A 57,671-nucleotide genomic window follows, 5' to 3' on the forward strand; every position below is an offset into this window, starting at 1 on the left:
ATCGCCGCCGGATACGGCGGTGTGCCCGGCACGGTCCTGCCGACCAGACCGGACGTGGTCATCGTGCGGGCCGGTTCCGTCGTGGTCAAGGCGCACGCGCCGGGCGCGGAGCGGGAACCGCTGGTGGAACGGATGCGGGCCACCGCGCACCCGGCACTGCGCGGGATCGTCCTCCAACCGGTGACCGAGGAGGTCATGACCGCCGGGGACCGGCTGGTCACCGTCTGGCCGGCCGGTACGCCGGTGGACCACGCGGATCCGGACGCGGCCCCCTGGGAGGCCGCCGCCCGGCTGCTGGCGCGGCTGCACGCCGTACCGGCGCGGGCGCTGCCCCCGCTGCGGGCCGCGGGCGGACCGGCGCGGGTGGCCTCGACCGTCGCCCGACTGGGCGATCGCTCGGCCGCCGAGCTGGCGGTGCGCCGCGCCTTCACCTGCCTGCCCTCTCTCCCCTCACCCGGCGCGTACCTCCCCGATACGACGGCTCCCGGTCTGACCCACGGCGACTGGCACATGGGCCAGATGGTCCGCGCGCCGGACGAGTGGATCCTCATCGACATCGACGACCTCGGCCTCGGTGACCAGGCCTGGGATCTGTCCAGGCCCGCCGCCTGGTTCGCGGCCGGACTGCTGGAGCCCGACGTGTGGCATCGCTTCCTCGGGGCCTACCGCGCCGCGGGCGGGGTCGCCGCCGGACCGGACGGCGACCCGTGGGAACGGCTGGAGACACCGGCGCAGGCGATGACCGTGCAACTCGCGGCCACCGCGGTGGCCGCCGCGGCGCGGGCGGGGCGTCCGCTGGACGAGGTGGAGGAGGTGCTCGTCGAGTCCTGCCTGAGGATTGTCCGGCATCGGAGCGCCTGCAATAGTGTGCCGCAGTAGGTTGTGGTTACTCGTTACCACGCCAGAACAAGGAGACCAGCCAGATGCAGTGCCCCAAGTGTCGGGGCGCCATGCGCACCTATGAGCGCAACGGCGTCCACATCGACCAGTGTGAGAGCTGTCGCGGAATCTTCCTGGACTACGGCGAGCTCGAGACGCTGACCCGGATGGAAAGCCAGTGGTCGCAGTCCCACGCGGCTCCGCCGCCGCCCCCGCCGCCTCCCATGCACGGTGCTCCCCCCGGCTACGGCGCTCCCGCCTGGGGCGCACAGCGTCACGGCCACTACGGCCACCACCGCCAGCGCAGCTGGGTCGGGATGCTCTTCTCGACCTGATCCGCCGAGGCGACACCGCGACCTCGTCACGAGGTCGCGGTCTTCACGACTCCGGGCTCTCGGTTCCCCGCACCCTCGCGTCCCGTGGAGAAGGACGCCGCCGGCCGCCGAGGCAAGACGTGTCAGGGCGGTGAGGGGAAGCGCGTCAGGAGGGGAAGTCGCCCGGCTTGACCTTCTTGGGCTTCACGGTGCCCCCGGTCACGGCGTGCAGGGTGATCGTCCAGTTGGTCCAGCGGATCTGGGTCCCGGTGTTGACGGTCCTGAACCGCACGGACTTGCCGAACTGCTCGAAGTCGCACGACCGGGTGAAGGTCTTGGCCTTCGCGTCCCAGTCCTCACCAAGGGTGTAGTAGATCTTGTAGCTGCCGTCCCGCACACCCTGGATCTTGAAGTTGGACTTCCTGCGGACGTACACGGTGACGGCCTTCTTCTTCCCGCGTACCAGGACGACGACGGCGTCCTGCCTGGTGCCGTTGCGCAGTTCGAGGTAGGCGCGGCCGGGACGTCCCTCTGAGGCGATGAACCTGCCGTTGGACAGCCGGCGGTTACGCTTCTTGGCCGCCTTGACCGGGATGACGCTCGCCGGATACCCGCTCAGCTCCTTGGCGACGTCTTCCACGTCGGACAGCTGGTTCGCCTGGGCCATGCCGGTCAGCACGGCAGGGCCTGTGCACACCCGCTGGTCCTCCGCGTCCTGGCGGGCGGTGTCGAAGGAGGCGCGCAGCCGGCCCAGGGCTTCGACATAGCTGTCGTGCTGGGCCTTCACCTCGACGGGAGGGGCGAGGGTGGAGAGCCGGGTCACCGCGGCCTCCACCGCTCCGGAGGTCTTCTGCAACTGCTTGCCGAGGGTCTTCAGCCCGCCGGTCGCGGCGAGCTTCTTCACCGCGTCACGCACCGGGCCGCGCGCCAGCTCCAGCTCGGCCCGGTATTCGTCGGGCGTGAGCGTCACGGCGGCGGGCGGGGAGATCTGGCCGCCGGCTCCCTGTCCCGTTTCCGCCGTTCCCGCTCCCACGGTGCCACCCGCGGTGGCCGGGCCGACCACGGGATCGTCCGAGGGCGAGGTGCAGGCGGTGAGGGTCAGCACGGTGACCACGGCACAGGCGAGCAAACGGGGGGAAGTCACCCGCACAACTATTGCCGGATCGATCACTGTGCGTCAAACGGTGTCCGGGAATCGGCGATCCCCGACGGGGTCACCTCCCGGTTCGCCATCGGCCATCGGCTGACGAGGGTCGATCCCGGCGACGGCGGATCACGGCCGAGCCCGTCCCGCCCCGAGCCGGTACGTCACGGAGATCAGCCGGACGGCCGGATCACGAGCAGCGACCGCGGGCGCTTGGTGAACTCCACCTCGCCCGTGACCGTGAACGTCTCGCCGTCGCACGCCAGCGGCAGCCGTCCGGAGGGCGCGGAGACGCGCAGTGTGTCGGCCTGCCACTGCTGGTAGTGGCGTGACAGCTTCACCCGTCCCGCCAGCAGGCTGAGGAACACCCGCAGCCTGGGCAGCCGGTCGGCGGCGGCGAGCACGCGGATGTCCAGCAGGCCGTCCTCCAGACGCTGCCGTCTGGAGGGGGCTCCGCCGCGCTCCTCGTAGCGGCAGTTGCCCACGAACACCATCCAGACGCGCCGGGGCACCCCGTCCACGACGAGTTCGACGGGGCGCGCGCCGCCCGGCCCGAGCGCCTCGGCCATCGCCCAGAACAGCGCGGGCCACTTACCGATCCGGCTCTGCCTTCGCTCCCCGCGCTCCACCAGCGCCGGGTAGACGCCCACGCTCGCGGTGTTGACGAACGTCCGGCCCGCGACCTCGCCGACGTCGACGGCGACGAGGTCGCCGCTGTGGTAGGCCGTCACGGCCTCCTGTGAACTCTCCACCCCGAGCGCGCGGGCGAAGTGACCGTGCGCGCTCGCGGGGACGACCAGCAGCGGGGTCGCCCCGCCCACCGCCTCCTGGGCCGCCAGGTTGACCACGCTGTCTCCCCCGGCCACCGCGAGCACCTTGGCCCGCGAGGCGGCGTCCCGCACGGCGGCCCCGAGGTCGTCACCCGGCGCCACCTCGACGACCTCGGCCCGGGGGAAGGCCACGCGCAACACCTCGGCCGTTCCCGCGACGGCGTCGGCGGAGCCGTCGACCACGGCGATCGCCCCCTCACCGTCGGGGTCGAGTCGCGCGGACGGCGCCGTGAGGGCGGCGCGCGCCTGCCCCGCCTCACCGGCGTCGGGCCAGATGCGGCGGGTGAGCAGCCCCGCCGCCACGCCGATCCCGGCTCCGGCGAGCACGTCGCCGGGGTAGTGCACTCCGGTGTAGACGCGGGAGAAGCAGACGGCCGCCGCGAGGAGCGCGACGGGGACCGCGACCACGCGGGGTGCCTCCAGCGCCACGGCCGCGGCGAAGGCGCCGGCCGTGGCGGAGTGACCCGAGGGGAACGACGCCGACGCGGGCATCTTGATCAGCCGGGCGAGCGGGAGCCCTTCCGCCGACGGCCGGTTCCTGCCGAAGGCCTGCTTGCCGACCAGGTTGACCAACGGACTGGCGAGGCTGACCGCGAGCAGTCCCCTGGTCGCGGCCCGGCGCAGTGGCCGTCGCCCGCTGACCGCCAGCGCACCTGCCACGCCGGCCCACAGGAGCGAGTTGTCGGCCGCGCGCGACAACGCGGGGACGACGCGTTCGAGACCGGGCAACCTCGCGCCCGCCACCATGGCGAACACCCGCCGGTCCAGCCTGCTCAGCCGCGACCCCAACCGCATGCGCCGCCCCCTCCTGCGATGACGAAAACCATGACGAACCGCCACGACCCACCCGTCACGACGAACCGCTCACGACGAGCGGCGATGACGAACGAGCGGACGGCCATTCGATTCTGCCCGGTGTCCGGGGTCCGGGGCGTCTTCGCCGCTCCCGTACTTCTCACCCGTCATTCGTCCGCGGCGGCCCCCACCTCGGAGGAGATCACCGGCTCGTGGCCTCTGGCGGCGAGTTCGGCCTCGATCGCGGCGCAGACGGTCTCCACGACCGTGACGCGGGCCAGGCGCTTGTCGTCGCCGGGGACCACGTGCCACGGCGCCTTGGGGTGGTCGGTGCGGGCGAGCATCTCCTCCACCGCGGCCTCGTACTGCGGGCGCTTCTCGCGGTTGCGCCAGTCCTCGTCGGTGAGTTTCCACGCCCGCAACGGGTCGCCGGCCCGGTCCTGGAAACGCCTGAGCTGCTCCTCCTCGGAGACGTGCATCCAGAACTTGACCATGATCATGCCTTCGGCGGCGAGGGTCCGCTCGAACTCCACGATCTCCCCGTACGCGCGGGACCACTGCTCCTCGGTCGCGAAACCCTCGACGCGTTCCACCAGCACCCGGCCGTACCAGGAGCGGTCGAGCACCGCCATCCCGCCCCAGCCGGGCAGGACCGGCCAGAACCGCCACAAGAAGTGGTGGCGCTTCTCGTCGTACGTCGGCGCGGCGAACTGGGCGACGCGGACGTGGCGCGGGTCGAGCGGACGCACCAGCCGTTTGATCGCCCCTCCCTTGCCCGAGGCGTCCCACCCCTCGAAGACCACGCACAGCGGCGGGCCGATGCGCTGTTCGCCGACCTGGCCGCCGAGTATGAGGCGCAGACGGAGCAGGTGGTCCAGAGCGGCGTCGAGGCGCTCGGAGGCGTCCTTCTTGGAGAGCTTCTGGGACAGGTCGACCTGGGAGAGGCGGTTCATGCCGACAAGCCTCGCATGTTCCCGCCGGCCCACGATCCCGGGAGTCCTCCCGGGTCCCGCCGCCTGTCGTCAGGCCAGGCGGTCCCCGGAAGGATCCGCCGCTGTCAGCGGGCCGCTGCCTGACCCGTGGCGGGTTCGGCGTCCGCCGGTGAGGAGACCGCGCCCAGCCGCATCCGCATCGCGTGCTCGACAAGGGTGATGAGCACTTTCTTGCCCGACTCGCGCTGCCTGGCGTCGCACAGCACGATCGGGATGTCCTGGTGGAGGGTGAGCCCGAGCCTGACCTCGTCGAGCTCGTACTTGCGGGCCCCGTCGAAGCAGTTGACCGCGACGATGAAGGGCGTCTCGCGCCGCTCGAAGTAGTCGAGCGAGGGAAAGCAGTCGGCGAGCCTGCGGGTGTCGGCGAGCACCACCGCGCCCAGCGCGCCCAGCGCGAGCTCGTCCCAGAGGAACCAGAAACGCTCCTGGCCGGGCGTGCCGAACAGGTAGAGGCGGTAGTCGTCACCGATGGTGATGCGGCCGAAGTCCATCGCGACCGTGGTGGTCTGCTTGGCCTCCACTCCCAGCAGGTCGTCGACGCCGATACCCCGGTTGCTCAGGGTCTCCTCGGTGCGCAGCGGCTCTATCTCGGAGACCGCGCCGACCAGCGTCGTCTTGCCGGCGCCGAATCCACCGGCGACCAGGATCTTGATCGCCTTGGGCAGCTTCACGCGCCCGGCGTCACGGCTAGAGCGCACGGAGTCCATCGAGCACCGCCCTGTACAGCCTCTCGTCGTGCATGTCCGTCTCCGAATGCGGTTCTTGCATGGCGATGAATCCCTGATCGAGCAGGTCGCTGAGCAGGACACGGACCGTGCCTGCCGGAAGGTTCATATGGGCCGCGATCTCCGCGACCGACTGGGCCTGCAGGCAGAGCCGGACGATGGCCTGACTTTCCGGTTCCAGGCCCGGCTCCCTCGACGAGACCTGCCGAATGGTCACCACCAGGGTGATGAGGTCGAACCTGCCGCGACTCGGTTCGGTCCTGCCGCGCGTCAGGACGTACGGCCTGACGATCGGCCCCGCCTCGTCGCCGACCCACTGGGACTCTGGCTGCTCGTCGAAGATGCTCATCGTAGGCCGTCGCCTCTGAAGGAGTCGGCCCTGGAGGAGTCGGCCGTTCTGGTCGGCGAGGTGAGGTACTGGCCGACGCGGGTGACGAGCATGGCCATCTCGTAGGCCACCAGGCCGACGTCGGCCTCGGCGCTGCAGAACACCGCGAGGCAGGCTCCCTGCCCCGCGGCGGTGACGATCAGGTACGCCGTCCGCATCTCGATGATGGTCTGGCGCATCGGCCCGCCACCGACCCGGTCGCTGACTCCCCTGCCCAGGCTCTGGATCGCCGATCCGACGGCGGCCAGATGCTCGGCGTCGGCCGGGGAGAAGCCCGCCGAGGCGGCCAGCAGCAGGCCGTCGGTGGAGAACACGATGCCGTGCTGAGCTTCCTCCACCCGCGAGACCAGGTCGTCCAGCAACCAGGCCAGGTCCGTGAAAGACCCTGTTCCCTGCACCACTTCGTTGTCCTCTCCTTCCGCCCGCCGGCGTTCCCTCGCCGGTTCGGGGCAGCTCATCGGCGCCTGCCCGGCACCCGCGACCTGATGATCGTTCACTGGGGTCACACGGCGGACCCGCCTTCGCCCACGGGATCGCCTTCGCGATCGAGCAGATGGGCGGCGTCGTCGCGGCCTCGTCGCGTACCCGCCTGGAAGGACGACATGGCCGCGCGGATCATCTCCGGCGAGCGCTCGTCGTCGGCCTCGTCGGCCGGAGACGGCGGGACCACGGGCTCGTCCTCCTGCAGGGGTGCGGCGAGGTGGGTCTGGGGAACGCGCCTCGGGAGACCGCCCGGCGTGTGGCTGCTGTCGGGCGGGGGCAGCACGGGGGGCAGCGGGGTCCCGGAGCCGCCGGGACGCGCGTGGGCGCCGGAGTCGTCGGGGCCTTCGCCCGTGGAGGCGCCCTGCGAGACCGGAGTTCCGGGGTCGGCGAAGTCGGGCAGACGCCCGGGCGTTCCGGTCTCCGGCGCCCGCCTCAGTGCCGAGGGATCGGCGAAGCGACCGGGAAACGTCGGGTCGGCGAGGTCCTCCCCGGGCGTGGGCCCCGCGGAATGCCGTCCGGAAGGCGCCTGGTCGGCCTGCGCGGGGACTCCGGCGATGCCCAGGGGGTCGCCCACCCGGCCGCGGACCGCGGCGACCGCGGAGGTGGTGCCGTTCATCTCGGCGCTGCTCGCCGGGCGCGCCTGCGGCACGCCGACGCCGACGGAGGTCCCCTGGTCCTCCTCGTTGATCAGGTCCTGCGGGATGAGGACGACGACGGTGGTGCCGCCGTACGGGGAGGACTTGAAGGTCACCCGGATGTCGTGCCGTTCGGCCAGGCGGCTGACGACGTACAGGCCCAGGCGGGCGTTGCCGGAGAGCTTGAGCTCCGGCGGGTTCGCGATCCGCTCGTTCGCCTCCGCGATGTCCGCGGCGCTCATGCCCAGGCCCCGGTCCTCGATCTCCAGCGCGTAGCCGTGGGCGACGAGGTATCCGCCGACCTGCACCGTCGTGTAGGGCGGGGAGAAGGAGGCGGCGTTCTCGACGAGCTCGGCGATCAGGTGGATGACGTCGCTCACGGCCCTGCCGTCCAGCGAGACCTCGCCCAGGGGCATCACGTCGACCCGGGTGTAGTCCTCGATCTCGGCGAGGGAGCCGCGGACCACGTCGATCATCGGGACCGCGTCGCGCCAGGCACGGCCCGGAGCCGCGCCGGAGAGCACGAGGAGGTTCTCCGCGTAGCGCCGCATCCGGGTCGCCAGGTGGTCGAGCCTGAACAGGTCGCGCAGTTCCTGAGGATCGTTCTCGCGCCGTTCCATCACGTCGAGCACGCTCAGCTGACGGTGCACCAGCGACTGGGTGCGGCGGGCGAGGTTGCGCAGGATGTCGGCGATGTCGCGGCGCAGCTGGGCCTGCTCCGCGGCGACCTTGATGGCGGTCCGCTGCACGGCGTTGAACGCCTGGCCGACCTGCCCGATCTGGTCGTCTCCGAACTTGAGGGGGGGCGCCTCCGCCGCGACGTCCACCATCTGGCCGTGGCCGATCCGCTCGACCACGGCGGGCAGCCGCTCGTTGGCGAGTTCCCAGGCGGCGGCCCGCAGCTTCTCCAGCTGCTGTACCAGGGCGCGGGCCGTGGTGATCGCCAGGACGACCGAGGCGATGACCGCCACCAGGCCCAGGCCGCCGGCGAGCGCGAGCCGCACGATGACGCCGACGGCGACCGGCCCCGACCGCTCGACCACTCCGCTGCCGGCCGTGAGCACGGCCTGCGTGAACTTGACCTGTGCGGGCTGGGCGTCGGAGCTCCACCGCGTGACGTCGATCACTCCGGCCGCCACCACGTTCGGGTCCTCGATCAGCTGGTTCTCCATGGCGCGCAGCCGGACGAACTGCTCGCCGGAGACCATCCGCTTGTGGGCCTCCTGGTCGGCCGGGGGCAGCTCGGCCACCGCCTGGTCGGTGAGGAAGCGCCGCGTGCCGACCAGCTGCGTGAACCTGACCTGCTCCCCTTCGGAGAACCTGCCCCCGGTCAGGGCGCCCATCACCAGGGCGTCCTCCTGGGAGAGCAGGTCCCTGGCCCGGTTCATCGCGATGAGCGTGCGGGTGTCGTTGGCGAGTTCCTCGTCGTCCAGCGTGGCCAGCGAGTCGTAGACACGGAAGATCGAGTCGATGATGCCGGTGATCTCCGCGGCCGCCCAGGTCCGGTTGACCCGGCCGGCGTCGATCGCCTTGCGCGCGGCGGGCAACCCGTCCAGCAACCGCTGGGTCTCGCCGATGCGTCGGTGCAGGGCGGGACTTCCCAGCAGTTCCACTCCGCTGCCGCCGGTGAGTTGCCGGAAGTTCGCGTCGGCGGCGTCGGTGCGCTTTCGCTGGGCGGCCATCGCCTCGCGCCGTTGGCGTTCCGCGCTGACCGAGCCCAGGGTGATCGCGATCAGCCGCCGCTCGGCCTGCAGTTCGACGATGAGCCGCTCACTCGGGTCGGCCACCTCGGTGTTGAGGGTCGCCACGCCCAGCATGTTCAAACCGTCACGGACCGTCACCCATGCCGTGAACGCCCAGAGCGCGGTGAGCGACACCAGAAGTGCCGTGACCTTGGTCCGCAAGCTCGCGTTACGCAAGCGCATGGTATCCACCCCGGGAAACAGAAAAAATAGACGGCATTTTTCGTGGCAGTTGACACATCCTGGTCAAACAGGTCAAACGGTCGCCACATCGCTGGGATCAGCGGGGCATCCCGCATCACACCCGCCGAACCTTAGCAATGTCCCTAAAAACCCTCAAGACGGACAGAGTGGATGCGCCCTCGTGTCCTGTTTTGAATTCACGGTCAATTCTCAATACGAGTCGTCCTCGGGAATGGCGAGCGCACGTCGCGCCAGGTGAAGCGCGCCCAGAACTGCCGCCCTGACGATCGCCACCGGCAGATACAGGTCCTTGTCGACCCAGAGCGACGGCGCCTCGCCGCCACGGGCGGCCAGCAGGTGCCGGTATCCACGTTCCACGGCCTGTCTCCACCGCCCGTCCCGCGCGGCGTCGGTCAGCAGCAGGATCTGCAGCGCGTAGGCGGTCTCCTCCGCGGTGCCCTCCCATCGGCCCCACGACCCGTCCCCGCGCTGGGTGGCGAGCACCCAGTCCACGGCACCGCCCACCGCGCCCGCCGACTCCCCGCCGCCGAACTCGCGCAGCGCGATCGCGCAGCAGGCCGTGGCGTAGTACGGAGAGACGTGCCAGCGGTCCGTCCAGCTGCCGTCCGCCTCCTGGCGGTCACGCAGCCATGCCGACAGCTTCGCGACGACGGCCGCGTGGCGGGGCTCTCCCCCACGGCGGCGCAGGTATTCACCGAAGGCGTCGAGCACATGCGCGTTGGTCGTCGGGGACATCCCCTCCTCCCCCCGCCAGGTGCAGAAGTGGGTCTCCAGCTCGAACGGCCACAGCCCCTCCGGCTCGCGCGGCTCGTCGAGCAGCGCGAGCGCGTACAGGGCGACGGAGGTGGTGTCGGCGTCCGCGGGCAGACCGGGCCCCGTGGCGATCCCTTCGGGGCCGAGGCCGTCCCGCAGGCTCGCGACCAGTCGCGGCGGCACGTCCAGCGGGATCCCCGCACGCCGCAGCCAGCTCAGCGTCCAGCCACGCTCGAACACGGCGATGGGGAGGGTGCACGGCATGGGACCGCCGGAGGAGGCCACGACGGCCTCCAGATACCGCCGGACGGCCGTCTCGTCACGCGTCCTGCGTGCGGCGCGATCCTCGGCTCCGGGTCCGGCCTCGGGCGGCGAGGCCAGCCAGGCCGCGCTCGCCCCGGGCGAGGCTCCCACGGCCGCCATCCCGCCGGGCATCGGCGTGGGGAGGATTCCCGAGGCGGCTATCGCCTCCGGGCCCGCGACCTCGAGGGCATGGACCAGTTTCTGCGGGATCGGCGCGCCCGACATCAGCCACGCCCTGACGGCCGTCAGTTTGGCGCCGCCCGTGCCCAGGGGCGGTTGCGGCCCCTCCCCGTCGAGGTGACCGTCGATCAGGGCGAACAGGGCGGCGACGATGAGTTCGACCGCGGGCGTGTCCGGTGGCCAGCCGGCCTGGAAGGACCGGTTCCCGATGGCCTCCAGCCCGCGTTCCACGGCCTTGGCGAGGAGGGCGCGGTCGGAGGGGCCTTCGCGCCCGAGTTCGACCAGGAGCGCCTCGACCGCGCTCAGCGTGGGGACGAGGGCGTGGTCGCCGGAACACCCCCAGCCACCGTCCGGCCGCTGGGTGTCGAGCAGGAACTCGACCCGTGCGGTGTGCCCTGCCAGCCACGGCGCCAGGCTCACCACCCGGCCGGTCTCGTACGGGGAGGCGGACACCTGCCCCCAGGGCTCGGCCGACAGTCCGGCGACCAGCTCGCGTGCCTCGGCGACCACGTCGATCCCGGCGTGATCCTCCGTACGGATCCCGGCGCCCGCCTCCGTGCCTGGTTCCGTGCCCGATTCCGTGATGGTCAGCAGGCCGTCCACGCTCACAACGTCCCCCAGTAGTCGCCGACCTGGTAGAAACCCGCGCAGAAGTCCATCTGGCGTTCCATGTAGCCCGCCAGCTCCGGATGGGCGGTCCGTAGCGGGGCGATGAGCTCCCGGCTCCGGGCGGCGAGCCCGGCGATCCGCTGTTCCACCTCGGCGCGGCCGACACCGAGCAGCAGGACGTTGAGATCTCCCCAGGCGACGTCCCGCTCGTAGGTGCCCAGGTCGTTGAGAAGGCGGATGACCCGTTGCACCGCCCAGCCCGCCTCGCGCAGCGCGTCGACGTCCGCGACCGCTCCGGGGCCCGTGACGTGGATCCAGTGGGCCGCGAACGCGTAGGAGAAGCCGAGGTTGTCGGCGTTGCCGAGGTACTCCTCGTAGGTCGGCGTGACCTTGTCGGTCTTCCAGCGCCACTCCGTGAGCATCCCGCCCAGCATGCGCTCCAGCTCGTCGCGCCAGACCGGCCCGAGTTCGGGGAACGCGGGCGAGGCCGCGAGCTCGTCGCGGATGTCGCCGAGCATGCGGGTCAGGTCGTCGTCGGGGACCGGCGAGGCCCCGTCCGCCACGTCCAGGCACCTCCTGGCGATGGCCCGCACCTCGGGCAGCGAGGTGGCGACGTAGTCGACGAGCCAGTCCAGGCCGAACGCCCAGAGGGAGACCTTGTTCGCCATCCGCAACTGCTCGGCGCCGAACCAGGGGCCGCCGAACGCCATGGCCAGTGAGAGCGTGCTGTACAGGGCCGCGTCGAACGGCTTGGCGGAGAACAGGCCGGGATAGGTCTCCGCCCACTCGCGCATGTCCCGCTGCGACCGCCCGGCGCGGGCGCAGATCGCCCCCGCCTCCCTGGCGTCCCCCAGGACACCGGAATCGGGCCGTGCATCGGGGGCGGGCCGGACGTCCGGATCGGAGCGGAGCCCGGAATCGGGCCGGACAGCCGGATCGGGCGGGAGCGTCATCGCAGGGCCCCGCTCCGGTCACGTCCGTTGAAGGACACGCCCAGCGAGACCTTCTGCCGGGGACGCAGCGAGGCGGCCCAGCCGGTGTCGAACGGGCCCGGGGTGCGCACCGACATGCGGAACCGGCTGAGGATGCTCGCGACGAGGAGCGGTGCCTCGACGTAGAACAGGGGCTCGCCCAGGCACCTGTGCGGTCCGCCACCGAAGGGGAAGTAGGAGTATCTGTGCCTGCGCTCCTCGCCCCCGGACCTGCTGGGCGCGAACCGCTCGGGGTCGAACTCGTCCGGGCGCTCCCAGAACTCCTCCAGTCGCTGCGTGGCGTACGGGGTGACCAGCACCGACGATCCGGCCTTGATCCGGATGCCGCCGATCTCCGTGTCCTCCATGACCCTGCGGGGGAGAAACCAGCCCGCCGGGTACAGGCGGAGTGTCTCCTGCAGGACCATGCGCGTGTAGACGAGACGGGGGATGTCCTCGGGAACGGCCGGTCCCTCGCCCACCACCTCGTCGATCTCCGCCCGGAGCCTGGCCTCCACGTCCGGGTGCTCCTCGAGGAGGAGCCACAGCCAGGTGAGGACCATCGCGGTGGTCTCCGACGAGGCGGCGTACACGCTGACCAGCGCGTCGCGGATCTGCTTCTCGGTGAGTCTGTCACCGTTCTCGTCGACGGACCGGCAGAGCACGGAGATGACGTCGACGCTGTCGTCGGGTCGGGCCATCGCCTTTCTCACCACGGGAAACACCACGTCGTCGATCGACTGGACGGCCCGCAGAAAGGTCCTGTCGCCGGGGATCCGCATGAAATACGGCATGAAAGGCATGAGAATCCGGTAGACGAGCGAATAGGACGCCTGTTCGAAAGCGGGGATGATGCGTTCCCCGTCCTCCCGGTTCAGCTTGTCCCCGAACAGCACCCGGTTGACGATGTAGCTGAGGATGCTGGACATCTCCGTGGCCGCGTCGAAGTCCTGCCCCGACCGCACGTACTCGTCCCATTCCTCGACGCGCCCCGCGACGCGCCTGGACACCTCATCGGCGATCGTGGCGATGTACCGCGTGGTGAACAGGGGTTGCAGGACCTTCCTGCTGTTCTGCCAGTGTTCGCCGTCGCTCATGATGCTGTGCCCGAAAAGCCGCTCCAGAGGGCGCCAGAACATTCCCAGGCGCTGGTGCTTCGTCCATTCGACGCGCATCACCTGCTGGACGTGGTCGGGGTGCGTGATCAGATAGGGGCGAAAGGGCCCCAGCTCCAGCCGGACGATCTCACCTCGCGCCTCCCGTGCGAACCCGGCGAGCGCCCCCGCCGGTTCGCGGAGAAGCTTGGGCAGGGCTCGGCGCATCGGAACGGATCTCGCCCGGCGACCGGCACGGACGTGCACGTCCATGGACATAGGCAAACATCTCCCACCTCGCGTGACGTGAATTCGCGCAGCACGAGACAACCGCCCGCGCGGGTGAGCGCGGCGGTGTTCGAAAACGGGGACACCCCACGTGTCCCGTTCCCACCCGGGGCGCGAATCAGGACTGGTCAGCCAACGGAACAGGACCGCTCGGCCGACAATCCACCTGGGACGCTCCGAGCCTCCTCGCCTGTCTCATTCTGTGTTTTACACGCTAAAGCGCATCACATCACAACATTAGTTAATCTTCGCACAAAGTATCACATGACTCACCAGAAGTGATCAAGGGTGTATAGCATATAAAGCCCACCACTTTCCGGCATGATCCTCGTTAACATGCGCCGTTAACGCGCGCTTAACATGAGCGCCTTAATTAGTGGATCAGCCGCCAATCATGCGATGACCTGGCATTACCCAGTGTGACCGCGGGTCCTCAACCCCGAGCTGTCAGGCTTCCCGAGCGCTCAGGCGCCCTTGGCGAAGGCCGCGAGGATGCGGTCGGCGGCCAGCGACGGGGTGAGGGCACCCTCCTGGACGTCGCGCTCCACCTGGCCGACGATCGCCGCGACCTCGGGGTGCTCGCGGAGCCGGGTGAGCAACCTGTCGGTGATCAGTGCCCAGGTCCAGCGGACCTGCTGGCGGCGACGGCGCTCGGCGAGCTCCCCCGAGGCCTCCAGGGCGTCGCGATGGTGGACGACCTGCCGCCACAGCTCGTCCAGCCCCTTGCCGGTCAGCCCGCTGCAGGTGAGCACCGGGGGCGTCCGCCCGGCGCCCAGCAGGCGGAGCGCTCCCGCGAGCTCTCTGGCGGCCTTGCGCGCGTCCAGCTCGTGGGAGCTGCCCTCGGTGCCGTCGGCCTTGTTGATCGCGATCACGTCGGCCAGCTCCAGCACCCCCTTCTTGATGCCCTGGAGCTGGTCGCCCGTCCTGGCCAGGGTGAGCAGCAGGAAGGTGTCGACCATGTCGGCCACGGCGGTCTCCGACTGGCCGACGCCGACGGTCTCCACGAGAACGATGTCGTATCCGGCGGCCTCGACCACGACCATCGCCTCGCGGGTCGCCCTGGTGACCCCGCCCAGGGTGCCCGAGGTGGGCGAGGGGCGGATGAAGGCGGCCGGGTCGACCGCCAGGCGGGACATCCTTGTCTTGTCGCCCAGGATGCTCCCGCCCGTACGCGTCGAGGACGGGTCGACGGCGAGCACCGCCACCCGATGCCCCTCCCCGGTCAGCCGGGTGCCGAGTGCGTCGATGAACGTGGACTTGCCGACACCGGGCACGCCGGTGATGCCGACCCTGCGCGCGGCGCCGGAGAGCGGCGTCAGCTCGGCGAGCAGCCGCTGGGCCAGGTCCCTGTGATCGGCCCTGGAGGACTCCACCAGCGTGATCGCCCGCGCGATCCAGGCCCTGGACCCCTCCTTCACTCCCTGAACGTAGTCGTCAAGCGTCCGCGTCATGGCCCAGCCGGGTGAGCAGGTCCGCCAGCAGTCCCCGGGCGGCGTCGGCGATCACGGTGCCGGGCGGGAAGATCGCGCTCGCCCCCGCCGCGCGCAGCGCGTCGAAGTCACCGGGCGGGATGACCCCGCCGACCACGATCATGACGTCCTCCGCGCCCAGCGCGGCCAGCGCCTCGCGGAGTGCGGGCACGAGCGTGAGGTGCCCGGCGGCGAGCGAGTTCACGCCGACCACGTGCACGTCGGCCTCGACCGCCTGACGGGCGACCTCGTCGGGCGTCTGGAACAGCGGGCCGACGTCCACGTCGAAGCCGAGGTCGGCGAAGGCCGTCGCGATCACCTTCTGGCCCCGGTCGTGACCGTCCTGGCCCATCTTCGCCACCAGGATGCGGGGGCGGCGGCCCTCCAGCCGCTCGAACTCGGCGCAGGCCGCGCGAACTCCGTCCACGCCGGATCCCACCTCCTCGCGATAGACCCCGGTGATCGTACGGATCTGCGCCGCGTGCCGCCCGAAGACCCGCTCCAGCGCGTCGGAGATCTCCCCGACCGTGGCCATGGCGCGGGCCGCCTCGATCGACAGCGCGAGGAGGTTCCCGTCGCTCGCCGCGCCCTTGGTCAGCGCGGTGAGAGTCTCCTCCACCCGGATGGGATCGCGCTCCTCGCGCAGGCGGCGCAGCTTCTCCAGCTGCTGGGCGCGTACCGAGGTGTTGTCGACCTTGAGCACCTCGATGGGCTCGTCGGCGTCCGGCCGGTACTTGTTCACGCCGATGACCGGCTGGCGCCCGGAGTCGATGCGCGCCTGGGTGCGGGCGGCGGCCTCCTCGATGCGCAGCTTCGGCAGGCCCTGGTCGATCGCCCTCGCCATGCCCCCGGCGGCCTCGACCTCCTCGATGTGGCCCCACGCCCTGGCGGCCAGCTCGTGGGTGAGCCGCTCGACGTAGTAGGAGCCGCCCCAGGGGTCGATCACCCGGCAGGTGCCCGACTCCTGCTGGAGCAGCAGCTGGGTGTTGCGGGCGATCCTGGCGGAGAAGTCGGTGGGCAGGGCGAGCGCCTCGTCGAGGGCGTTGGTGTGCAGCGACTGGGTGTGCCCCTGGGTGGCGGCCATCGCCTCCACGCAGGTGCGGACGACGTTGTTGTAGACGTCCTGGGCGGTGAGCGACCAGCCGGAGGTCTGCGAGTGGGTCCGCAGCGAGAGCGACCTGGGATTCTTCGCCCCGAACCCGGACACCAGCCGCGCCCAGAGCAGCCGCGCCGCCCGCAGCTTGGCGACCTCCATGAAGAAGTTCATGCCGATGCACCAGAAGAACGAGAGGCGCGGCGCGAACCTGTCGATGTCCAGGCCCGCCTCGACGCCGGCCCGGAGATACTCCACCCCGTCGGCGAGGGTGTAGGCGAGCTCCAGGTCACACGTGGCCCCGGCCTCCTGGATGTGGTACCCGGAGATCGAGATCGAGTTGAACTTCGGCATCTTCTCGCTGGTGTACGCGAAGATGTCGGAGATGATCCGCATCGAGGGGCCCGGCGGGTAGATGTAGGTGTTGCGGACCATGAACTCCTTGAGGATGTCGTTCTGGATGGTCCCCGCGAGCTGCTCGGGGGCCACCCCCTGCTCCTCGGCGGCCACGACGTAGAGCGCGAGCACGGGAAGCACCGCGCCGTTCATGGTCATCGACACGCTCATCCTGTCGAGGGGGATCCCGTCGAACAGCTGCCGCATGTCGTAGATGGAGTCGATGGCCACGCCCGCCATGCCGACGTCCCCCGCCACCCGGGGGTGGTCGGAGTCGTAGCCCCGGTGGGTGGCCAGGTCGAAGGCGACCGACAGGCCCTTCTGCCCGGCGGCCAGGTTGCGCCGGTAGAAGGCGTTGGACTCGGCCGCGGTGGAGAATCCGGCGTACTGGCGGATGGTCCACGGCTGGTTGACGTACATGGTCGGGTACGGGCCGCGCAGGTAGGGGACCGCGCCGGGGTAGGTCTCCAGGAAGTCGAGCCCGGCCAGGTCGGCGGCGGTGTAGAGGGGCTTGACGCCGATGCCCTCCGGCGTCTCCCACAGCAGGTCCCCCGGATCGCTCCCGGTGGCCTCCCGAACGGATCGCGCCCAGTCCTCCAGGCCGGGATCAGGAGCCGCGGGGTCCGCCGGGTGCTCGCCGGGGGCCGCCGGTCGCGCACCGAGCTCAATGCCGGAGAAGTCGGGAATCATCGAGCCACCCCCAGATCGTCGAAGGTCGTCCGGAGCACGCCGAGCGCGTCACATCCCGCGTAGAGACAGCCGTCCACACCCTCGTAATCTCCCTTCCCCGCCAGCCACACCTTTACCGCCCCCGCGCCCCTCAGCGCGGCGGCCACCGCCTCGGCGTGCCCGGCGTACAGCCGGTCACTGGAGCACAGGCAGGCGATCCTCGCCCCGGAGGCGGCGAACGCGGCGGCGATCTCGCCGGGATCCGTGACGGCGCCGCCGGTCACGGTGGCGATGCCGCCCGCCTGGAAGAGGTTGGCCGCGAACGACGCCCTCGCGGTGTGCGAGGCCACCGGACCGATGGTCGCCAGGAAGACCTTGGGCCGGGTCTCCTGGGCGTCCGCCAGGTCGCGCAGCGCCTCGAACTCCTGCGCGTAGTGCACCCCGGTGCTTCCGCCGGGCCTGGCCTGCCTGCTGAGAGGCCGCTCGGCCAGGTCGGGGAACTCGCTGACGCCGGTGATCGGGTCGCGGCGCCTCGCGATTCCGGCCGCGCGCCGCTCCCAGGTGGCCGCGAGCCGTCCCGCGACGAACCCGGAGGCGAGCGCGTCGGCCATCCCCCCGGCGCGCTCGATCTCCTGGAACCACTCCCAGGCCCTGACCGCGAGGTCCTCGGTGAGCCGCTCGACGTACCAGGAGCCCCCGGCCGGGTCGATCACCCGGGCCACCCCGGCCTCCTCCACGAGCAGCGACTGGGTGTTGCGCGCGATGCGGCGGGCGAAGGCGTCCGGCAGGCCGAGGCGGGCGTCGAAGGGCTGCACCGTCACCGCGTCGGCCCCGCCGGTACCGGCCGCGAAGCAGGCGAGCGTGGTGCGGAGCATGTTCACCCACGGGTCGCGGGCGGTCATCATCGCCGAACCGGTCACCGCGTGCTGCCGCTGCGCCGCGCCGGAGACACCGGAGACGCCGGAGACGCCGCACACCTCGGCGACGCGCGCCCAGAGCCTGCGGGCCGCCCTGAGCTTGGCGATGGTGAGGAACTGGTCGGCGGTGGCGGCGTAGCGGAACTCCAGCTGCCCGAACGCCTGCTCCATCGTCAGACCCGCGCCGGTCAGGGCACGCAGCGCGGCGACCCCCGCCGCGACGGAGCAGCCGAGCTCCTCCGCGTCACCGCCCCCCGCGTCGTGGTACGGCGTGGCGTCCACGACCACCGCCCGAAGGCCCGGATGGTCCGCGACGCAGCGGCGGGCCAGCTCGATCGCCGTGTCCGCGTCGGTGAGGACGTCGGCGCCCAGGTTCCCGGTGAGCCTCCCCGGTCCGTCATCGGCCGCGCGGCCGGTGGCACCGGAGGCAACACCCGGTCCGTCGCCGGACACCGGCGTTCCCGGCCCGCCGGGCGTCGCGGCCGCGTCGCCGCGCGGTGCCGAGGCCTCCCGCTCCCCGGCCAGCGCGAAAAGCGCCGCTGCCGCCTCGCGGGTCCGCTTGCCCGCGTCGAGCGTGACCGAGATCAGGTTCAGGTGGACCCGCTCCAGCGCGCGTGGCAGATCCTCCGGGTCGAGGGCGAGCCACAGCGAGTCGACGCCGTTCTCCAGGTCCGCGAGGATCGCCTCGGGATCGGGCACCTCGTGGCGTTGCCGTACCTCCCAGCCGCCCTCGGGACGGGAGCCGCGGACGTAGGGCGCGGCTCCGGGAAGGCCGGGATCACCTGGCAGGTCGGACGCGTCGTAGATCGGCGCGATCGTCACGCCGTCGTAGGTGGTGAAGGCCAGCGCCTCCTCCGGGGAGTCGGTCTCGACCCCGGACTTGCGCAGCACCCCGAGCGCGAGCTCCCGCCACCGGTCACGGGTGACCGGTGGGAACTCGGCGGCCGATCGAGACTCCTCAGGCGGCACGGTCATGCACCGGATCCTAAGCGTCGCGCCACCGGGAACTTCCCCCGCCCCCCGGACGAATACCAACACTGGGGTCAACAGGGGGTGCGGGCAGGGGTTCGGCGTGACTCGTGACCGGCGTGATCCGCGCCGGTGTGGCGTCGACAGGGGGCGCGGGCAAGGAGGCCGATCTCGGGATCCGCCCCCGGTGGCGACGGCGAGGCGCGCCACCGGGGAGCCGGTCACGCGACGGTCAGGTGACGGGCTCCTGCCAGGCGGCGTCCCAGGTGGTCCGGTCGACGGCGCCGGTGACGGCGAGGCCCTTCTCCTTCTGGAACTTCCTGCAGACCTCACTGGAGGCGGGGCCGTACAGGCCGTCGACGTCGATCGCCCAGCCCCGGTCGCGCATCCGCCGCTGCCAGGTGCGGACGTCCTCCCCCTGCATGACCGGCGGCTGCTTGAGTATGCGGCCGGGGAAGGAGGGGTGGGGTCCGGGCGGGTTGGGAGCCCCGCCGGGGCGTGGGGCGCCGCGCTTGACCCACGCGTACAGGGGCTCGCCGGGGCAACTGGTCGAGTAGCCGTCGCGGTGCCCCTTGATCTCCCTGCCCGCCCCGCCCTTGTCCCTGAGGTATTCGATGGCGTCGAGGATGCCGTGCAGGATGTTGTCGGTCGGCTTGGTGAACCCCGAGGAGCCGACCAAGCCGAGCACCGCGTAGTGGTCGCTGTTGAGCCCGGCGCCGTTGGCGGCCGGGACGTTGCGCACGCCGCGCCCCTCGAAGACCTTCCGATGCGGACAGACCAGCATGGAGTATCCGACATCGATCCAGCCGTTGCCGTCCATGTGGTGGCTCTGGATGGACTTCACCAACGCGACACACTTGGCGTGGTCGTTCACGATGTCCGGGCTGACCTGGCCACCCGTGTAATGGACCTTCACTCCCTTGGTGGAGTTGAGCTTGCTGTAGGAACCGCGCGGCTGGCGGGCGCCCCACTCACGGCGAGTAACGAGATCGATGGCCACGAAACGTCTCCACTGTCTGAGTGATATTGCCCTACCGGAGCGTAATGGCTGACACGGCACCAATGAGGCCGTTAAACCAATTGATCCCTTGTCGCGGTGTGATGGGGGAAGCACTCCGGATGGTCGTCGGGTAGCGAAACAGCCGTTCTCCTAACCCCTGCCGGGCCCTCTAAACCGCACCCTCCCCCGGCCCAGCGAGGCTCGGCGAGCCCCGTCGAGGTGGGAGCGCGCTTCCCTTCTCCAGGTTCCTCTCCCCTCGGCGCGAACGCCGTGGGGCACCGGCGAGCCAGGCATCCGGCACGCCGCCCCGAACCGGGCGGTTCCCCTTTCTCCTCCGTGTCCCCCGTTCACCCATCACACTTCACATCACCGACAAGACGGATAGCCTTCCCCCATGGTCGTGACCCCCCTCACCCCTGACGACCCGGTTCGGCTCGGCGCGTTCCAGCTTGCCGGGAGAGTCGGTGAGGGCGGCCAGGGCGTCGTCTACCTCGCGCACGCTCCCAGCGGTGAGCGGGTGGCGGTGAAGGTGCTGTTCCGCGGCGACACCGCGTCGCGGGCGCGGCTCGCCCGCGAACTGTCCGCCCTGGAGAGCGTCGCGCCCTTCTGCACGGCGCGCGTGCTGACCGCCTCCGTGGACGGCCCCCTCCCGTACGTGGTCAGCGAGTTCGTCGACGGCCCCTCGCTGGAGGAGAGGATCCGCGAGCGGGGCCCGCTGCGGGGCGGCGAACTGGAACGCCTGGTGGTCGGTACGGCGACCGCGCTGACGGCCATCCACGCCGCCGGGGTGGTGCACCGCGACTTCAAGCCCGCCAACGTGCTGCTCGGCCCCGACGGCCCCAGGGTGGTCGACTTCGGCATCGCGAGGGCGGAGGGCGCGGCCACGACCGCCTCCGGCCTGATCGGCACCCCCGCCTACCTGTCCCCCGAGCAGATCGGCGGGGCTCCCGCCTCACCCGCCTCCGACGTGTTCGGCTGGGCGGCCACCATGCTCTGCGCGGCGAGCGGCAGCCCTCCCTTCGGCGCCGACACCGTGCCGGCCGTGCTGAACCGGATCCTCAACCACCACCCGGACCTGTCGCCCCTGCCCCCCGCCTTCGCCGGGTTGATCGCCTCCTGCCTGGACAAGGATCCCGCCCGCCGTCCGACGGCCCGCGCGCTGATGGTCGGCCTCGTCGACCCGGTCGCCGCCGGCCCCTCCGCCGAGTCCACCGAGGACCTGGCCAGGATCGGCAGCCGGATCGCCGCCCCTCCGGGACGGTCGGCGCTCACGACCCGGGAATCCCGCCGTGGCCGGCGGGGCGCCGTCACCGGCGCGGCCCTCGTCACGGTGTCGCTGCTGATCGCCGCGGGGGTCGCCGCCTGGCTCATTCCGGGCATCCCCGAGACCGGCGTCAACGGTTCCGGCCGGGCGACACCGTCCACCCCGCCGTCGCCGTCGTCGCCGTCGTCGCCGTCGTCGCCGTCCGGAGGCGAGGGCCCGTCCACTCCGGAACCCTCCGGCACCGAGAGGCCGGCCCCGCCGGGGAACGGGGTCGAGATCCCCGCCTCCTTCGCCGGAGCGTGGGCCGGTGACGGCGTCACCTCCACCAACCCGTTCTCCCCCGGCGAGAAGCGGATCGAGGTCACGCTCAGAAAGGGCGACGACGGAGCCGAATGGGCGGAACCGGTCAACGGCTGCAAGGGGCGGATCACCCTGGCCAAGGTCACCGCCGAGGAGTTGACCTTCACCCTCGGCTCCGGCACCGGCTGCGTCCCCGGCACCGTGTGGCTCAGGCGCAAAGGTGACGCCCTGACCTACACCTGGAAGGACGTTCCCGGCCCCGAACTGGTCACCGAGACCGGCGACCTGACCAGGAACCGATGAGGCCCTGACCGGCCATGATGCCGATGACGACGATCACCGCGCCGAGCGGCTGGTTCCACGTCAGCGTCTCACCCAGGACGAGCACCCCGAGGACGACCCCCACCAGCGGGGTCAGGTACGTCACCGTCGAGGCGGCCGTCGCCCCCCAACGGGCGATGACCGTGGTGTTCCAGATGTAGGCGAGCCCCGTACCCAGGACGCCCAGGGCGGCCATGCTCGCCACGACGGGCAGGTCCAGGCGCACCGGACCGCCTGCCAGCAGCGGGCTCAGCGCGAGCATGATCAGGGCCGCCACGCTGATCTGGGCGGCGGCGATCGTGGGGGCGTCGTAGCCGTAGGAGACCACGAAGCGCCGCGTGTAGGCGAAGGCCAGGCCGTAGCAGAACGTCGCCCCCAGGCAGGCCGCCTGCGCCCATCCGGGGCCGGCCTCGCTCAGGTTCCACGGGGCGAGGACGACGACGACACCCGCCGCACCCAGCAGCAGGCCGAGCACCCCCGCCGCGTCCAGGCGTTCCTGGCGGAGCGCGGCCAGGGTCACGAACATCGTCATCAGCGGCGTCGTGGCGTTGTAGATGCTGGAGAGCCCCGAGGGGATGTGCTGCCCGGCCCAGGCGAACAGCAGGAACGGCACCACGCACAGCAGCAGCGCGACCACCCCCAGGTGCGCCCAGAGTCTCGGCTGCCTCGGCCATCTCCGGCGGGTGACCAGCATGATCGCGTTGAGGGTGAGCGCTCCCAGCGTGAGACGGCCCAGCACCGTCTGGACGGGAGACAGGCCGGTGAGAGCGACCTTGATGAACAGGAAGCTCGCCCCCCAGGTCAGGGCGAGCGCGAGATATCGGGCGAGCACCGACCTGCTCGCCGGGAGCGGCGCGGCGTCGGCCGCCCGCACCCGCGGAGCTGCCGGGAAGGTTCTTTCACGGGTCACCGGAGCAGTCTCATCAGGCGCTGAGCATGTGTCCAATGAGTTGCCCCGGCGGTGTGATGAGATGTCCTCATGAGGGCCACGGTCGCGCAACTCCGAGTCTTCGCCGCCGTGATCGCGAACGGCGGCTTCGGCGCGGCCGCCGAGGAGCTGGGCATGTCACAGTCGGCGGTCTCCCACGCGCTCGCCGCGCTTGAGCGCGCTCTCGGCGCACCGCTGGTGCTGCGGCACGGAGGCGTGGGACCCACCGCCCTGGGGACGACGATCCTGCCGCACGCCCAGGCGGCGCTCGCCTCGGTGTCCGCCATCGACGAGGCCGTCTCCGCACACCTGGGACAGCACACCGGAGTCGTCCGCGTCGCCGCCCCGCCCACGGTCTGCTGCGGGCTGCTCCCCCAGCTCATGCGGACGTGGCGCGCGGAACTCCCCGGTGTCGAGGTGCAGGTCTTCGAGGGTGACGACGACGAGCTGTCTCCCTGGCTGGAGACCGGAGTCGTCGACGCCGCCGTCCTCGTCGATCCGCTGCCCCCTCCTCCCGCGCATGTGGTGGTGGGCCGCGACGCCTTCCACGCCGTGGTCCGCACCGATCACCCCCTCGCCGGTCAGGAACACATCACGATGGCCGAGCTGACGGAGGATCCGCTGCTCGTCTCCAAGGGGGGCTGCGAGCCGCAGACCCGACTGCTGTGCTCCATGGCGGGTGTCCCCTACGCCCCTGCCCAGCATGTGCGCGAGCTCGGCACACTCATCGGAATGATCGCCGCCGGTATCGGCGTCTCGACGGTTCCCGATCTCGGCCGCGGCCTCCTCACCCCCGGGCTCGTCATGATCCCGCTGAAGCCGTCCCTGACCCGTGCCCTCGTCCTCACCGGTCCGCTCACCCGCCCGCCGAGCCCTCTGGTCGACGCCCTGCTCCGCACCGCCCCCGAGGCCCCCGCTTCCTCGGCGGCCTCCTGAGTCCGGCGCGAAAACCCTTCGACCGCAGAGCGTCCCGCGAGGATCATTGGCGCCATGTCCGTACTCAAGGAGGTCGACTTCCAGCCGGAGCCGCGCCCGGTCGAGCTGCCGATGAAGATCTGGCTCGACGACGGCGACGCGGCGGTGGACGTGATCGACGCCCTCGCGTTGTCCCCCTTCGCGACCGGGGCCCAGCCCTGGTCGCGCACCGCGAACCTGGAGCGGGTCCGTCCCGACGCCTCTCTCGCCCCCGCCTCGGGAAGGCTCGTCAGGGCGGCCTCGGAGAAGGACGGCCGCGACTCGCGGCTGCTGTGCGGAGAGGGCTGGACCCTGCGCGTGATCCGCTACCGCAACCGCGCCGCCACGGTCAGCGTGACCGCGGTCGACGAGGGACTGGCCCGCTCGGTGCTCGAGGAGATCACGAGGGACGCCGAGGAGCCCGCCCCCGAGAGCGACCACGTCACGATGGGCTTCTGGTGGCAGGGTCCCCGGGGCAGCCGCCGCTCGGAGAAGCCGATCACCGCCGCTCCCTGGGCGGAGGTCGCCGGCAACTACGCCAGGTCCGTGAGCGAACCGCTGTCGCGGCTGATGTCCGTCACCCCCTCGGAGGCACACGGCCGGCTGATCCTGCTGCACGGGCCGCCGGGCACCGGCAAGACGACGCTGCTGCGCACGCTCGCCCACGAGTGGCGGTCGTGGTGCCAGGTCGACTGCGTGCTGGACCCCGAGCAGCTGTTCCACTCCCCCGGATACCTCATGGAGGTCGCCGTCGGCTCCGACGACCATGACCACGACGACGGAGGCGACAGCGGAGATCGGTGGCGGCTCCTGGTGCTGGAGGACTGTGACGAACTGATCAGGTCCGGCGCCAAGGAGGCCACCGGACAGGGCCTTTCGCGCCTTCTCAACCTGACCGACGGGCTCCTCGGCCAGGGCCGCGACGTCCTGGTGGCCATCACCACCAACGAGGACCTCGCCCACCTCCACCCTGCCGTCACCCGTCCCGGCCGCTGCCTCGCCCAGATCGAGGTCGGCGCCTTCCCCCACGACGAGGCCGCCCGCTGGCTCGGCACCGCCGAAGGGCTCTCCGCCTCCGGCGCGACCCTCGCCGAACTCTTCGCCCTCCGCGACGGCGTCATCAACCGCGCACCGGCCCCCCAGGAGAACACCGGCCTCTACCTCTGACGGGCACTCGACGGACACGGCGGGCCGAGCGCCGCCGATCGGCCGGAGGGAGATCGGGGGGAGGCGGGGGGAGGGCGACGCGGGCGTCCGATCCGCGCCGCTCTCCGCCTCCGGGCGGCGCGGACCGGGTGGCGACCGCGGGCGCATGGGCCGGGATCCGGCGGGGTACCAGCAGCCCATGCCCGATCTTCTACCGGAGGAGACCCTCCGGCGGCTCGTCGACCTGCTGGTACGCCTCGTCGAGGCGGCCGGGGCGGCCGTCATCTTCGTCGGCGCCGCGATCGCGTTCGTGCGGTTCGTGCTGGTGGCCGTACGGCGGCACGAGGACGGGTTCATCGCGGTGCGGCTGTTCCTGGGACGCTTCCTCGCGCTCGGCCTGGAGTTCCAGCTGGCGAGCGACGTGCTGCGCACGGCGATCGCGCCGAGTTTCCCGCAGATCGGGCAGCTCGCGGCGATCGCGGCCATCCGCACCGCCCTGAACTTCTTCCTGAACAGGGAGATCCAGCGGGAGGGACGCACGATGAGCGAGGCACGCGGGGGCGCCTCGCAGGCCGTCCCCGGCGGGCGGGATTCGCCGGACGACCCCGGCGGGCGCGTCCCGCCCGGTGCGGGGAATGACTGACCTCGCCCGCACGCTCGTCCCCCTCATCGTCGTCATGGGACTGGCCGCGGCGCTCGCCGTCCTCCTCTCCGGCGCCGCCGCCGGCACCGCCCTGGGAGTGCTGCTCGACTTCCTCCTCGCGGCCGGGCTCCTGCGCCTCTCCCAGGCCCAGACCTGGGCGGCGATCATCACCGCGGCGCTCACGGTGCTGATCCGCAAGCTCGTCGCCACGGCGTTCTCGGCGTTCTCCGCACACGCGACGGGACGGCGTCCGCCCGGCCACCGTCCCGCCACCCCCGCCCCGAGCGGACGGGCTCAGGACCGTACGAGATAGTCGTGCAGGCGGCGGCACTGGCGGCCGAACCCCGACGAGGAACGGCGTGACGACGGGGCGAGCCCGGTGATCTCTCCTCGCGCCCCGGCCCGGCCTGCCACCTCCACGCCCAGGGCGACGAGCTCGGTCGCGCCCGAGCGCGGCCGCTCCCCCTCCCCCGGCAACACGTGCGGCAGTGCCGCCCGGATCACCTGCCAGACCTCTCGGTGGGCTCCCTGCCCGGCCGCCCGCCCAAGCCCGGCCACCGCGTGCGGCAGCTTCACCCAGGTCCGCTCCGTGAGCAGGGCGAGCTGCCTGCCGAGCGCGTCCGCGGGCAGGTCCCCCCTCGCCGCCATCCGCAGTACCAGCCGCACGCCACGGTCCGGATCCCGTTGGGCGAGGAAGAAGGCGAGCAGCAGCGCGATCGGCTCACCGGCCGGCCCCTCACCGGCGGTGAGCGCCTCGACGTCTTCCGACTGGACCCCGGGCCGGTACCAGGAGTGGAGCAGATGAGGGAGATAGCCGGCGGCGACCACGTCGCGGTGCGAGGGCAGGACGGCGGGCCACCAGCCCAGGCACTGGCCGTGCATCTCCCCGTGGCTGCTCGGCACCTCGCCGAGCAGCTCGTCGACGAAGGGCAGGCCGGTCGTTTCGGCCCGCACCCGGGGGACCGGATTCAGGCGGGCGCCCGGAGGCGGCTCGTGTTCGTCGGTGTGGCGAAGGTCCCCGTTCTCGCTGAACGTCCAGCGGACGCGCGTCTCCACCTCGACCGGCCCCTCCGCCAGCCATCGCGCCGCCCGGCGCCCGGCCTCGGAGGTGAGCCCTCCGGCCCGGACGACCGCCTCGGGCTCCACCGTCGCCGGCAACCGCAGCAGCGCCTGCTGGAAGTCTGCGGGCAGCGGCTCGGCCCCGGTGGCCTCGACCGCCTCCAGCCGGGTGAGGAAGACGGCGGGATCGAGGTGACCGGTGGCGGCGGTCGGGGTCGCGAGCAGGACCGGCGGCAGCGTTCCCGCCCTGAGCGCGGCGAGCACCTCCGCGCACCGCCGGAGCACGAACCGGTGCGGCGCGGAGACGTCGTACTCACCGGGGAGCCGGTCGGGCCTGAGCACCCGGGCGGCGCCGTACGCCTCCCCCGGCCCTGTCGCCCCGCCGCCCTCGCCGACTCCGGCGAGGACCCGCATGATCTGGTCGCGCGCTCCGGCGAGAAAATCACCGAGGAACATCTCCCAGCCGCCCAGGCTCCCCGAACCGGTCGTGACGTTCCCGAAGGTCCACCCCTCGGAAACCTCGGGATCCTCCCGAACCGCCGGTCCGGGGTCGGCGCCGGGGGTGACGAGTTCGGCGGCGATCGCGGTGAACCAGTCGTGCGGCGCGTACCAGTCCTCCCTCCGGTAGAGCTCGTGAATCCGGTCGACGCTCCCGCTGAGCGCGGCGCGCAGCGCCTCGCGGTCCTCCGTCGCGAGCAGGACGAAGCCCGCGAGCCACCGCTCGGCCTCCTGCCAGTCGCGAGAGGAACCCGCGCGGACCAGTTCGGCGACCGTACCCGGTGGATCGGGGAAGGCTCCTACCGGATCGGGTGGGATGAGCGGCGGCGGGACGAGGACCTCCGGCTCGGCCTCGGGCTCCGGCTCTCCCCCGACCGTCTGGGCGAGGAGCCGTCTCAGGTCGGGCGGGAGCGCGTCCAGCGCCGAGCGCAGCGTCTCCGCGCCGAGCGGGGTGAGGTGTGCCGCGTGCTTGGCCGCGAGGCGCGTGGCGCGTTCCTGTACGGCGTACGCCTCGTGTCCGAACGCGGACGCCAGAGCCGGGGCCAGCTCGTCGGCCCGTTCCGGCGACCGCCGCAGGGTCTGGTCGAGCCAGGTCAGCCCGGTGCGTACCAGCCCGCTCTCGGCGCGGAACAGCACGCCCTCCAGTGCCTCGGTCACGTCGGCCGGGTCGAGGTGGTCGAGGCGGCGCAGGTGCCTGAGCGCGAGTTCCGCGACCGGCCCCGGCGCGGCCGGCAGCAGGCGCAGGTAGTCGCGGGCGCGGGCCTCCACCTCCGCGTACGTGTGGTCGAGCAGCTCGTGGAGGCGGACGAAGAACCGCAGGTCGACGGCGTCCCCTCCGCGCAGGAACCGGCTCACGCAGCCGTTCAGGAGCATCTCGCGGCTCGCCCGCCCCTCGCCGCCCAGCATGGCCAGGGCACCGAGCCAGGAGTCGGAGCGCAGCGGGGTGCTTCGCTCCTCGCGCAGGGCACGGCCCACGCCCTGTGCCTCGAAGATCCTCGGCAGCAGGGTGTCGAAGAGCGGGTCCCTGCGGAGCCTGCTCGCACCGGGCGGCGTGGCGAGCCAGCCGAGCACGAGCGGGTCGTGCTCGGGCGGGGTCACGCCGGTACGGCGGAGCAGGTTCAGCGCCAGTGGCACCCCCGGTGAGGTCCGGTCGCGGATCCGGAGCGTGAGCCGGGTGACCAGATCGGCCTGCCACTCGGGCTCCCGCGCGGAGATCACCGTCATGAGGGCGTCGGTGTCGCCCGGCCTCTCCCAGCTGAAGAACGCGAATTCGCGGCGGTTCAGCCAGGTGGCCACGGCCGCCGCGCCACCGAGCGAGCCCGCGCCCGCCACCCGCAGGCGTTCTCTCCGCGCGCCCCGGCTTTCCCACCGCTCGAAGTCGTCCGTCCCGAGACGCACCGACCTGAGGTGTCCCGGCAGTTCCTTCGCGACCTCCTTGCGCCCGGCGGCGTCGAGCCCCGCCATCCGGGCCGCGAGTTCGTCGAGGCCACCGTTGTCGATGAGGTCGCGGACCTCGTCCCAGACCGTCATCGGGAGTCCTCCCCGACCTGGGAGAGCGGCGCCGCCGGGGAGGCGTCCGGGGTGCCGGCGGCCATCCGGGCGGCGAGCACATGCTTGCAGGGGCCTCGCGAGCCCCGGTGGTCGTACCACCACGGGCAGGTGCACGACCCCTCCGCCGTCCGCACCAGGCGGACGCCGCCTCCGGTGGTCACCTCGGCCGAATCGGCACCGGTGAGGCGGACGGCGCCGGAGGCCAGCAGGGCGCGGGCGGAGCCGAGCCTGGGGTTCAGCGCCGCGACGTGGTCGCGGTCGTAGGGCAGCTCGCGGTGGAAGTGCGCGGCCTCGAAGAGGTCGTAGCCGACCCGGCCCGCCGTGCCGAGCTGGGTGAGCGCGGCCCGGACCCGCTCCGGCGCGAGCCCGGAGCGTTCGGCGAGCAGGCCGAGTTCCAGGGTGGGCTCGAAGTCGAGCAGGACGCCGACCAGGTCGGCGTCGCCGGCCACCACGTCCGAGGAAAGATCGTCCAGGACGGCTCCCTCCCCGGAGAAACCGCGCCAAGCCTGCGGAGAAAGCACCAGTGTGTACCGCATACCGGGCAGTTCCAGCTCCCAGGCGCTCGCCCCCGAGCCGTCCGCCGGCCCGTACACCCGCAGAGCCTTGGCGAAGCGCAACGACGGCATCATCGTCGCCAGCCTGCCGGCCCCGGCCAGATGGACCCCACCGGGTAGGGCCCGCTCCGAAAGTCTCAGTTCCCTGCCCGCGGGGACCGCCCACACCTCGGCCGTCGCCCGCTTCGGCAGGCCGCGCAGGAACCTGACGGCCTGCGGCCCGGCGAGTTCGGCACGCAGGTCGAATCCGGAGGCGATCACCTGGACCTCCGCGAAACCGCGCAGCCACCGGTCGGGCAGCGGCACCTTCTTCTCCACGACCGCGCCGTCCAGGGTGGTCACGGTGAGCTCGTCGGGGCCGACCCCGACGTGCAGCGGGTCACGGGCGCCGACCCTGGCCAGTGCCTCACGCAGCGGGTTGTTGACGTCCACGTTGGTGGTGCCCCGGTCGAAGATCTCACCGTCGAGGGCGGGGCCGAGCACGTCCAGCCGGGCGTAGACGCCACCGCAGGCGGAGAAGGACTCGAATCGAAGACGGTCGCCACCACAGGTCACGACCGGATCGCGGGTGAATCCCGGCTGCGGCCGGTGGTAGCGGGCCAATGCCACGTCGGCGACCGCGAGCAGGCCGGTCGCGGCCGGTGCGGCCTGGGTGAGCACTCCGCTGAAGAAGCGGGGATGGTCGAGAAACCCCGACGTGGTCCGGCCACCGGATGTCGACAGGCCCAGATGTCCGTCGGCGAGTGTGGAGGGGCCGGCATAGGCGTAGGCCTGCACTGCGTTCGTCATGAGCCGGACGGTAGAGATCGCTACCGACAAATCCGATCTCGTCCGCACGGCAGGCGTCGGCCACCGACGCCGAGGACTCCCGCCGAAGCCGCCGGGACTGTTCGGGCTCCTGGGGCTCCCGGGACTCCGGGGCGAAGGGCCGAGGGTTCGGGAGCCCGTCCGAGGCCCGGGACCGGCGGACCTCCCGGCCGCCGGGCGGGCCGGAGGGGAGTCCCCGGTGAGCACGTCCGGGCGATCCGGTGATCGGGCCGGACGGCCGGGCGCCGGGCCCCGGGGTCCGGCCGAACCGGGAACGCCGGGATCAGGTCAATACGCCTATCCGATCTCCGATCGGTTCGCGAACAATTCGGGGAAGGCCGCGCGATTGATCCGGGTGATGGAACGGGCCAATGTCGGCCAAGGAGCAAACGACCATCGCCGTCCCCCCTCTCCCGCAATGCGAGACGCCCGGAATCATACGGTCCGCAAGGCGAGTCTTGCCTTACCGGAGAGTGTCGAGATCACACCTCAATGTGATCGGCAACGTACCGGCGGCACCTTCGAAGGCGCCCGATACCGGACACCTGAAACCCGTGCACGGGCGGCGCGCATTCCGGGGGCGGGGAAGCCATTTGTCCTCCGGAATCCCGGAACGCGCTCGGTTACGAACTTCCGGCGTGCGCGAATTGTCCGCCGAGCGTCCGGCGCGAACCGCGCGAAGCCTCTCCTTCCACCTCTCCCGGCCTGGCCCACCCCTCGTCCCTTCCGTCGGTCTCGGTGTGACAAGTACCGTGAGCAGCGAAAATGGAACGAAAGAACCTGTCTGCCGGCCGAGAGGACCGCCGCGGCAGGCCGGCGCCTCCGGCGCCACGGAGCGCGGGAAACGAACCGCGGCCGAACGATGCACCGGAGTGCCCCGAAGTGGTGGAAGTCGATTTTTTTCCGGGCGGCCAGGATGGAAACCACCCGGAGGTCACGAAACTCCAAAGCGCCCCGGCCCCCCTTCGGTAAAGCCCGCCGGGGCGGCCGACAGAGCCCGGCATACAAGCCGCCAAGGGGTCCCGGTGTCGTCGTCGTTTTTAATGCCCCGCGAACGGGAAGCATTTACCAATGACGTGGAGACGCCGGAGTTCGACCTCGAGTAATTAACCTGAGGGAGTGGATCTCCGGCGAACAGGGGTTTCCTGGGCGCGACAACGAAAGGAGGGACTAGAGTTTTACGCGCGGGGAAGAGACGCGGGACCATCGTCGGCCGGGTTCACGGCCGCACGCTCCGGCGCCAAGATTAAGGAGTCACACAATGGCACGTCAGCAAGTCGTCACGTTCACCGATGACATCACCGGTAAGAAGGCCGACGAGACCGTCTCGTTCGGCCTCGACGGCACCGCCTACGAGATCGACCTGAGCTCGAAGAACGCCACGAAACTTCGCGAGGCCCTCAGACCGTTCCAGTCCGCCGCCCGCAAGGCGAGCACCTCCATGGGCCGCAAGGGCAGGGCGAAGGGTTCCGGCGGCAACCGTGAGCGGAGCGCCGAGATCCGGGCGTGGGCGAAGTCCCACGGGATCGAGGTGAGCGAGCGCGGACGCATCGGAGGAAAGGTCGCCGAGGCGTTCGCCGCGGGCGACCCCAGCGTGGCGAAGGGCTCGACCAAAAAAACCCCGCAGACCGCGCACAGCGAGTGAGGCCGGGCTCCCGGACCCTGTAGGGGTGGCGGCGTCATAGCCGACCGGGAGTGCTCGAAACGACCACATAATGACCACATGGGGTGCTACTTCCAACCCGGAGGGGTATGCACCTTTTGATGAAAAGCTTTGGGAATCTGGCTCCGGGGGCGTTCTTTGATGAGCGAGGTCGCACAGATCTGTTCGGATCTGATCAGATTCGACACCACCAACCCCGGCACCGGTGAACGTCCGGCGGCCGAGCACGTCGCCACCCTGCTGTCCGACGCCGGGGTCGAGCCCGTGGTGTTCGAGTCGGCCAGCCGCAGGACCAGCGTGATCGCCAGGATCCCCGGCGACTCGCCCGAGGCCCTGCTGATCCACGGCCACCTCGACGTGGTCCCCGCGAGGCCGTCCGACTGGCGGATCCCCCCCTTCTCCGGCGAGGTCTTCGGCGGATGCGTCTGGGGCCGGGGCGCGATCGACATGAAGGGCACCCTCGCCATGACGCTCACCCTGGTCCGCGACTGGGCCCGGCGCGGGGTGCGGCCGGATCGGGACATCGTCCTCGCCTTCCTCGCCGACGAGGAGGCCACCGGCGAGTACGGAGCGCGTTACGCGGTACGGCGCCACCGCGAGCTGTTCGACGGCTGCACCGACGCGATCAGCGAGTCCGGCGGCTACAGCGTCGAGGCCGGGGGCGCGCGGATCTACCCCGTCGCGGTGGGCGAGCGCGGTACCGCCTGGATGCGGCTCACCGCGACCGGCGTCGCGGGCCACGGCTCCCGCCCGCCGGTGGACAACGCGGTGGCCGAACTCTGCCACGCCATGTCCAGGATCGCCTCCCACCGCTGGCCGGTGCGGCTGACGCCCGGAGTGGCGGCGCTGATCGATGAGCTGTCGGCCGTTCTCGGCGAGCGCATCGATCTCGACCGGCTGGAGGAGGAGGCTCGGCGGCTCGGCAGGATCGGCGACCTGTTCGGGGCGCAGATCCGCAACTCGGCGAACCCGACGATGCTCCAGGCGGGCTACAAGGTCAACGTGGTCCCCGGCACCGCCGAGGGACACGTGGACGGGCGGTTCCTGCCAGGGCATCGGGAGGAGTTCCTGGAGACGATCGACCGTCTGCTCGGCCCCCGGGTGACCCGGGAGTTCGTCAACATCGAGGACGCCCCCTCCGCCCCGCTGGACTCGCCGTTCTTCGACCGGCTCCGCGCCGCCCTGGTGGCCGAGGACCCGTCGGCGCGACCGGTGCCGTACGTGATGTCGGGCGGCACCGACGCGAAGTCCTTCGCCGGGCTCGGCATCAGGGGCTATGGCTTCGCCCCGCTGATGCTCACCCCGGACCTCGACTACTTCGGCATGTTCCACGGGGTGGACGAGCGTGTCCCCGTCGAGGGTCTGGAGTTCGGCGTCCGCGTCCTGGACCGCCTCCTCACCTCCCGCTGAGGTGATCTCAGCCACTCCCGCTCATCCCAATCCCCACGAAAACGGGGCAGCCTTTATCACAATCAAGCCCTGCCTGGGACTTCCGTATACATGCCGGACACGGCCCGCCGGAAACTGGGGCATCATGACTCACGTGCCGATTCTCATGTACCCCTCGGTGACCGGCAGGTCTCGCGACGAGACGCGAAGGCCGGTGACGAGCCCTTCCGACACCGTCGACGAGACCACCGCCCCACCCCGCCCGAGCGATCCGCGGCGCTCCCGCGCCGCCTTCGGGGACGGCGCGGATCGGAGAGACCGGCGTGAGTGAGCACGGCACCGGCCGGCACGCCGGGCCGGGGAGCGGCGCCCCCACGCCGGGCAGCGGGCCGGACATTCTCCGCCCCGGCGCGAACACGGCCTCCGGTCTCCGTACAGCCGACGGCAAGGTCGATGCAAGCGGTCCGGCCGACGATGGCGGCGTGACGCGCGACGGAGGCGAGCGGGCGACGGGCGGGACGGCCACCGAGGCACGCGGGACCGGCCTGATGGACCGCCTCCGCAAGGACCTCAGGAACCCACTGTTCCTGCAGGGCTACGCGCTGATGATCAACACGGGGATCACCGCCGTACTGGGGCTCGGCTACTGGTTCCTCGCCACGCACCTGTACAGCGCCACCGCGTTCGGTGAGGGGCAGGCCCAGATCAGCGCGATGCGGCTGTTCTCCTCCCTGACCGGGCTCGCCTTCGCGGGCGCCATGGCCAGGTTCATCCCGGTGGCCGGGCGCCGCACCGCCGAGTTCATCCTGCGCGGCTACGCGGTCGCCGGAGCCACCGGCCTGGTGGCGGCGCTGGGGTTCCTGCTGACCTTACCGCTGTGGGGATCGGTCTACGCCGACCTCGGCGGGCTCGGTCCCGGCCTGTTCTTCCTCGCCTCGGTGCTCGTGTGGACGATCTTCACCCTCCAGGACGTGACGCTGGCCGGGCTGCGCAACGCCGTCTGGGTGCCGGTCAACAGCCTGGCGTTCGGCCTGGTCAAGATGGGCCTGCTCATCGCGCTGGCGCACGCGCTGCCGCAGGGCGGCGTCTTCGGCGGCATCTTCGTCTCGTGGATCGTGCCGACGGCCATAGCGCTGATCCCGATCAGCTGGCTCATCTTCGGGGTCATCATCCCCAAGCACGTCAAGAACACCGAGGTGACCGCGGCGAACCCGCCGCGCCTGCGCGAGGTGGGTCGTTTCCTCGCCGGAGACTTCCCCGGCGCGTTCTCCATCCTGCTGATCCTCTATCTCGTCCCGGTCATCGTCGCGGGCTGGCTCGACGACGCCCCGACGTTCGGCTATTTCTCGATAGCGCACACCCTGGGCTCCATGGTCGGGCTGCTCGCGGCCAACATGGCGGTCTCGCTCACCGTCGAGGGCTCCTTCAACGCCGCCCAGCTGGGACAGAGCGTGCGCAACGCGCTGCGGCGCACCTTCCTGATCGTCGGGCCGGTCGTCGCGGTGGTCGTGCTCGGCGCGCCGCTGATCCTGGGCGTGTTCGGCCCGGGGTTCGCCGAGGCGGGCACGCCGCTGCTGCGCCTGATGGCGATCGCCGTGCTCCCCCAGACGGTGATCGAGATCTGCCTCAGCATGCTGCGCGCCCAGAGCGAGGCACGCAAGCTCGCCCTCGTCCAGATCGGGATGGCCGTCCTGGTCCTCACCTCGATAGCGGTGCTCTTCCCCCACTTCGGAATCGCCGCGGTGGGCTACGCCATGCTCGGCAGCCAGCTCCTGGTCGCGCTGCTGATCTTCCCAAACATGCGCAGAGTGATGAAACATGGCAAAACATCCCAGGTGGCGACCGGTTAGGGCGACACGGCCCTTCCGGTTTGCGGTCGCGATGTCGTACGTGATATCTGGTCTCCGGTGACTCCTGAGCACATAGTGGCGAAGCGGACTCATCGCCTCTGTCTTCCGCTGCCTTCCAACCGCCTTGGCCTGTATCTGGCCCTGCGGCACTGGTGCAGCCCCGGTCAGCGGCTGCTGATGTCACCGCTGTCGGCGGACGAGATCCTCTTCCTCGTGCTCGCGGCCGGGCTGCGCCCGGTCATCGCCCCCCTCTCCCTCGACGACGGCAACATCGACGTCGACGCCGTCGACCTCGACACGGTCGACGCGGTGCTCACCACCAACCTGTACGGCCTGCCGGACCGGGTGGCCGCGTTCGGCGGCAAGATCCTGATCGAGGACGTCGCGCACGCGATCGAGACGAGCGTGAACGGCAGGCCGATCGGCACCTTCGGGGTGGCCGGCGTGTTCAGCCTGTCCAAGCACGCGGGAGCGGGCTCCGGCGGAGTGATCGCGGTCGAGCACCTCTCGGATCTGCGCGCCCTGGAGCGTGACCGCGACCGGCTGCTGCAGCCCGGTGTCTTCAAGAAAGAGATCCACAGTGTGCTGACCTCCGCGGGCCGGCACGCCGCGCTGCGCCTGAACATGGTCCGCCCGGCGCTGAAGGCGATGCGCGCCCTCGGCATGGAGGAGGAGCGCGAGGGATACCGCATCGCGCCACGCCCCGAGGATCTGCTCAAGGCGATGGAGTACGCACCCCAGCAGTTGCCGGCGTTCGACTCCTGGGTCCGGGCCGACCTGCACGACTACCGGGCCAGGCGGGGCCACCTTTCTCGCTGGTACCAGTCGAGGCGCCTGCACGCGCTGCCCCGCCAGCGGTCGCGGCGGATCGCCGGTGTCTCGACACTGGCCGCGCTGCCCACCGTCGCCCCGGCCGTACGCCGCCACCTGGACCAGCCGCTTTTCCGGGTTCCGCTGCTGGTCTACGGCCGCGACGCGGCCATCGCCGAGCTGGAGCGGCACGGGGTCGCCACCGGATACCTCTACGACCCGCCGTACGACGGTTACCTGCCCGAGTTCACCGACCCCTCACCCGAGCCCGAGGTGGCGCGCTGGTGGGCCCGGCACGTGCTGCCGATCGACCCGCTGTACGCCCATCGCGCCCTGCCGGTCATCGAGCGGCTCATCCCCGCGGTCCCTCCGCTGCCGCCCAGGACGCCCTCGGGACCGGCCTCCTTCGACGTCGCGTAGCGAGCCTGTCGTATTACCAAGCGAACTATCTCGTTACTAAGCGAATAGGGCGATATCCCGATAGATTCAGCGCATCGGGTGGCGATTCGAGGGAAGAGCGGATCGGGGGATTCGCCACTCGGGAAGTCGGGGGATCGGCGGTTCGTGATCGGGGGATCAGCCGCCGCCTGGTTCTGGGACGGTTTCCACGTGCCGTGACGCACGTCCCCATGCGCGCCGTCCGGACCTCCCCTGCTCCGACGACGTCCGATTGCCTGGTCCCAGGCTTCGAGAAAGGACCATCGGCCTCGTGAACGGTAGGTTCGCGCACACCGCCGGTCGCCCCGGCGCGACGGGGGACGGCGCATGAGAATCAGCGTCATCCGGCCCGCGGAGTTGGGCCCGGCCGAGATCTCGGCATGGCGCGGAATGCAATGTTCCACCTCACACCTGGACAATCCCTTCCTCAGCCCGGACTTCACGATCGCGATGGGCGAGGTCCGCCCGGAAGCGCGGGTAGCGGTGATCAGCGAGTCCGGCGGGCCCGTGGGGTTCTTCCCCTTCGAACTGCACGGCGGCGGGGTGAGTACCGCTCTGGGCGGGTGGGTGTCGCTCTCCCAGGGGGTCGTCCACCGGCCGGGCGCCGAGTTCGACTCCGACGCCCTGCTTCGGGCGTGCGGGCTGAGCGTGTGGGAGTTCGGCTGTCTGGTCGACCACCAGCCGTGGTTCGAGCCGTTCGAGACGCTCAGACAGGAGGCCGTGGTCCTCGACTTCGCCGACGGCTACCACGCCTTCCTCGACGAGCTGCGCGGACGCTCCCCGAAGTTCCTCAAGTCCACCCTGTACAAGGAGCGGAAGCTGAGCCGCGACGTGGGCGAGGTCACCGCCGAGTTCGCGGTGGACGACCCCGAGAGCTTCCGGCTGCTGCGCCGGTGGAAGTCCGCCCAGTACCAGCGGATGGGCCGCGCCGACCGCTTCGGCAAGGCGTGGGTCGTGGAGCTGGTCGAACGCCTGCACGCCGTCGACACCGACGACTTCGCGGGGCCGCTGTCGATGCTGTACGCCGACGGCAGGCCCGTCGCGGGTCATTTCGGGCTGCGCACCGGCACGACGATGATCGGCTGGTTCCCCGCGTACGATCCCGAGTACGCCAGATACTCCCCCGGCCTGATCCAGCACCTGCGCATGGTCGAGTCCGCCGCGAAGCTCGGGATCACCTCGCTGGACCTGGGCATCAGCAACGGCTCGGAGTACAAGGACGCGCTGTGCAGCAGGACCGTCCCGGTCACCGAGGGCATCGTGCGCCGCCGGTCGATGGGCGCGGCGGCGCACTGGCTGCGTACCGAGCCGGTCCGCCGGGTGCGGCGGTTCATCCTCGACAGCCCGGTCCTGTACGGCGCCGCCGACCGGGCCATGAAGCGATACGGTCGGCTGCGCACCGGCAGGAAGAGTCGATGAGCCCTCGGAAGGAGGCCCGATGAGCGCCCGCCTTGCCACCTCCGGCCCCGCGGACGGCCGCCGCGCGCTTGAGGCGGTCATGCGTGACCGGATCGGCCAGGAGTGCCTCCACGTGCCGTCCGCCAGGTTCGGCCTGCTCCTCGCGCTGCGCCACTGGTTCAAGCGCGGCGACAGGGTGCTGATCTCGCCGACCAACTGTGAGACGGTGCTGTTCGTCGTGCTGGCCGCCGGACTCGAGCCGGTGATGGCGCCGGTCTCCTGGCGCGACGGCAACATCGACGTCCCCGCCGTCGACTGGACCGGACTCGCCGGTGTCGTCACCACCCACCTGTACGGTCAGCCCGACCGGGTGACCGAGCTGCGCGCAGAGTGCGACCGGCGCGGCGTGATCCTCCTCGACGACGCGGCGCACGCCATGCAGACGACCGTGGAGGGCCGCCCCGCGGGCACGTTCGGTACGGCCGGGGTGTTCAGCCTCGCCAAGCACGGGCGGGCGATGTCCGGCGGGTTCCTCACCGCGGAGGACCCGGCCGTGCTGCCCGAGCTGGCGCGTGCCAGGGACGAGCTGCTGCTCCCCGGAGGGGCGCGCGCCCAGTTGCTCGGCACGCTGCGGCCCGTGCTGCGCGAGACGATCTACCGCACCGGGCTGGTCAGGCCGATGTGGCACGCCCTCAAGGCGCTGGGTCTCGTGCGCTGGACCGGCCACCGCTGCCCGCCCCGCGAGGAGGAGTTGCGCGCGGTCGTCGCCGCCGACCCGGTCGACCCGCGCGCCATGGACCACTGGCTGCGGATCGACCTCGACGACTGGCGGATGCGCCAGGGGGCGCTGCTCCGCGGATACCACCGCTCCCGGTTCCGGGTGATCGACCGCGAACGGGAGCGCCGGGTGGCCGGGGTCGAGCTGCTCCGCGCCCTGCCCTGGGCGGCCGACGGCGTCCGCGAGGCGGCGCCGCTGCCGCTGCTGCGGGTGCCCCTGCTGGTCGAGAACCGCGACGAGGTCGTCGCCCGGCTGGAGAGCCGCGGCGTGGTACCCGGTTTCATCTACGACCCGCCGCTGGACGACTATCTGGACCGGGTTCCCTCGGGGCCGACCCCGGACATCGCCCGCTGGTGGACCGGTCACGTCCTGCCCGTCGACCCGCTCCGCGCCGCCCGCATCGCCGGGCTGCTGGCCGACCTGGACGTCCGCCCGGCCACGCGGCCCTTCACGACGCCGCGACGGCCCGGCTGAGCGAGGAGGCGCTCCCGCCCGGTACGCGCCGGGTCTACCGGGCGGCGGCGAGGTCGCCCGTGCGCAGGTCGGCCGTCTCCAGCTCGAACCAGACCCTGTTGGAGCCCGCCTCCCTGACCATGCCCCAGCGGTGGGCCAGCGTCTCCAGCATGGGCAGGCCCCGGCCCCCTGTCGCGTCGGCCGAGGCCCGGCTCGCGGTGGGGGCCTGGCAGGAGCCTTCGTCCTGGACCGAGACGCGCACTCCCGCCGGTGAGTGGACCACCGTGACGGTGAACGCCCCGCCGTTCCCCGACCTGGAGTGGATCACCGCGTTGGTGGCGATCTCACTCGTCAGCAGGACGCAGTCGTCGTGCAGGGGGTGGTCTCGCCCCAGAATCACCGAGACCAGGCGGCGCGCTCTCGCCACCTGGTCCGGGGACCCCGCCAGGCGGAGAACCCATTCACTGCCGTCGTACTCCGACGAGTCCATACCGCCCCCTCCGATGACGTTTCACTTCTGGGAAGACGCGGAGGTCGGCGGGGAAGATGTCGCGGAAAAGTAGGAATGTGATCACTTACCGGATAGCCAGGTGAGGCTTGCCAAAGCGGCTTTCACCTGCGTGTCCGCACCTGGCGTACCGTGCGGTTCCATCCGTCACAGACGGCGCCAGCGAGCCTCGAAGAAACAGTAGGCCGCGAACAGCAGCAGACCGATCGCGATGAGACCGAGCAGCCACGGACCGACAGGGGTGTCGGCGAGCGAGCGCAGCGTGGAGTCGACGCCCTTGGCCTTGTCGGGGTCGTAGGTGATCGCGGCCTGGATGATGAAGACACCTGCGGCCACGGCGATCGCGCCTCGGGCGATGAAACCGGCCATGCCGAACTTCTCGGCGAGGTTCCGCGCCTTCGCGGGCATCTCTCCGGTGCGCAGGTCCTCAAGGAACTTCTTCTTCCAGCCCTTGTGGATCCAGTAGCCTCCCAGAGCGATCAGCCCCAGCCCCATCAGGCCCACCAGGAACTGCCCGGCGGGCAGGTCCATCAGCATCGCCGTGATGTCCTTCGACTGGCTGTCCGACGAGGAGCCCGAGTCCCCGCGCAGCAGCACGTTGAGCAGCGTCGCCACCACCAGCGAGTAGACGACCACCCGTGCGGCGGCCTCCACCCTGTCCTTGGTCCGGCCGCGGCCGATGACGGCCTCCGACAGCTGCCAGGCGACCAGCGCGACGAACCCGATCACCATGAGCCAGAGCAGGAACGTCCCGAACGGCTGCTCGGCCACCGTCTCGATCGCGCCGCTGTTGTCGGCTTCCTTGCCTCCGCTGCCACCGCCGAAGGCGATCTGCAGGGCGAGGAAACCGATCAAGCCGTAGAGGACACCGCGGCCCGCTATGCCGACGCGTGCCAGCCTGTCCAGTGTCTGACTGTTGGCCGCTTTACGAGCGGCACCTTCCACATGAGCCTGAGGGGTGTTCATAACCACCCGCTCTTACCTGTGAGCGCCCCGGCAAACCTTACCGTTCGGGCATCGCGTCCAACCGCCGCAGGATCACTCCCTCGCGCAGCGCCCAGGGGCACACCTCCAGCTGGCTCACCCCGAACAGGTCCATCGCGGCGTCGGCGACGATCGCCCCGGCCGGCAGTTGCGGCGCCCGCGCCTCGGAGACCCCGGGCAGCTCGGCACGCTGCCCGGTGGTCATCTTGACGAGCCGGTCGGTCCACCCGACGAGGTCGGTGTGCCTGAGCACCCGGCGCACGGACGGCCCCTCGTTCGAGGGCGCGGCCCCGGCGATCCTGGCGAGCTGTCTGAACGTCTTGGACGTCGCCACCGCGTGGTCGGCCTGACCGTATCGGGACACGTTGCCCACCGTGCGGGCGATCTCGGCCCGTACGTGCCTGCGTAGCGCCCGCACCTCCTCGGCGGGTGGCGGATCGGCGGTGAAGCAGTTACGGGTGAGCCGGCCCGCCCCCAGCGGGAGCGACACCGCGACATCGGGCTGCTCGTCGATGCCCGAGGCGATCTCCAGTGAGCCCCCGCCGATGTCCAGCACCAGCAGCCGCCCGGACGACCACCCGAACCAGCGGCGCACGGCCAGGAACGTCAGCCTCGCCTCGTCCTGGCCGGACAGCACCTCGATGTCGACCTGCGTGTCGGCCTTGATCCTGGCGAGGACCTCCTCGCCGTTCACCGATTCCCTGACCGCGGAGGTCGCGAAGGCCATGAGGTCCTCGACCCCCTTGTCCTCGGCGAGCCGCAGCGCCTCCTCGACGAACCCCTGAAGCCGCGCGGCGCCTCGCGCGGACATGCGGTCGCCGTCCTCCATGTGCTCGGCGAGCCTCAGGTCCACCTTGTGGGAGTACGCCGGCAGCGGCCGGGCCCCCCGGTGCGCGTCCATCACCAGCAGATGGACCGTGTTGGAACCGATGTCGAGAACGCCCAGTCGCATGGGACGAAGTTACTACTCCCGCGGGCCCCGCCGGTCCGGGGTGCGCGTGTGAACGCTCACCGCGTATCCGCCGCCGTCGTAGGGCGCGCCCTCCCACGTGGCGAGGCGCCTCAGCGGGGAGAGCCCCACCTCCCGGCACCAGCCGTCGTAGTCGGCCAGGGTGACCGTCGCCGAGGCGAGCGGGAGGTGGGCGGCGTCCAGCCCGAACCCGCTCACCAGCAGCCCGCCGGGCCGCAGCAGCGCCGCGAGGCCCGCGACGGTCCGCGCCTCGGTCCCGGGGGCGAGCAGGGGGATGACGTTGCCCGCGGCGACGACCATGTCGAAGCTCCCGCCCTTCTCGCCGCTCTGAGGGGAATTACCCCGTTCATCCCGTACGATCCGGTTCTCCTGATCCGTGCGGTCCGCGAGCGCCACGGGATCGCCGAGGCCGGCGAGGTCGCCGAGGTCGCCGAGGTCGCCGAGGTCGGCCAGTATCCAGGGCAGGCGCGGCGCGACCCTCCGGGCGACGGCGAGCATGGACGCGTCGAGATCGACGCCCACGCAGTCGTATCCCAGCTCGGCGAGCCGGATCGCCACCCGCCCGGTGCCGCACCCGGCGTCCAGCACCCGGGCCGGCGGCGGCAGCAGCTCCGCGCACAGCCGCGCCTCACCGTGCATGTCCGCCCCCGACTCGGCCAGCCGGGCGAACCTCTCCGCGTACCGCTCCCCGGCGTCGCCCCCGGCGATGTCCGTCCAGCGACTCCTCGGTTCTCTCATCGCACCAGGGTCTCACCCGCGGGGGGAGCCCGCCGCGGCGGCCGGACGCGGAAGGCAGCGCGGCTCTCCACGCTCCCCCGTCACGCGTACGAGACCCCGAGGCGAGCCGATGCGGCACGTCAGCGGCTCCCGGCGCGGATCGCGGACGGGCCGGTCTCAGCGAGACCACCACGCGGCACCTGTCCATAGGACTGTCCGGATCAGGCCACGATAAGAAATACTTCTTGTCAATATGGGCGATTACTGCGAATACTTGCAATTTGTTCTTATTCGCGAGGAAGGCTCGTAATGAAGCGTGTCATTGTTCACAAGCCTGGCACCATCGCACTCAGCGGTACCGCCAGCCCTAAACACATCGGCTGAGGCGGAATCGCAGAACCGGCGTCCAGCGATGGGCGCCGGCTCCCGGTAGAGTCATATCGCCAAATATCAACTAATCGCGTTAAAGGAGTCCGGTGAGTCGGGGACAGCAACCGCAAGGAGACCCGCCGCCCCCCACCGTGGCCACCGTGGCCACGGTGGACACGGTGGACGCGGATCGGCGCCTGCGCGGGCCGTACACCGCCGGGAGCGCGATCGTCTCCGCCCTGCTACCCACCGCCCGGCCCGAACTCGTCTCCCGCTACGACATCGAGTTACGCGCCGTCGCGCCCGACCTGCGCGATCGGATCCCCGCCCGGCGCCGGTCGGTGGCCGCGAGCCTGCCGGCCGCGGAACGGATCCTGGTGCACGCCCCGCGCCGCACGCTGCGCCTGGCCAACGGCCTGGCCGAGTTCGTCCGTGAGCACCTGTCGGAAACCGGTGCCCGCACGTTCGTCGTCGAGAACGCCGACCTGGCCGACCCCACCGACCTTGAGCTCCTGACGGTGCTGCGGCGCCGTGTCCCCGGGAAACTGCTCACCGTGCTGACCCGAGAACGTGCCGTTCCCGAGGAGAGCCTCGACGCGGAACGGCACGACGCCCTCGCCGACGAGCTGGAGAGGGAGGGGACACTCGGCGCTCGACTCGGAGCGATCCCGTACCACCGCGAGCGCGGCGGTGACCCGTCGAAGGCGGTGGAGGCGTTCCTGTTCGCGGTGCAGTGGTGTCTGGACGAGGGTTACCACGACGCCGTGGTGGATCTCGGCGAGCGTGCCCTACGCCTCGCCCACCCCGACGACGACCCCGCGACGTGGTGGCGGCTCCTGCACAGCACCGCGACCGCGCTGGCCGCGCTCGGCCGCGAGGACGACTCGGAGGCCCTGTTCGACCTGGCCAGGCGTGAAAGCCTCTCCCCCGTCGTCCACGCCTCCGCCGCCTACGCCACCGGGATGCTGAAGGTCCGCCGTCGCGACCCGGCACGGCGCGACCCCGACGCCGCGCTGGCGTTGGTGAACCAGGCGATCGCCATCTCCTCGCTGCTGCCCGACCCTCGCGAGCGGGCGTTCAAACTGGGGTTCGACCTCAACGGCCGGGCGCTGGTGGAGGTGCGGCGCGGCCGTCCCGCCAAGGCCCTGGAGCTGGTCCAGGAGGCCGTCGCCCTGGCCGATCGCGACCTGCTGCCCGGCGAGCACCCGATACACCGGCTGGTGCTGCTGGCCAACAGGGCGCAACTCGCCGTGATGCTGGGCCGTCCCGCGGACGCGCTCGGCGACCTGAACGCGGTGATCGCGGCCGACCCCGGCTATCCCGACTACTACATCGACCGGGGCAACCTGCTGCACCGCCTGGGCCGGATGGACGAGGCGGTCGCCGACTACGAGACGGCGATGCGGGTCGGCCCTCCCTTCCCCGAGCCCTACTACAACCGGGCCGAGATCCGCTTCTCCGCGGGTGACCATCGAGGCTCGCTCGCCGACCTGAACCACGCGCTGGAACTGGACCCGGAGTTCGTGGACGGCCTGGCCAACCGGGCGGGGCTGCTGGCCGCGCTCGGCGAGTACACCGCGGCCAGGGCAGACACCGAGACCGGGCTCGCCATCGATCCCGCCAACCCGTACCTGTTGTGCGCGCTGGGCCAGGTGGAGACCGCCGAGGGCCGCTACGACAGGGCACGCACCGCCTTCGACCGCGCCCTGGAACTCGCCCCCTCGCTCGCCGCCGCCTGGGCGAACCGAGGACTGCTGGCGTTCGAGACCGGCGATCCCGAGGGGGCCGTCGCGGACTTCACCCGGGCGCTCGACGCCGGGGACGATCCCGCCCTGCTGTTCAACCGGGCGATGGCGCTGCGCGCCGCCGGACGCGACCAGGAGGCGCGTGCCGATCTCACCCGCGCGCTGGAACTCGCCCCGGACGACGAGGACATCAGGCGCGAACTGAAGTCCTGACCCCGGACGTCCCCTGACCGAGGCACGGCGAAGGCCCCGGAAAACATTCCGGATTCGGAGACTGGAAGCAGAAAGTCACGGTCGGTAAGGTGCCGTGCCCGTACGGGAGAATCCCGCTATCCGAATATCCATCGCACACACAGTGATGTGCGTGTGCCGTCTCGTATTCGCCTCCGGATATTCCCGGGATCGGCGGCGGGTAGGGGCGATTTCCCGATTCCGGACGCGGTCACCGTGCGCCACGCCGCCGGACACCCCGTGCGCGAGTGCCGCGTCCGCGAGGGACGGGTGATGACGGATTCGAGGGCCGGACGAGCGCGGGCGGTGGACGACGAGCGGACCGGGCGACCGGGGGTCGTGTCAGGTGACACGAGAGTGTCAGCGGGCCGCAAACCGGACGACGCAGCCCAAGTCCTACGCAGCGAGCATGTCAGCAGGGCTGGGGGGCGGGCAGGCGGCCCTCGAAGAAGGCGCCAGGGGTGACGCCCATCAGCGTACGGAACTCGGCTGTCATGTGGGACTGATCGTAGTAGCCGGCGGCCACGGCCAGGTCGGCCCAGCGGGGGCCGTCGGCACGAGCGAGAGCGAGGATCTCGCGGACGCGTTCGATGCGCTCGAAGCGTTTGGGCGGCAGGCCGACGGCCTCGGCGAACACGGCGCGCAGGTGGCGTTCGCTGACGGCGAGGTGGCGGGCGATGGCGGGCAGCGGTTTGCGCCGCTTTCCCGTGCGACCGCCCAGCGCCTGGACGGCGGCCTGGACCAGTTCGCCTCGCGCCCCGTCCGATGACGACCTGGCCGACAGCGCCGCCTCCAGATGTTCGAGTATCAGGCCGTCGTCCCCGCCCGCCTGCCTCAGCATGGCTTTCAGCCGGTCGTAGGAGGAGCCCCACAGTTCCTCGAGGCGGACCACCCGGTCGGTGAGCTCGCTCACCGGGACGCCGAGCAACGGCCGGGCGGCGCCGGGACGCAACCGCAGCCGCAGGCAGAGCGGGATGGCCTTGCCGACGTGGTACGAGGCGCGCGTGCGCGGGCCGATCACCAGCAGATCGCTCTGCCCCGCAGCGGTCGTACGGAAGACGAGGGACGTGTCGGCGTCGGGGACGTGCACGAGCGGCTGCCGCTCACCCGTTGCGGGATCGTCCGCCCTGAGCACGCTCACCGCCTTGATCAGCGGCCGCAGGCCGTCCGGCACGGCCATCGGGACCTCGATGCTCATGACCACAACGTTAGCCGGGCCGCAGGCTGCGCATGCGTGCCGAAAATTCCTATAAGGGCTGGTGGGCGGGCTGACAGGGTGAGCGCATGATTCTGGTCACGGGTGCCACGGGCACGGTCGGCGGTGAGGTGGTCCGGTTACTGGCGGGCCGGGGTGAGCATGTCAGGGCGATGACCCGGGAACCGCCGAAGGGCGCGACGTCGCCGGGTGTGGAAGTCGTACGGGGGGATTTCGACGATCCAGGGTCGTTGGCCGAGGCGGCCCGCGGTGTCGACGCCCTGTTCCTGCTGAGTGCCCCGGGCCCGTGGCTCGCCCGGCACGACGAGGCGATGATCACAACGGCGCGGGCCGCGGGAGTGCGGAAGGTGGTGAAGGTCTCGGCGATCGGCACGGGGGAGGATCACGAGGACGCCGAGGTCGGGGACTGGCATCTGGCCGGAGAGCGGGCGCTGAGCTCGAGTGAGATGGAATGGACGGTTTTGCGACCGTCCAGTTTCGCCTCCAACACCTTGAGGTGGGCTCCCCAGGTTCGGCAGGGGCGACCGGTGCCGAACACGACGGGCAACGGCAGGCAGGGGGTCGTCGATCCGCGTGACGTGGCCGAGGTGGCGGTGACGGCGCTGACGTCCGGCGAGCACGTACGAACCGTCCTCACACTGACCGGACCCGAGCTGCTCAGCGTCCCGGACATGGCGAAGGCGCTGGGCGAGACGCTCGGGCGGGCCGTCGAGACGGTGGACGTGCCGCTGGAGGTCCACCACGAGCGGATGATCGCCGCCGGGGTGGATCCCGAGTTCGCCGCCTTCGCGGTCGACGGCTCCCGGAAGGTGGCGCGGGACGGCAACGCGCGGCTCACCCGGGACGTCGAGCGGGTGCTGGGGCGTACTCCCCGTACGTTCCTCACCTGGGCGGCCGATCACAGCGCCGCTTTCGTCTCGGGCTGAAACCGGCACCTGGACCTCAGACCGGGCGGCGACACGGGTCAGATGCCGCCCGGTCGATTCCCGGCCTGGACTCCGCCGGGCAGGGCGGCTTCGCGCCGGGCTTCCGGCGTCATCGACGTCTCATGACGCACGTACCGACACCCTCGCGTCGCCCGGCGAGTCGCACAGCCGACGGGCAGCCGACAAGCAGGGTCAGCGGAGCGAGCCTCCGAGATGGCGTTCCGCCAGCTCGCAGGTGCCCTCGGTGTAGCCGGAGCCGAGTTCCGCGGCGATGTCGGCACCGGTGTGGGTGCCGATCCAGGCGACGAGCAGCAGGCGGCGGAACATCACGAACGTCCAGATCTCGGCCTCGTCCTCGGCCGGGAGGTCCAGGACGGTCCGGTAGCCCCGCACCCACGCGTCGATCAGCTCGGGAACCTCGGGGCGATGCTCGACGAAGCTGACCGCGGCGGCCAGGTCGTAGAGATACCAGCCGAAGCCGCAGTCGTCGAAGTCGATGACGCCGGGCGGGTTCTCACCCTCCACGAGCAGGTTGGCGGCGCGCAGGTCGGCGTGGATCAGGCCGTAGCGTCCGGGGCCGCGGCCGAAGCGGTGGAGCCGCTCGCGCAACTCCTTGTCCAACCGCCCCAGCACGGCCCGCGCCTCGGTGTCCATCCCCAGGCCGTCCTGCCAGCGGCCCCACCGCGACTCGGCGCCGAGGGCGGCCTCGTAGTCCCAGTGGAAACGGGTGAACCCCTCGGGCGGGGACCACCCGCGCGCGTGCCGGTGCATTCGCGCCGTGAGGGCGCCGAGCCGCTCGAAGCCGGGCAGTGGATCGTCCTGGGACGGCTCTGTGCCGGGCAGGAACTCGAACATCACGCAGTCGCGCGGCTCGGGGCCCGGGACGGTCAGCACCCTGGAACCGTCGGGAGCCGGGATCACCCGGGGGGTGCGGATCCCCGCCTGCTCACGAAGCGCCTCCAGCCAGGACAGCTCCGACAGGATCGCCGGGGTGGAGTGATAGCCGAGCCGGTGCACCCGCAGGATGGAACGCGTGCCCGAGACCGGATCGTCCACCCGGTAGGTGGCGTTCTCCGACACGTTGACCAGGGTGACCTCGGCGTCGGGCAGGCCGTGGATCCGCGTCGCCGCGCGGGCCACATCGTGCACGCGGGCCAGCACGTCACCCCCGGCGGACAGGTCGTGGACCCGCATCGGCTCCTCCATCGTCGGTCGGGTCGGGCGCGCGAGACGCCAGATCCTATCCGAGATTCCGGTGTCGCCCCGCGGTGCCGTTTCCCTTACGGGACGACGGTCCCGGCCCGCTCCGGTCCTCCGAAAGGCCCTCGCGGGCGTCGCATCGTTATGACACCTCACATCACCAGAACGGCGGCGCACGCGCACCCGGCCGTCCACGCCGACGACCTTCGAGACGGTTTGGAGACGGTGGGGAGACCGGTGAACCTGGAACTCGCACTGCGCATGTGTGAGGCCGCGGTGCGGCAGGCCGCGCGGGAGGGGGCGCTCGTCTCGGTCGCCGTGGTGGACGCGGGCGGGGACCTGGTCGCGTTCCAGCGGATGGACGGCGCGCGGATCACCGGATCCGTCCTCGCCCCCGGCAAGGCGTACACCGCTCTCGCCCACCGCATGCCGACCGCCGACCTCGCGCCGCTGGTCCTGCCGGGAGGCGAGTTGTACGGTCTGGCGGGTGATCGGTACGTGTGCTTCGGCGGGGGTGTGCCGCTCGGAGGGTCAGGCGACGGGTACGGGGCGGGCCGGGCGAGCCGGGTGGTGGGCGCGGTCGGCGTGAGTGGCGGCACCGTTGCCCAGGACATCGTCTGCGCCGAGACCGCCGCAGCCCTCTGGGAAAGCGCATAAACGGATATATGAACAAAAAAAGGGGCGGCGGAAATCGTCATTCCGGTGAAACAGAAGCGCGGTGTGTTACCTCCGCCGACCGCGGGGCAGTGAGGGCTTGCCCCGGACGATGATCGTCTGGGATGACCCTTTGGAGGATTCTCGTGGACGTTCTCGTGCTGCTCGCCCTGGTCTGTTTCCTGGCCGCCACGATCTGGTCCGCCATCAGCCGCTCCTGGCCGATCGCGCTGCTCGCCGCGGGGGCGTTCCTGCTCACGCTGTCAGAGACCTCCCTCATCAGCGGCTAGGCTCCCGTCGATCTCGGCGCGGGTGGGCATCGAGGTGCTGGCACCCGCGCGCTGGACGGACAGGCCCGCGGCCGCGGTGGCGAAGCGGACGGCCCGCTCGACGGGCTGCCGCTCGACGCGAGCCGCGGCGAGGGCTCCCACGAAGGTGTCGCCCGCGGCCGTGGTGTCCACCACGGCCACCGTGGGGGCCTCGACGCGCACCGCGGGCCCGTCGCCCGAGGCGGTGAGCGCGCCGCGCGCCCCCAGGGTGATGATCACCCATCCGACCTCGCCCCTCAGTTTCTCCAGGGCTGCCTCGTGGCCGGCCAGGCCGGTGATCGCCGAGGCCTCGTGCTCGTTCGCCACCAGGATGTCCACGGCCTCCAGCAGCTCCGCGGGGAGCGGCTGGACGGGCGCGGGGGTGAGGACGACGGTGGTCCCGGCCGCGCGGGCGGCTCTGGCGGCCGCGGTGACGGCCTCGATGGGGAGCTCCAGCTGCAGAAGCAGCATGTCGGAGCGGGAGATGACCTCGATCTCGGCCTCCGAGGGAGCGGTCACGGTCCCGTTGGCGCCGGGGACCACGATGATCGAGTTACCGCCGTCGCCGTCCACCACGATCTGGGCGATGCCGGAGGGGCCGGGGACCGTGCGCAGGTGGGTCGCGTCGACCCCCGCCTCGGTGAGCGTACGCCGCATCTCGGTCCCGAAGGCGTCGTCGCCCACCGCGCCGAGAAAGGCGACCGCGGCTCCCGCCCGCGCGGCGGCGACGGCCTGGTTGGCGCCCTTGCCACCGGGCACCGTGCGGAAGGCACGGCCGGTCACGGTCTCGCCGAGCGCGGGGGCGACGTCGACGTAGGCCACGAGATCCATGTTGGCACTGCCGAAGACCGAGATCACTGTTCCTCCTCGCGGTCGGGAGCACGGGTGCGGGAACGTGTGTCAGGAACGCAGGTAGGCCAGGACCGCGAGGACACGGCGGTGCTGGTCACCGTCCTCGGCGTACAGACCGAGCTTCGCGAAGATGCTGCGGATGTGCTTCTCCACGGCCCCGTCGCTGACCACCAGCTGACGGCCGATGGCCGGGTTGGACCTGCCCTCGGCCATCAGGCCGAGCACCTCGCGCTCTCGCGGGGTGAGCTGGGCGAGAGGATCGTCGCGGCGGCGTCGCACCATCAGCTGTGCCACCACCTGGGGGTCGAAGACCGTACCTCCGGCCGCGACCGTGCGCAGCCCTCCCATGAAGTCGTCCACGTCCACGACGCGGTCCTTGAGCAGGTATCCCACCGCGCCCCTGGCGTCGGCGAGCAGATCGTCGGCATAGGACACCTCCACGTACTGGGACAGGATCAGCACCGGCGCGCCGGGAACCCTCCGGCGCGCCTCCACCGCCGCCCGCAGCCCCTCGTCGGTGAAGCCGGGCGGCATTCGTACGTCCACCACCGAGACGTCCGGCCGGTGCTCCGCGACGGCCTCCACCAGGCGGTCGCCGTCGCCCACCGCCGCGACCACCTGGCAGCCGAACTCCTCCAGGAGCCTGATCAGGCCTTCCCTGATGAGCACCGCGTCATCGGCCACAACTACCCGCACGGAACCTCCGCCACTATGACCGTCGGCCCTCCGACGGGTGAGTCGACCGCCAGTTCGCCGTCCACCGCCTTCAGGCGGTCCCCGAGCCCCGACAGGCCATGTCCCTTGGCGACATGGGCGCCGCCGACCCCATCATCCCCGATTGTCAGCATGAGGAAGTCCCCCGTCCTGCTCAGCGTCACGGTACAGATCGTGGCCTGGCTGTGCTTGGCGACGTTGGTGAGGGACTCGGCGACGACGAAGTAGACGGTGTTCTCCACGGCCGCGGGGAAGCGCCCCACGACCTGGACGTCCAGCTCGACGGGGACGGTGCACCGGCCGGCGAGCGCGGCGAGCGCCGGGGCCAGGCCGCGGTCGCTGAGGATCGGCGGGGCGATGCCGCGCGACAGGGCGCGTAGCTCGTCCAGGGTGTCGCGGGTGGAGGTGATGGCCTCGCCGAGCATCCGTTCGACGGCCCCCGGGTCGCGCCTGAGCTGGCGCTGGGCCCGCGACAGGTCCATCGCCAGGGAGACCAGGCGCTGCTGCGGCCCGTCGTGGATGTCGCGCTCCAGCCGGCGCAGCGCGTTGGCCTCGGCCGACACCGCGGCGGCCCGGCCCTCGGCCAGGTCGTCGATGCGCTCGTGCAGCTCGGCCACCCCGGTCAGCATCGCCCTGCCGAGCCCGGCCTGGACGAGCGCGGCGCCCCGCACGATCGCCGGGAGGGTGAGGGCGAAGAGCACGCCGATGGTGGTGTTGATGATCACATCGACCCACAGGCTGTCACCCAGCCCGAGGAGCCTGCCCAGTCCCCCGTCGTTGCCGGGGATGGCGTAGATGATCCACCCGTAGAGCGGGTAGGCGAGACCGGCGATCGTCCCTGCCCACCAGACCGTCGCCAGCACGAAGGTGACGATGGAGATCGGGAAGACCACGACGCCGTAGAGCAGGTCGAGCCACGACTGGCCGTTGGTGAGCGGGTTGATCATCCTGCGGAACCATCCGGCGCTCTCCGGCGCGGGCAGATATCTCGGCCGGGCCACGGGACGGCCGAGCACCTCGGGCAGCCAGCGCCGCTCGACGTCGGCGAACCCCCTGGCCACCAGGAGGGTCGTCGCGAGGATGGGCAACCCCACGAACACGACGGTCGTGCCGATCCCCGCGGCGAAGCCGGCCACCATCAGGACGAACCAGATGACGGAGAGCGGGAAACCCACGATCAGGTAGCGGGTGTCGGTGCCGATGCGGCCGAGAAGGGTTCTCATGGCGCCAACGCTACGAGGGCCGGCCCCGTCGATCGACCCTGTGTGCCCGCGTACCGGGGTGGGGCCAGCACTACCCGGGACGGTGGGGAGATCGGGCGAGAAGACTGCTGCGCGCGTCACTGTGCCGCCGGGCTCCTGGCGGGAGGCTTTTCCCATCGTCACACCCGCTCGTCACACCCGCTCGTCACACCCGCGATTTTCGCCCTCCCTCCCCGAGATCCTCCTTTCGGAGATCTTCCTCCCTGAGAATCGAGACCCCCTTGACCGCCGTGATCCCTGGTTCGGCAGCGCCTCCCGCAGCGCCTACGTCGGTGTCTCCGACGGCGCCGCGACCCGTGACCGCGGCGGCGACCGCGGCGTCGGCTCCCGCGAACTCGGTGGCGACCGCGCCCGTGACAGCCGTCCCGCTCCCCCGTACGGCGCCTCGCCCGGCCTCCGCGCGCGCCGCGCGTGACCCGTTCATCGACGTGCTCCGCGTGTTCGGCATGGTCCTGGTGGTGCTCCAGCACTGGAGCATGCCGCTGCTCTCCTTCGCCGACGGCCGGATCTCCACCGGTAACGCGCTGGCCGTGGGGAACGGATGGATGATCACGTGGTTCAGCCAGGTGATGCCGCTGGTGTTCTTCGCGGGGGGCGCGGCCAACGCGATCAGCCGGCGGAGCGCGGCGAGGCGCGGCGAGGCGACCCCCGCGTGGCTGGCGGGACGCCTGCGCCGCCTGGCCTGGCCGGTGATCCCGCTGGCGGCGGTCTGGCTGCCGTTGCCTCACCTGCTCCTCGCGCTCGGCGTTCCCGAGCAGCCGGTCATGACGGCCTCACGGCTGGCCGGGCAGCTGCTCTGGTTCCTCGCGATCTATCTCGTCGCGGTGGCGGCGACGACGCCGATGCTCAGGCTCAACATGGTGTACGGCTGGCGGGTGCCGGTCGCGCTGGCGGCGGGGGCCGTGGCGGTGGACGTCCTGCGCTTCACCGGCGGCCTGGACATCGCCGGTCTCCCCAACATCGTGCTGGTCTGGCTGGCGGTGCACCAGCTCGGCTTCCTCTATGTCGACGGCCGGCTGCGCCGTCCCTGGGTCCTGGCCCTGGCCGGGTACGGTCTGGGCGCGGTGCTCACGGCCTTCGGCCCCTACCCGCTCAGCATGATCGGGATGCCGGGGGCCTCCGTCTCCAACATGGCGCCCCCCACGGTCGCGCTGCTCTCGGTCGGGGTGGGCCAGATCGGGCTCGCGTTGGCGCTGCGCCGGTGGATCGTCTCCTTCGCGGAGTGGCCGGGGGTCTCGCGGGCTCTGGACTGGGCCGGCTGCCGGATGATGACCCTCTACCTGTGGCACATGAGCGCGCTGTTCGTCATCGTCTCGGTGGTCGTGGTGGGTCTGGGCATCTCCACTCCCGAGCCGGGGACGTCGGCCTGGCTGTCCGGCTGGCCCCACTGGCTGCTCATGCTGGCCCTGGCGATGTGGCCGCTGCTCCGGGGGTTCGCCAGGTTCGAGACGCCTCCCGCGACGGGGCCGTACACCGGCGGGACGGTCAGGATCCTGCTGGCCACCGCGCTGGTGGGACTGGGCCTGCTCACGTTCACGGTGAACGGTTTCGTGCCGGGGACGGCGTCCCTGCTCGGGGCGGGCGCGATCGTGGCGGGTCTGGCGCTCACCGGCTCCTCCCGCCGCGCCCTCCCCTCTCGTGGGCGCCGGGGCGTACCGAGTGTGCCGGGCCGACGAGCCGACGGCGTGGTCATCTAATTTGATCAGCATCCATGCCGAAAAAAGCAGCCATAACTACACAAAGTTACGCACTTTACCTGGAATGTAAGGTGATCCGCGACCGCCTCCGGTCCGACCACCTCAAGTTCTTCGGCAGTATTGAACCGTGAGCCTTGTAGACCGCCTGCCAGAAGAGATCGACGCCGACCCCGACACCATCTTCGACGCCTTCGTCGAATGGAACTCCGAGCGAGGGCTGACCCTCTACCCGGCGCAGGAGGAGGCTCTTATCGAGGTGGTGTCGGGAAACAACCTGATCCTGGCCACCCCGACCGGCTCGGGCAAGAGCCTGGTCGCCGCCGGAGCCCATTTCACCGCGCTCACCAGGGACGTGCGCACCTTCTACACCGCGCCGATCAAGGCGCTGGTGTCGGAGAAGTTCTTCGACCTGTGCGCGGTGTTCGGCACCGAGAACGTCGGGATGATGACCGGCGACGCGAGCGTGAACCCCGGGGCGCCGATCATCTGCTGCACCGCGGAGATCCTCGCCAACGTCGCGCTGCGCGACGGCGCCGCGGCCGACATCGGCCAGGTGGTGATGGACGAGTTCCACTTCTACTCCGAGCCGGACCGCGGCTGGGCCTGGCAGGTGCCGCTCCTGGAGTTGCCGAACGTCCAGTTCATTCTGATGTCGGCGACCCTCGGAGACGTCACCAGGTTCGAGGAGGACCTGACCCGGCGCACCGGCAGGCCCACCGCGGTGGTGAAGAACGCCGAGCGCCCGGTCCCGCTCGTCTACTCCTACCGGCTCACCCCCCTCCACGAGACGCTGGAGGAGATGCTCACCACCAACCAATATCCCGTCTACGTCGTCCACTTCACCCAGGCCGCGGCCATGGAGCGGGCGCAGGCGCTGATGAGCATCAACATGTCGACCAAGGCCGAGAAGGAGGCGATCGCCTCCATGATCGGCCACTTCCGGTTCACCACCCGGTTCGGCAAGGCGCTCTCCCGGCTGGTGCGGCACGGCATCGGCGTGCACCACGCCGGGATGCTCCCGAAGTACCGCCGCCTGGTGGAACGCCTCGCCCAGGCGGGCCTGCTCAAGGTCATCTGCGGCACCGACACGCTCGGCGTCGGCGTCAACGTCCCGATCAGGACCGTGCTGTTCACCGCGCTGTCGAAGTACGACGGCACCAAGGTGCGGCGACTGCGCGCCCGCGAGTTCCACCAGATCGCCGGGCGGGCCGGGCGCGCCGGATTCGACACCATCGGCTACGTCGTCTGCCAGGCCCCCGACCACGTCGTGGAGAACGAGAAGGCCCTGGCCAAGATCGGCGACGATCCCAAACGGCGGCGCGGTTTCGCCCGCAAGAAGCCGCCGGAGGGCTTCGTCGGCTGGAGCGAGGAGACCTTCGAGAAGCTGCAGGCCGCCGAGCCCGAGCCGCTGAACTCCCGGTTCAAGGTCAGCAACGCCATGCTCCTCGCGGTGATCAACCGGCCGGGCGACTGCTACGCGGCCATGCGCCACCTGCTCACCGACAACCACGAGGACCGCAAGTGGCAGCGGCGGCACATCAGCCAGGCCATCGCGATCTACCGGTCGCTGCTGGCCGGAGGCGTGGTGGAGCAGCTGAGCGAGCCCGACGAGCACGGCCGGATGGCCCGTCTCACCGTCGACCTGCAGGAGGACTTCGCGCTGAACCAGGCGCTGTCCACCTTCGCGCTCGCCACCCTCGAACTCCTCGACATGGAGTCGCCGAACTACGCCCTGGACATGGTCTCGATCATCGAGTCCATCCTCGACGACCCCCGCCAGATCCTGTCCGCGCAGCTCAACAAGGCGCGCGGCGAGGCGGTGGCGCTGATGAAGGCCGACGGCATCGAGTACGAGGAGCGGATGGAGCGCCTGGCCGAGGTCACCTATCCGATGCCGCTCGCCGACCTGCTGCTCGGCGCGTACGAGACCTACCGGCGCGGCCACCCCTGGGTGGGCGACTACACGGTGAGCCCCAAGGGCGTCGTCCGCGACATGTACGAGCGGGCGATGACCTTCGCCGACTACGTGCAGTTCTACGAGCTGACGCGCTCGGAGGGCACCGTGCTTCGCTATCTCGCCGACGCCTACCGCACCCTGTCGCGGACCATCCCCGAGCACCTCAAGACCGAGGACCTGGTCGACCTCATCGAGTGGCTCGGCGAGCTGGTCCGCCAGGTCGACTCCAGCCTCCTGGACGAGTGGGAGCAGTTGCAGAACCCGACCGGGGAGGTGGAGGCGCCCTCGCTGGAGGAGAGCACCAAGCCCGTCACCGCCAACACCCGCGCGTTCCGCGTGCTGGTCCGCAACGCGATGTTCCGCCTCATCGAGCTCGCCTCCCTGGAGAACGAGGAGGAGCTGGAGCGGCTGGCACCCGACGTCGACTGGGGCGCCGCGCTCGACGCCTACTACGACGACCACGAGGAGATCGGCACCGGCCCGGACGCCCGCGGCCCCGGCCTGCTCCGCATCGAGGAGGAGAAGGAGTTCTGGCGTGTCCGCCAGGTCGTCTCCGACCCCGCGGGCGACGGCGACTGGGGCATCGACGCGCAGGTGGACCTCGCCGCCTCCGACGAGGAGGGCCGCGCGGTGGTCCACGTCATCGGCCTGAACCGCCTCTGAACCGTCCCTCGCCACGTCCCTGCCGGCGCAGGCAGGGGCGCTCGGCGGAGGAAGACCGTCCGTGCGCGCAGAAATATCAGGCGGGACCGAGAAGAATGACCGGATGAGCGACGAAGCGATCAGGCAGGTGCTGGGCCTGCTGTACCAGGAAGACACGTTGAAGGTGCTGGCCGCCCTGGCGCTGGGCGGCAAGCCGGAGGAGGAGTCCGGACTCGACAGGGAGGCGGTCAGGCGCGCGCTGGACCGCCTGGAACGCGGCGGGCTGGCCGTACGGGGAGAGGACGGCGAGTGGGAGGTACGGCGCGAGCGCTTCCGTGAGCTGCTGCACGCCACGGCGAGACCCGCCACCCCGGCCTCCCCGGAGGAGAGGGTCCTGCAGTCCTTCCTCGTCGAGGGACGACTGCGGGCGATCCCCACCAAGCGCGACAAGCAACTGGTCGTGCTCGACTACGTGGTCCAGGTCTTCGAGCCGGGCGTCCGCTACCCGGAGAAGGAGGTCAACGTCGCGCTGCGCGCCTTCCACGACGACTACGCGGCCCTGCGCCGCTACCTGGTCGACGAGGGCATGCTCAGCAGGGAGAGCAACGTCTACTGGCGCAGCGGCGGCTCCGTCGAGGCCTGAAGGCGGGCGGCCAGCGTCCGGATGTGGTCGATCAGCTCCGGCGGCTCCCGTACGGTGAAGTCCAGGCCGAGCTGCCCGACGGTGAGCGCCAGCCACTCCAGCGAGTCGCCGCCGGTGCGCAGCAGGCAGCTGTGCTCGTCCAGTTCCTCCAGCACCCAGCCGGGCCCGGAGAAGCGCTCGGCGACCACGGCCGCCGGTGCGTGCACGACGACCACCGCCCGGTGGCGGCTGATGGGGGCGACGATCGACTCCTCGACATAGCCGGGGGGCGGCTCGCGCGGCGGGAAGCGCACGCCGGTGCCCAGCGGTGAGGTGAGCCGGTCCACCCGGTAGGTCCGCCAGTCCTGTCTGCCGATGTCCCACGCCACGAGATACCAGCGCCGCCCGGTGGAGGCGAGCCGGTACGGGTCGGCGATCCGGCCGCCCTGCTGCCCGTCGCGGCGGCGGTAGCCGAAGCGGATCCGCTCCCGGTCCCGGCAGGTCCTGGCCAGCAGCGCGAGGGTCTCCGCCTCCACCGTGGGCACCGCCCAGATCGGCGCGACCGGATGCGTCTGCGTCTGCAGCGTGTGCACGCGCAGGCGCAGCCGGGAGGGCAGGACCTGTTCCAGCTTGGCCAGGGCGCGGGCCGAGGTCTCCCCGATCCCGGCGACCGTGCCGCTCGCCGCCGTACGCAGGCCCACCGCGATCGCGACGGCCTCCTCGTCGTCGAGAAGCAGCGGCGGCATGGCGGTGCCCGCCTCCAGCCGGTATCCCCCCGCGGGACCGGTGGTCGCGTGCACCGGATAGCCCAGCTCGCGCAGGCGGTCGATGTCGCGTCTGAGCGTGCGCGGGCTGACCTCCAGCCGCTCGGCCAGTTCGGGGCCCGGCCACTCCCGGTGCGCCTGCAGCAGCGAGAGCAGTCTCAGCACCCGTCCCGTGGTGTCCGCCATGTCGTTCACGATGCCACCGATCGCGGCCAGGATCTGACCTAAACCGTGGATAGCGTGCCGGAAATGAGCCACATCGAGATAACCGGAGCCCGGGAGAACAACCTCAAGAACGTCTCCTTGAAGATCCCCAAGAAGCGGATCACGGTCTTCACCGGTGTGTCGGGGTCGGGCAAGTCCTCCATCGTCTTCGACACGATCGCCGCTGAGTCGCAGCGCCAGCTCAACGAGACCTTCACCTCCTTCGCCCGCAACCGCCTGCCCCACCACGGCCAACCGGACGCCGACGCCATCGGCAACCTCTCGGCCGCCGTCGTCGTCGGCCAGCGGCGACTGGGCGGCAACTCCCGCTCCACCGTCGGCACCGTCACCGACATCCACCCGCTGCTGAGGCTGCTCTACTCGCGCGCCGGCACGCCGTTCACCGGTTACTCCAACGCGTTCTCCTTCAACGACCCGGCCGGGATGTGCCCGGAGTGCGAAGGCGTGGGCCGGAAGATCGCC

General features: G+C 71.3%; 49 protein-coding genes (2 of these 49 cut by a window edge). 22 read left to right on the top strand and 27 right to left on the bottom strand.

Going from position 1 to position 57,671, the window contains the following annotated elements:
• Together ABT352_RS08935 and ABT352_RS08940 are read left to right on the top strand one after the other, a co-directional pair.
• Positions 1-879: the 3' portion of a phosphotransferase family protein gene (locus ABT352_RS08935; protein ID WP_350943719.1), read on the top strand. It extends 36 nt beyond the left edge of the window; the window shows 879 of its 915 coding nt (coding positions 37-915); the start codon falls outside the window, past its left edge; it ends in the stop codon at positions 877-879.
• Between the two features lie 44 nt (positions 880-923).
• A complete protein-coding gene (locus ABT352_RS08940) occupies positions 924-1,214 on the top strand; it encodes a TFIIB-type zinc ribbon-containing protein (RefSeq protein ID WP_350943721.1) in 291 nt (96 codons plus the stop codon).
• Positions 1,215-1,359: 145 nt separating this feature from the next.
• Here ABT352_RS08940 and ABT352_RS08945 read toward each other — a convergent pair whose 3' ends face one another.
• The 14 genes from ABT352_RS08945 to ABT352_RS09010 form a co-directional block, all read right to left on the bottom strand.
• The gene (locus ABT352_RS08945) at positions 1,360-2,337 is read right to left on the bottom strand and encodes a hypothetical protein (protein WP_350943723.1); all 978 of its coding nucleotides are present in this window, start codon (positions 2,335-2,337) and stop codon (positions 1,360-1,362) included.
• A gap of 173 nt (positions 2,338-2,510) precedes the next feature.
• A complete protein-coding gene (locus ABT352_RS08950; RefSeq protein WP_350943725.1) occupies positions 2,511-3,962 on the bottom strand; it encodes a bifunctional phosphatase PAP2/diacylglycerol kinase family protein in 1,452 nt (483 codons plus the stop codon).
• A gap of 167 nt (positions 3,963-4,129) precedes the next feature.
• Positions 4,130-4,915, bottom strand: a complete 786-nt coding sequence (locus ABT352_RS08955; protein WP_350943726.1) for a polyphosphate kinase 2 family protein — start codon at positions 4,913-4,915, stop codon at positions 4,130-4,132.
• A 104-nt stretch (positions 4,916-5,019) separates the two neighbouring features.
• Positions 5,020-5,661 carry a GTP-binding protein gene (locus ABT352_RS08960; RefSeq protein ID WP_350943728.1) on the bottom strand — a complete coding sequence of 214 codons (642 nt, stop codon included), beginning with the start codon at positions 5,659-5,661 and terminating at the stop codon, positions 5,020-5,022.
• On the bottom strand, positions 5,642-6,028 hold the full coding sequence (locus ABT352_RS08965) for a DUF742 domain-containing protein (RefSeq protein ID WP_350943730.1): 387 nt from the start codon (positions 6,026-6,028) through the stop codon (positions 5,642-5,644). The genes ABT352_RS08960 and ABT352_RS08965 overlap by 20 nt, the downstream gene beginning before the upstream one ends.
• Positions 6,025-6,468, bottom strand: a complete 444-nt coding sequence (locus ABT352_RS08970) for a roadblock/LC7 domain-containing protein (protein ID WP_350943732.1) — start codon at positions 6,466-6,468, stop codon at positions 6,025-6,027. The genes ABT352_RS08965 and ABT352_RS08970 overlap by 4 nt, the downstream gene beginning before the upstream one ends.
• Before the next feature lie 101 nt (positions 6,469-6,569).
• On the bottom strand, positions 6,570-9,110 hold the full coding sequence (locus ABT352_RS08975; RefSeq protein WP_350943733.1) for a sensor histidine kinase: 2,541 nt from the start codon (positions 9,108-9,110) through the stop codon (positions 6,570-6,572).
• A gap of 210 nt (positions 9,111-9,320) precedes the next feature.
• A complete protein-coding gene (locus ABT352_RS08980) occupies positions 9,321-10,970 on the bottom strand; it encodes a prenyltransferase/squalene oxidase repeat-containing protein (protein ID WP_350943734.1) in 1,650 nt (549 codons plus the stop codon).
• A 2-nt stretch (positions 10,971-10,972) separates the two neighbouring features.
• Entirely contained in the window at positions 10,973-11,929 is a 957-nt protein-coding gene (locus tag ABT352_RS08985) for a terpene synthase family protein (RefSeq protein WP_350943735.1), read from the bottom strand.
• Entirely contained in the window at positions 11,926-13,314 is a 1,389-nt protein-coding gene (locus tag ABT352_RS08990; RefSeq protein ID WP_350943736.1) for a cytochrome P450, read from the bottom strand. Before ABT352_RS08990 ends, ABT352_RS08985 begins: the two co-directional genes overlap by 4 nt.
• Positions 13,315-13,793: 479 nt before the next feature.
• The gene (meaB, locus tag ABT352_RS08995) at positions 13,794-14,780 is read right to left on the bottom strand and encodes a methylmalonyl Co-A mutase-associated GTPase MeaB (RefSeq protein WP_350943737.1); all 987 of its coding nucleotides are present in this window, start codon (positions 14,778-14,780) and stop codon (positions 13,794-13,796) included.
• Positions 14,764-16,977 (bottom strand): methylmalonyl-CoA mutase, encoded by a 2,214-nt coding sequence (gene scpA / locus ABT352_RS09000; protein WP_350943738.1) that lies wholly within the window; start codon positions 16,975-16,977, stop codon positions 14,764-14,766. The genes meaB and scpA overlap by 17 nt, the downstream gene beginning before the upstream one ends.
• Positions 16,974-18,848: a methylmalonyl-CoA mutase family protein gene (locus tag ABT352_RS09005; RefSeq protein WP_350943740.1), complete on the bottom strand. Its 1,875-nt coding sequence runs from the start codon at positions 18,846-18,848 to the stop codon at positions 16,974-16,976. Before ABT352_RS09005 ends, scpA begins: the two co-directional genes overlap by 4 nt.
• 226 nt (positions 18,849-19,074) lie before the next feature.
• On the bottom strand, positions 19,075-19,842 hold the full coding sequence (locus ABT352_RS09010) for a peptidoglycan recognition protein family protein (protein WP_350943741.1): 768 nt from the start codon (positions 19,840-19,842) through the stop codon (positions 19,075-19,077).
• A gap of 394 nt (positions 19,843-20,236) precedes the next feature.
• On the opposite strand from ABT352_RS09010, the gene ABT352_RS09015 reads away from it, so the two are divergent.
• Positions 20,237-21,709, top strand: coding sequence for a serine/threonine-protein kinase (locus ABT352_RS09015; RefSeq protein ID WP_350943743.1), 1,473 nt, complete (start codon positions 20,237-20,239; stop codon positions 21,707-21,709).
• On the opposite strand, the gene ABT352_RS09020 is transcribed toward ABT352_RS09015, so the two are convergent.
• The gene (locus ABT352_RS09020; protein WP_350943745.1) at positions 21,675-22,637 is read right to left on the bottom strand and encodes a DMT family transporter; all 963 of its coding nucleotides are present in this window, start codon (positions 22,635-22,637) and stop codon (positions 21,675-21,677) included. The genes ABT352_RS09015 and ABT352_RS09020 overlap by 35 nt on opposite strands.
• Positions 22,638-22,706: 69 nt before the next feature.
• Here ABT352_RS09020 and ABT352_RS09025 point away from each other — a divergent pair, with 69 nt between their 5' ends.
• The 4 genes from ABT352_RS09025 (at position 22,707) to ABT352_RS09040 (ending at position 25,711) form a co-directional block, all read left to right on the top strand.
• Entirely contained in the window at positions 22,707-23,591 is an 885-nt protein-coding gene (locus ABT352_RS09025) for a LysR family transcriptional regulator (protein ID WP_350943746.1), read from the top strand.
• 54 nt (positions 23,592-23,645) lie between these two features.
• Positions 23,646-24,776, top strand: coding sequence for a DUF5925 domain-containing protein (locus ABT352_RS09030; RefSeq protein WP_350943748.1), 1,131 nt, complete (start codon positions 23,646-23,648; stop codon positions 24,774-24,776).
• Between the two features lie 178 nt (positions 24,777-24,954).
• A complete protein-coding gene (locus tag ABT352_RS09035) occupies positions 24,955-25,398 on the top strand; it encodes a DUF1622 domain-containing protein (RefSeq protein WP_350943750.1) in 444 nt (147 codons plus the stop codon).
• Positions 25,391-25,711: a hypothetical protein gene (locus tag ABT352_RS09040; protein ID WP_350943751.1), complete on the top strand. Its 321-nt coding sequence runs from the start codon at positions 25,391-25,393 to the stop codon at positions 25,709-25,711. Before ABT352_RS09035 ends, ABT352_RS09040 begins: the two co-directional genes overlap by 8 nt.
• Here ABT352_RS09040 and ABT352_RS09045 read toward each other — a convergent pair.
• Entirely contained in the window at positions 25,693-28,485 is a 2,793-nt protein-coding gene (locus ABT352_RS09045) for a DUF7824 domain-containing protein (RefSeq protein WP_350943752.1), read from the bottom strand. The genes ABT352_RS09040 and ABT352_RS09045 overlap by 19 nt on opposite strands.
• Positions 28,482-29,849 carry an SWIM zinc finger family protein gene (locus tag ABT352_RS09050; RefSeq protein ID WP_350943754.1) on the bottom strand — a complete coding sequence of 456 codons (1,368 nt, stop codon included), beginning with the start codon at positions 29,847-29,849 and terminating at the stop codon, positions 28,482-28,484. The genes ABT352_RS09045 and ABT352_RS09050 overlap by 4 nt, the downstream gene beginning before the upstream one ends.
• Before the next feature lie 1,279 nt (positions 29,850-31,128).
• Here ABT352_RS09050 and ABT352_RS09055 point away from each other — a divergent pair.
• From ABT352_RS09055 to ABT352_RS09085, 7 genes are all read left to right on the top strand, one after another.
• Positions 31,129-31,512 carry a histone-like nucleoid-structuring protein Lsr2 gene (locus ABT352_RS09055; RefSeq protein WP_350943755.1) on the top strand — a complete coding sequence of 128 codons (384 nt, stop codon included), beginning with the start codon at positions 31,129-31,131 and terminating at the stop codon, positions 31,510-31,512.
• A gap of 159 nt (positions 31,513-31,671) precedes the next feature.
• A complete protein-coding gene (locus ABT352_RS09060; protein WP_350943756.1) occupies positions 31,672-32,940 on the top strand; it encodes a M20/M25/M40 family metallo-hydrolase in 1,269 nt (422 codons plus the stop codon).
• Between the two features lie 133 nt (positions 32,941-33,073).
• Positions 33,074-33,250, top strand: coding sequence for a hypothetical protein (locus ABT352_RS09065; protein WP_350943757.1), 177 nt, complete (start codon positions 33,074-33,076; stop codon positions 33,248-33,250).
• A complete protein-coding gene (locus tag ABT352_RS09070) occupies positions 33,243-34,769 on the top strand; it encodes a lipopolysaccharide biosynthesis protein (protein WP_350943758.1) in 1,527 nt (508 codons plus the stop codon). The genes ABT352_RS09065 and ABT352_RS09070 overlap by 8 nt, the downstream gene beginning before the upstream one ends.
• Positions 34,770-34,826: 57 nt before the next feature.
• The gene (locus ABT352_RS09075; RefSeq protein WP_350943760.1) at positions 34,827-35,999 is read left to right on the top strand and encodes a DegT/DnrJ/EryC1/StrS family aminotransferase; all 1,173 of its coding nucleotides are present in this window, start codon (positions 34,827-34,829) and stop codon (positions 35,997-35,999) included.
• A gap of 345 nt (positions 36,000-36,344) precedes the next feature.
• On the top strand, positions 36,345-37,436 hold the full coding sequence (locus ABT352_RS09080) for a GNAT family N-acetyltransferase (RefSeq protein ID WP_350943761.1): 1,092 nt from the start codon (positions 36,345-36,347) through the stop codon (positions 37,434-37,436).
• Between the two features lie 19 nt (positions 37,437-37,455).
• Positions 37,456-38,667 carry a DegT/DnrJ/EryC1/StrS family aminotransferase gene (locus tag ABT352_RS09085; protein WP_350943763.1) on the top strand — a complete coding sequence of 404 codons (1,212 nt, stop codon included), beginning with the start codon at positions 37,456-37,458 and terminating at the stop codon, positions 38,665-38,667.
• A 34-nt stretch (positions 38,668-38,701) separates the two neighbouring features.
• Here the strand turns inward: ABT352_RS09085 and ABT352_RS09090 are convergent, their stop codons facing one another.
• The 4 genes from ABT352_RS09090 to ABT352_RS09105 all read right to left on the bottom strand — a co-directional run bounded on the left by ABT352_RS09090 (position 38,702) and on the right by ABT352_RS09105 (position 41,846).
• Positions 38,702-39,136, bottom strand: a complete 435-nt coding sequence (locus tag ABT352_RS09090; RefSeq protein ID WP_350943765.1) for an ATP-binding protein — start codon at positions 39,134-39,136, stop codon at positions 38,702-38,704.
• 165 nt (positions 39,137-39,301) lie between these two features.
• Positions 39,302-40,120, bottom strand: a complete 819-nt coding sequence (locus tag ABT352_RS09095; RefSeq protein WP_350943767.1) for a DUF1206 domain-containing protein — start codon at positions 40,118-40,120, stop codon at positions 39,302-39,304.
• Positions 40,121-40,157: 37 nt separating this feature from the next.
• On the bottom strand, positions 40,158-41,090 hold the full coding sequence (locus ABT352_RS09100; protein WP_350943769.1) for a Ppx/GppA family phosphatase: 933 nt from the start codon (positions 41,088-41,090) through the stop codon (positions 40,158-40,160).
• A gap of 12 nt (positions 41,091-41,102) precedes the next feature.
• Positions 41,103-41,846, bottom strand: a complete 744-nt coding sequence (locus ABT352_RS09105; protein ID WP_350943771.1) for a class I SAM-dependent methyltransferase — start codon at positions 41,844-41,846, stop codon at positions 41,103-41,105.
• A 455-nt stretch (positions 41,847-42,301) separates the two neighbouring features.
• On the opposite strand from ABT352_RS09105, the gene ABT352_RS09110 reads away from it, so the two are divergent.
• The gene (locus tag ABT352_RS09110) at positions 42,302-44,152 is read left to right on the top strand and encodes a tetratricopeptide repeat protein (RefSeq protein WP_350943773.1); all 1,851 of its coding nucleotides are present in this window, start codon (positions 42,302-42,304) and stop codon (positions 44,150-44,152) included.
• A gap of 430 nt (positions 44,153-44,582) precedes the next feature.
• On the opposite strand, the gene ABT352_RS09115 is transcribed toward ABT352_RS09110, so the two are convergent.
• Entirely contained in the window at positions 44,583-45,368 is a 786-nt protein-coding gene (locus ABT352_RS09115) for a helix-turn-helix domain-containing protein (RefSeq protein ID WP_350943775.1), read from the bottom strand.
• Positions 45,369-45,454: 86 nt separating this feature from the next.
• Here ABT352_RS09115 and ABT352_RS09120 point away from each other — a divergent pair, with 86 nt between their 5' ends.
• Complete coding sequence (locus ABT352_RS09120; protein ID WP_350943776.1) at positions 45,455-46,312, top strand: NAD(P)H-binding protein; 858 nt, start codon at positions 45,455-45,457, stop codon at positions 46,310-46,312.
• Positions 46,313-46,504: 192 nt separating this feature from the next.
• Here the strand turns inward: ABT352_RS09120 and ABT352_RS09125 are convergent, their stop codons facing one another.
• On the bottom strand, positions 46,505-47,506 hold the full coding sequence (locus tag ABT352_RS09125; RefSeq protein ID WP_350943778.1) for a phosphotransferase enzyme family protein: 1,002 nt from the start codon (positions 47,504-47,506) through the stop codon (positions 46,505-46,507).
• Positions 47,507-47,749: 243 nt separating this feature from the next.
• On the opposite strand from ABT352_RS09125, the gene ABT352_RS09130 reads away from it, so the two are divergent.
• A complete protein-coding gene (locus ABT352_RS09130) occupies positions 47,750-48,169 on the top strand; it encodes a GlcG/HbpS family heme-binding protein (RefSeq protein ID WP_350943779.1) in 420 nt (139 codons plus the stop codon).
• 143 nt (positions 48,170-48,312) lie between these two features.
• A complete protein-coding gene (locus ABT352_RS09135) occupies positions 48,313-48,456 on the top strand; it encodes a hypothetical protein (protein WP_350943780.1) in 144 nt (47 codons plus the stop codon).
• Here ABT352_RS09135 and ABT352_RS09140 read toward each other — a convergent pair.
• The 3 genes from ABT352_RS09140 to ABT352_RS09150 are packed head-to-tail and all read right to left on the bottom strand — an operon-like array spanning position 48,430 to position 51,263.
• A complete protein-coding gene (locus ABT352_RS09140; RefSeq protein WP_350943782.1) occupies positions 48,430-49,332 on the bottom strand; it encodes a ribokinase in 903 nt (300 codons plus the stop codon). The two genes, ABT352_RS09135 and ABT352_RS09140, sit on opposite strands and share 27 nt — an antisense overlap.
• A 42-nt stretch (positions 49,333-49,374) precedes the next feature.
• Positions 49,375-50,022, bottom strand: a complete 648-nt coding sequence (locus ABT352_RS09145; protein WP_350943783.1) for a response regulator — start codon at positions 50,020-50,022, stop codon at positions 49,375-49,377.
• On the bottom strand, positions 50,013-51,263 hold the full coding sequence (locus tag ABT352_RS09150; protein ID WP_350943784.1) for a sensor histidine kinase: 1,251 nt from the start codon (positions 51,261-51,263) through the stop codon (positions 50,013-50,015). Before ABT352_RS09150 ends, ABT352_RS09145 begins: the two co-directional genes overlap by 10 nt.
• 335 nt (positions 51,264-51,598) lie before the next feature.
• On the opposite strand from ABT352_RS09150, the gene ABT352_RS09155 reads away from it, so the two are divergent.
• From ABT352_RS09155 to ABT352_RS09165, 3 genes are all read left to right on the top strand, one after another.
• Positions 51,599-52,999, top strand: a complete 1,401-nt coding sequence (locus ABT352_RS09155) for an acyltransferase family protein (protein ID WP_350943786.1) — start codon at positions 51,599-51,601, stop codon at positions 52,997-52,999.
• Between the two features lie 127 nt (positions 53,000-53,126).
• Positions 53,127-55,619: a DEAD/DEAH box helicase gene (locus ABT352_RS09160; protein WP_350943787.1), complete on the top strand. Its 2,493-nt coding sequence runs from the start codon at positions 53,127-53,129 to the stop codon at positions 55,617-55,619.
• A gap of 103 nt (positions 55,620-55,722) precedes the next feature.
• Positions 55,723-56,241, top strand: coding sequence for a DUF2087 domain-containing protein (locus ABT352_RS09165; RefSeq protein WP_350943789.1), 519 nt, complete (start codon positions 55,723-55,725; stop codon positions 56,239-56,241).
• On the opposite strand, the gene ABT352_RS09170 is transcribed toward ABT352_RS09165, so the two are convergent.
• A complete protein-coding gene (locus ABT352_RS09170) occupies positions 56,208-57,170 on the bottom strand; it encodes a helix-turn-helix transcriptional regulator (RefSeq protein WP_350943791.1) in 963 nt (320 codons plus the stop codon). The genes ABT352_RS09165 and ABT352_RS09170 overlap by 34 nt on opposite strands.
• A gap of 63 nt (positions 57,171-57,233) precedes the next feature.
• Between ABT352_RS09170 and ABT352_RS09175 the strand changes: the two genes are divergently transcribed.
• On the top strand, positions 57,234-57,671 hold the 5' portion of the coding sequence (locus ABT352_RS09175; protein WP_350943793.1) for an ATP-binding cassette domain-containing protein. The gene runs 1,815 nt beyond the window's last position; only the first 438 of its 2,253 coding nucleotides appear in the window; its start codon is at positions 57,234-57,236; its stop codon lies off the right edge, out of view.

It is taken from the genome of Streptosporangium sp. NPDC000563, assembly GCF_040299985.1.
Lineage (GTDB): Bacteria > Actinomycetota > Actinomycetes > Streptosporangiales > Streptosporangiaceae > Streptosporangium.

Coding starts and splice junctions, on each gene's coding strand:
- ABT352_RS08990 (WP_350943736.1), bottom strand. CDS start 13,314: ATGGACGTGCACGTCCGTGCCGGTCGCCGGGCGAGATCCGTTCCGATG.
- ABT352_RS08960 (WP_350943728.1), bottom strand. CDS start 5,661: ATGGACTCCGTGCGCTCTAGCCGTGACGCCGGGCGCGTGAAGCTGCCC.
- ABT352_RS09100 (WP_350943769.1), bottom strand. CDS start 41,090: ATGCGACTGGGCGTTCTCGACATCGGTTCCAACACGGTCCATCTGCTG.
- ABT352_RS09055 (WP_350943755.1), top strand. CDS start 31,129: ATGGCACGTCAGCAAGTCGTCACGTTCACCGATGACATCACCGGTAAG.
- ABT352_RS09120 (WP_350943776.1), top strand. CDS start 45,455: ATGATTCTGGTCACGGGTGCCACGGGCACGGTCGGCGGTGAGGTGGTC.
- ABT352_RS09040 (WP_350943751.1), top strand. CDS start 25,391: ATGACTGACCTCGCCCGCACGCTCGTCCCCCTCATCGTCGTCATGGGA.
- ABT352_RS09125 (WP_350943778.1), bottom strand. CDS start 47,506: ATGCGGGTCCACGACCTGTCCGCCGGGGGTGACGTGCTGGCCCGCGTG.
- ABT352_RS08975 (WP_350943733.1), bottom strand. CDS start 9,110: ATGCGCTTGCGTAACGCGAGCTTGCGGACCAAGGTCACGGCACTTCTG.
- ABT352_RS09165 (WP_350943789.1), top strand. CDS start 55,723: ATGAGCGACGAAGCGATCAGGCAGGTGCTGGGCCTGCTGTACCAGGAA.
- ABT352_RS09105 (WP_350943771.1), bottom strand. CDS start 41,846: ATGAGAGAACCGAGGAGTCGCTGGACGGACATCGCCGGGGGCGACGCC.
- meaB (WP_350943737.1), bottom strand. CDS start 14,780: ATGACGCGGACGCTTGACGACTACGTTCAGGGAGTGAAGGAGGGGTCC.
- ABT352_RS09080 (WP_350943761.1), top strand. CDS start 36,345: ATGAGAATCAGCGTCATCCGGCCCGCGGAGTTGGGCCCGGCCGAGATC.
- ABT352_RS09035 (WP_350943750.1), top strand. CDS start 24,955: ATGCCCGATCTTCTACCGGAGGAGACCCTCCGGCGGCTCGTCGACCTG.
- ABT352_RS09045 (WP_350943752.1), bottom strand. CDS start 28,485: ATGACGGTCTGGGACGAGGTCCGCGACCTCATCGACAACGGTGGCCTC.
- ABT352_RS08955 (WP_350943726.1), bottom strand. CDS start 4,915: ATGAACCGCCTCTCCCAGGTCGACCTGTCCCAGAAGCTCTCCAAGAAG.
- ABT352_RS08950 (WP_350943725.1), bottom strand. CDS start 3,962: ATGCGGTTGGGGTCGCGGCTGAGCAGGCTGGACCGGCGGGTGTTCGCC.
- ABT352_RS09085 (WP_350943763.1), top strand. CDS start 37,456: ATGAGCGCCCGCCTTGCCACCTCCGGCCCCGCGGACGGCCGCCGCGCG.
- ABT352_RS08985 (WP_350943735.1), bottom strand. CDS start 11,929: ATGACGCTCCCGCCCGATCCGGCTGTCCGGCCCGATTCCGGGCTCCGC.
- scpA (WP_350943738.1), bottom strand. CDS start 16,977: ATGATTCCCGACTTCTCCGGCATTGAGCTCGGTGCGCGACCGGCGGCC.
- ABT352_RS09060 (WP_350943756.1), top strand. CDS start 31,672: ATGAGCGAGGTCGCACAGATCTGTTCGGATCTGATCAGATTCGACACC.
- ABT352_RS08965 (WP_350943730.1), bottom strand. CDS start 6,028: ATGAGCATCTTCGACGAGCAGCCAGAGTCCCAGTGGGTCGGCGACGAG.
- ABT352_RS09115 (WP_350943775.1), bottom strand. CDS start 45,368: ATGAGCATCGAGGTCCCGATGGCCGTGCCGGACGGCCTGCGGCCGCTG.
- ABT352_RS09150 (WP_350943784.1), bottom strand. CDS start 51,263: ATGAGAACCCTTCTCGGCCGCATCGGCACCGACACCCGCTACCTGATC.
- ABT352_RS09030 (WP_350943748.1), top strand. CDS start 23,646: ATGTCCGTACTCAAGGAGGTCGACTTCCAGCCGGAGCCGCGCCCGGTC.
- ABT352_RS09025 (WP_350943746.1), top strand. CDS start 22,707: ATGAGGGCCACGGTCGCGCAACTCCGAGTCTTCGCCGCCGTGATCGCG.
- ABT352_RS09005 (WP_350943740.1), bottom strand. CDS start 18,848: ATGACCGTGCCGCCTGAGGAGTCTCGATCGGCCGCCGAGTTCCCACCG.
- ABT352_RS09090 (WP_350943765.1), bottom strand. CDS start 39,136: ATGGACTCGTCGGAGTACGACGGCAGTGAATGGGTTCTCCGCCTGGCG.
- ABT352_RS09015 (WP_350943743.1), top strand. CDS start 20,237: ATGGTCGTGACCCCCCTCACCCCTGACGACCCGGTTCGGCTCGGCGCG.
- ABT352_RS09170 (WP_350943791.1), bottom strand. CDS start 57,170: ATGGCGGACACCACGGGACGGGTGCTGAGACTGCTCTCGCTGCTGCAG.
- ABT352_RS09095 (WP_350943767.1), bottom strand. CDS start 40,120: ATGAACACCCCTCAGGCTCATGTGGAAGGTGCCGCTCGTAAAGCGGCC.
- ABT352_RS08940 (WP_350943721.1), top strand. CDS start 924: ATGCAGTGCCCCAAGTGTCGGGGCGCCATGCGCACCTATGAGCGCAAC.
- ABT352_RS09050 (WP_350943754.1), bottom strand. CDS start 29,849: ATGACGAACGCAGTGCAGGCCTACGCCTATGCCGGCCCCTCCACACTC.